At 60.5% G+C, this 57,671-nt stretch carries 45 protein-coding genes, 1 tRNA gene and 2 pseudogenes (1 of these 48 running past the window's edge); 34 read left to right on the plus strand and 14 right to left on the minus strand.

The features are described 5' to 3' along the window. Positions 1 to 192 precede the first annotated feature (192 nt). Genes ACYCAX_RS21825 through ACYCAX_RS21835 form a run of 3 tightly spaced genes read left to right on the plus strand, consistent with a single transcriptional unit; the run spans position 193 to position 3,749 of the window. Positions 193 to 849, plus strand: a complete 657-nt coding sequence (locus ACYCAX_RS21825) for a paraquat-inducible protein A (RefSeq protein ID WP_015478885.1) — start codon at positions 193 to 195, stop codon at positions 847 to 849. Beyond that, on the plus strand, positions 836 to 1,456 hold the full coding sequence (locus tag ACYCAX_RS21830) for a paraquat-inducible protein A (RefSeq protein ID WP_015478884.1): 621 nt from the start codon (positions 836 to 838) through the stop codon (positions 1,454 to 1,456). Before ACYCAX_RS21825 ends, ACYCAX_RS21830 begins: the two co-directional genes overlap by 14 nt. Next, on the plus strand, positions 1,449 to 3,749 hold the full coding sequence (locus ACYCAX_RS21835; RefSeq protein WP_015478883.1) for a PqiB family protein: 2,301 nt from the start codon (positions 1,449 to 1,451) through the stop codon (positions 3,747 to 3,749). The genes ACYCAX_RS21830 and ACYCAX_RS21835 overlap by 8 nt, the downstream gene beginning before the upstream one ends. Before the next feature lie 224 nt (positions 3,750 to 3,973). Here the strand turns inward: ACYCAX_RS21835 and mksF are convergent, their stop codons facing one another. Genes mksF through mksB form a run of 3 tightly spaced genes read right to left on the minus strand, consistent with a single transcriptional unit; the run spans position 3,974 to position 8,857 of the window. Continuing rightward, positions 3,974 to 6,820 (minus strand): Mks condensin complex protein MksF, encoded by a 2,847-nt coding sequence (mksF, locus tag ACYCAX_RS21840; protein ID WP_015478882.1) that lies wholly within the window; start codon positions 6,818 to 6,820, stop codon positions 3,974 to 3,976. Continuing rightward, on the minus strand, positions 6,817 to 7,590 hold the full coding sequence (mksE, locus tag ACYCAX_RS21845) for an Mks condensin complex protein MksE (protein WP_015478881.1): 774 nt from the start codon (positions 7,588 to 7,590) through the stop codon (positions 6,817 to 6,819). The genes mksF and mksE overlap by 4 nt, the downstream gene beginning before the upstream one ends. Further along, on the minus strand, positions 7,580 to 8,857 hold the full coding sequence (mksB, locus tag ACYCAX_RS21850) for an Mks condensin complex protein MksB (protein ID WP_015478880.1): 1,278 nt from the start codon (positions 8,855 to 8,857) through the stop codon (positions 7,580 to 7,582). The genes mksE and mksB overlap by 11 nt, the downstream gene beginning before the upstream one ends. A 204-nt stretch (positions 8,858 to 9,061) precedes the next feature. Between mksB and ACYCAX_RS21855 the strand changes: the two genes are divergently transcribed. The 17 genes from ACYCAX_RS21855 to ACYCAX_RS21935 all read left to right on the plus strand — a co-directional run bounded on the left by ACYCAX_RS21855 (position 9,062) and on the right by ACYCAX_RS21935 (position 27,277). Continuing rightward, a complete protein-coding gene (locus ACYCAX_RS21855) occupies positions 9,062 to 9,667 on the plus strand; it encodes a hypothetical protein (RefSeq protein ID WP_015478879.1) in 606 nt (201 codons plus the stop codon). Positions 9,668 to 9,903: 236 nt separating this feature from the next. Next, positions 9,904 to 10,968, plus strand: coding sequence for a DUF6160 family protein (locus ACYCAX_RS21860; RefSeq protein WP_460248803.1), 1,065 nt, complete (start codon positions 9,904 to 9,906; stop codon positions 10,966 to 10,968). A gap of 2 nt (positions 10,969 to 10,970) precedes the next feature. Next, a complete protein-coding gene (locus ACYCAX_RS21865) occupies positions 10,971 to 12,542 on the plus strand; it encodes a hypothetical protein (RefSeq protein ID WP_294977598.1) in 1,572 nt (523 codons plus the stop codon). Continuing rightward, positions 12,542 to 13,066: a DUF6160 family protein gene (locus tag ACYCAX_RS21870; protein WP_051070450.1), complete on the plus strand. Its 525-nt coding sequence runs from the start codon at positions 12,542 to 12,544 to the stop codon at positions 13,064 to 13,066. The genes ACYCAX_RS21865 and ACYCAX_RS21870 overlap by 1 nt, the downstream gene beginning before the upstream one ends. Before the next feature lie 97 nt (positions 13,067 to 13,163). Then, the gene (locus tag ACYCAX_RS21875) at positions 13,164 to 13,991 is read left to right on the plus strand and encodes a hypothetical protein (RefSeq protein WP_015478875.1); all 828 of its coding nucleotides are present in this window, start codon (positions 13,164 to 13,166) and stop codon (positions 13,989 to 13,991) included. Continuing rightward, a complete protein-coding gene (gene rimI, locus ACYCAX_RS21880) occupies positions 13,988 to 14,440 on the plus strand; it encodes a ribosomal protein S18-alanine N-acetyltransferase (RefSeq protein ID WP_015478874.1) in 453 nt (150 codons plus the stop codon). The genes ACYCAX_RS21875 and rimI overlap by 4 nt, the downstream gene beginning before the upstream one ends. Positions 14,441 to 14,811: 371 nt before the next feature. Then, the gene (locus ACYCAX_RS21885; RefSeq protein WP_460248804.1) at positions 14,812 to 16,197 is read left to right on the plus strand and encodes a flavin monoamine oxidase family protein; all 1,386 of its coding nucleotides are present in this window, start codon (positions 14,812 to 14,814) and stop codon (positions 16,195 to 16,197) included. Continuing rightward, positions 16,172 to 17,416, plus strand: coding sequence for a C69 family dipeptidase (locus tag ACYCAX_RS21890; RefSeq protein ID WP_460248805.1), 1,245 nt, complete (start codon positions 16,172 to 16,174; stop codon positions 17,414 to 17,416). Before ACYCAX_RS21885 ends, ACYCAX_RS21890 begins: the two co-directional genes overlap by 26 nt. Before the next feature lie 63 nt (positions 17,417 to 17,479). Next, the gene (can, locus tag ACYCAX_RS21895) at positions 17,480 to 18,124 is read left to right on the plus strand and encodes a carbonate dehydratase (protein ID WP_015478871.1); all 645 of its coding nucleotides are present in this window, start codon (positions 17,480 to 17,482) and stop codon (positions 18,122 to 18,124) included. 78 nt (positions 18,125 to 18,202) lie between these two features. Continuing rightward, positions 18,203 to 19,201, plus strand: a complete 999-nt coding sequence (locus tag ACYCAX_RS21900) for an isocitrate/isopropylmalate dehydrogenase family protein (RefSeq protein ID WP_015478870.1) — start codon at positions 18,203 to 18,205, stop codon at positions 19,199 to 19,201. Between the two features lie 586 nt (positions 19,202 to 19,787). Further along, the gene (locus ACYCAX_RS21905; RefSeq protein WP_460248855.1) at positions 19,788 to 20,033 is read left to right on the plus strand and encodes a FitA-like ribbon-helix-helix domain-containing protein; all 246 of its coding nucleotides are present in this window, start codon (positions 19,788 to 19,790) and stop codon (positions 20,031 to 20,033) included. Then, positions 20,030 to 20,449, plus strand: coding sequence for a PIN domain-containing protein (locus ACYCAX_RS21910; RefSeq protein WP_460248807.1), 420 nt, complete (start codon positions 20,030 to 20,032; stop codon positions 20,447 to 20,449). Before ACYCAX_RS21905 ends, ACYCAX_RS21910 begins: the two co-directional genes overlap by 4 nt. A gap of 29 nt (positions 20,450 to 20,478) precedes the next feature. Continuing rightward, complete coding sequence (locus tag ACYCAX_RS21915) at positions 20,479 to 20,661, plus strand: hypothetical protein (protein WP_460248808.1); 183 nt, start codon at positions 20,479 to 20,481, stop codon at positions 20,659 to 20,661. 412 nt (positions 20,662 to 21,073) lie between these two features. Then, positions 21,074 to 22,099, plus strand: coding sequence for a DNA cytosine methyltransferase (locus ACYCAX_RS21920; protein ID WP_460248809.1), 1,026 nt, complete (start codon positions 21,074 to 21,076; stop codon positions 22,097 to 22,099). Between the two features lie 51 nt (positions 22,100 to 22,150). Next, positions 22,151 to 22,552: a very short patch repair endonuclease gene (locus ACYCAX_RS21925; RefSeq protein WP_460248810.1), complete on the plus strand. Its 402-nt coding sequence runs from the start codon at positions 22,151 to 22,153 to the stop codon at positions 22,550 to 22,552. A gap of 16 nt (positions 22,553 to 22,568) precedes the next feature. Then, complete coding sequence (locus tag ACYCAX_RS21930) at positions 22,569 to 25,565, plus strand: ATP-binding protein (RefSeq protein WP_460248811.1); 2,997 nt, start codon at positions 22,569 to 22,571, stop codon at positions 25,563 to 25,565. Beyond that, positions 25,565 to 27,277 carry a response regulator receiver domain gene (locus tag ACYCAX_RS21935; protein WP_460248812.1) on the plus strand — a complete coding sequence of 571 codons (1,713 nt, stop codon included), beginning with the start codon at positions 25,565 to 25,567 and terminating at the stop codon, positions 27,275 to 27,277. The genes ACYCAX_RS21930 and ACYCAX_RS21935 overlap by 1 nt, the downstream gene beginning before the upstream one ends. Positions 27,278 to 27,959: 682 nt before the next feature. Here ACYCAX_RS21935 and ACYCAX_RS21940 read toward each other — a convergent pair. Further along, a complete protein-coding gene (locus ACYCAX_RS21940; RefSeq protein ID WP_460248814.1) occupies positions 27,960 to 28,232 on the minus strand; it encodes a DNA-binding protein in 273 nt (90 codons plus the stop codon). Positions 28,233 to 28,346: 114 nt separating this feature from the next. Between ACYCAX_RS21940 and ACYCAX_RS21945 the strand changes: the two genes are divergently transcribed. The 13 genes and pseudogenes from ACYCAX_RS21945 to ACYCAX_RS22005 all read left to right on the plus strand — a co-directional run. Further along, positions 28,347 to 28,619, plus strand: coding sequence for a DNA-binding protein (locus tag ACYCAX_RS21945; RefSeq protein WP_460248815.1), 273 nt, complete (start codon positions 28,347 to 28,349; stop codon positions 28,617 to 28,619). A gap of 355 nt (positions 28,620 to 28,974) precedes the next feature. Beyond that, positions 28,975 to 29,307: a lysogeny maintenance protein PflM gene (gene pflM / locus ACYCAX_RS21950; protein ID WP_460248817.1), complete on the plus strand. Its 333-nt coding sequence runs from the start codon at positions 28,975 to 28,977 to the stop codon at positions 29,305 to 29,307. Between the two features lie 3 nt (positions 29,308 to 29,310). Continuing rightward, positions 29,311 to 29,517 (plus strand): hypothetical protein, encoded by a 207-nt coding sequence (locus tag ACYCAX_RS21955; protein WP_460248818.1) that lies wholly within the window; start codon positions 29,311 to 29,313, stop codon positions 29,515 to 29,517. A 230-nt stretch (positions 29,518 to 29,747) separates the two neighbouring features. Next, positions 29,748 to 30,185, plus strand: a complete 438-nt coding sequence (locus tag ACYCAX_RS21960; RefSeq protein ID WP_460248819.1) for a DNA-binding protein — start codon at positions 29,748 to 29,750, stop codon at positions 30,183 to 30,185. 98 nt (positions 30,186 to 30,283) lie between these two features. After that, a complete protein-coding gene (locus ACYCAX_RS21965) occupies positions 30,284 to 30,496 on the plus strand; it encodes a hypothetical protein (RefSeq protein WP_460248820.1) in 213 nt (70 codons plus the stop codon). A gap of 84 nt (positions 30,497 to 30,580) precedes the next feature. Further along, positions 30,581 to 30,754 (plus strand): major capsid protein, encoded by a 174-nt coding sequence (locus ACYCAX_RS21970; protein ID WP_460248821.1) that lies wholly within the window; start codon positions 30,581 to 30,583, stop codon positions 30,752 to 30,754. A gap of 143 nt (positions 30,755 to 30,897) precedes the next feature. Then, a complete protein-coding gene (locus tag ACYCAX_RS21975; protein WP_460248822.1) occupies positions 30,898 to 32,355 on the plus strand; it encodes a virulence factor TspB C-terminal domain-related protein in 1,458 nt (485 codons plus the stop codon). Further along, positions 32,355 to 32,681: a DUF2523 domain-containing protein gene (locus ACYCAX_RS21980; RefSeq protein ID WP_015478858.1), complete on the plus strand. Its 327-nt coding sequence runs from the start codon at positions 32,355 to 32,357 to the stop codon at positions 32,679 to 32,681. Before ACYCAX_RS21975 ends, ACYCAX_RS21980 begins: the two co-directional genes overlap by 1 nt. 12 nt (positions 32,682 to 32,693) lie before the next feature. Then, positions 32,694 to 33,908 (plus strand): zonular occludens toxin domain-containing protein, encoded by a 1,215-nt coding sequence (locus tag ACYCAX_RS21985; protein WP_460248823.1) that lies wholly within the window; start codon positions 32,694 to 32,696, stop codon positions 33,906 to 33,908. A 146-nt stretch (positions 33,909 to 34,054) separates the two neighbouring features. Then, on the plus strand, positions 34,055 to 35,347 hold the full coding sequence (locus ACYCAX_RS21990; RefSeq protein WP_460248824.1) for a hypothetical protein: 1,293 nt from the start codon (positions 34,055 to 34,057) through the stop codon (positions 35,345 to 35,347). Next, positions 35,344 to 36,372 carry a phage integrase gene (locus ACYCAX_RS21995; RefSeq protein ID WP_015478855.1) on the plus strand — a complete coding sequence of 343 codons (1,029 nt, stop codon included), beginning with the start codon at positions 35,344 to 35,346 and terminating at the stop codon, positions 36,370 to 36,372. Before ACYCAX_RS21990 ends, ACYCAX_RS21995 begins: the two co-directional genes overlap by 4 nt. A gap of 15 nt (positions 36,373 to 36,387) precedes the next feature. Next, positions 36,388 to 36,666, plus strand: a complete 279-nt coding sequence (locus tag ACYCAX_RS22000; protein ID WP_015478854.1) for a type II toxin-antitoxin system RelE/ParE family toxin — start codon at positions 36,388 to 36,390, stop codon at positions 36,664 to 36,666. A 12-nt stretch (positions 36,667 to 36,678) separates the two neighbouring features. Continuing rightward, positions 36,679 to 36,969, plus strand: a pseudogene (locus tag ACYCAX_RS22005) (HigA family addiction module antitoxin); the annotation flags it as partial. 280 nt (positions 36,970 to 37,249) lie between these two features. Here ACYCAX_RS22005 and ACYCAX_RS22010 read toward each other — a convergent pair. Beyond that, positions 37,250 to 37,326: transfer RNA gene (locus ACYCAX_RS22010), tRNA-Met, on the minus strand. A 1,374-nt stretch (positions 37,327 to 38,700) separates the two neighbouring features. Here ACYCAX_RS22010 and ACYCAX_RS22015 point away from each other — a divergent pair. Continuing rightward, positions 38,701 to 39,566 (plus strand): annotated as a pseudogene (locus ACYCAX_RS22015) (phage integrase N-terminal domain-containing protein). Between the two features lie 167 nt (positions 39,567 to 39,733). Here ACYCAX_RS22015 and ACYCAX_RS22020 read toward each other — a convergent pair. The 9 genes in view from ACYCAX_RS22020 to ACYCAX_RS22060 are tightly spaced (at most 24 nt apart) and all read right to left on the minus strand, a layout consistent with a single transcriptional unit that may run on beyond the window. Beyond that, the gene (locus tag ACYCAX_RS22020) at positions 39,734 to 40,543 is read right to left on the minus strand and encodes an HNH endonuclease (protein ID WP_460248825.1); all 810 of its coding nucleotides are present in this window, start codon (positions 40,541 to 40,543) and stop codon (positions 39,734 to 39,736) included. Further along, positions 40,540 to 41,247 carry an RNA ligase family protein gene (locus tag ACYCAX_RS22025; RefSeq protein ID WP_460248826.1) on the minus strand — a complete coding sequence of 236 codons (708 nt, stop codon included), beginning with the start codon at positions 41,245 to 41,247 and terminating at the stop codon, positions 40,540 to 40,542. Before ACYCAX_RS22025 ends, ACYCAX_RS22020 begins: the two co-directional genes overlap by 4 nt. Further along, positions 41,244 to 41,786, minus strand: coding sequence for a hypothetical protein (locus ACYCAX_RS22030; protein ID WP_460248827.1), 543 nt, complete (start codon positions 41,784 to 41,786; stop codon positions 41,244 to 41,246). Before ACYCAX_RS22030 ends, ACYCAX_RS22025 begins: the two co-directional genes overlap by 4 nt. Further along, on the minus strand, positions 41,767 to 43,113 hold the full coding sequence (locus ACYCAX_RS22035) for a DUF3696 domain-containing protein (protein WP_460248828.1): 1,347 nt from the start codon (positions 43,111 to 43,113) through the stop codon (positions 41,767 to 41,769). Before ACYCAX_RS22035 ends, ACYCAX_RS22030 begins: the two co-directional genes overlap by 20 nt. 15 nt (positions 43,114 to 43,128) lie before the next feature. Further along, positions 43,129 to 44,550: an argonaute/piwi family protein gene (locus ACYCAX_RS22040; RefSeq protein ID WP_460248829.1), complete on the minus strand. Its 1,422-nt coding sequence runs from the start codon at positions 44,548 to 44,550 to the stop codon at positions 43,129 to 43,131. Then, positions 44,550 to 45,998 carry an SMEK domain-containing protein gene (locus tag ACYCAX_RS22045; RefSeq protein WP_460248830.1) on the minus strand — a complete coding sequence of 483 codons (1,449 nt, stop codon included), beginning with the start codon at positions 45,996 to 45,998 and terminating at the stop codon, positions 44,550 to 44,552. The genes ACYCAX_RS22040 and ACYCAX_RS22045 overlap by 1 nt, the downstream gene beginning before the upstream one ends. Beyond that, complete coding sequence (locus ACYCAX_RS22050) at positions 45,995 to 50,020, minus strand: Eco57I restriction-modification methylase domain-containing protein (RefSeq protein WP_460248831.1); 4,026 nt, start codon at positions 50,018 to 50,020, stop codon at positions 45,995 to 45,997. Before ACYCAX_RS22050 ends, ACYCAX_RS22045 begins: the two co-directional genes overlap by 4 nt. 24 nt (positions 50,021 to 50,044) lie before the next feature. After that, entirely contained in the window at positions 50,045 to 52,828 is a 2,784-nt protein-coding gene (locus ACYCAX_RS22055; protein ID WP_460248833.1) for a helicase-related protein, read from the minus strand. 6 nt (positions 52,829 to 52,834) lie between these two features. Continuing rightward, a protein-coding gene (locus tag ACYCAX_RS22060; RefSeq protein ID WP_460248834.1) for a DEAD/DEAH box helicase crosses the window boundary here: on the minus strand, positions 52,835 to 57,671 show its 3' portion. The gene runs 437 nt beyond the window's last position; the window shows 4,837 of its 5,274 coding nt (coding positions 438–5,274); its start codon lies off the right edge, out of view; it ends in the stop codon at positions 52,835 to 52,837.

Raw genomic sequence — 57,671 nt, forward strand, 5'->3', positions numbered from 1 at the left:
ATGCGCTTCGCGGGTGTCATTTCATCGAATATGACGGTGTGCTCTAGCCGGGTTCGCGAGCAAGCTCGCTCCTACGGAGGAGCCGGTGTGTTACTGGGCTCGGAATGTTCGAAGTGACTCGATGCCTATGCATCGCAGCTTTGAGCGTGCAGCCTCGTCTACAATAGCGTCAAATTTTCCCTGAGTTTTTTCATGTCCGAAATCCAAGGTGATGCGCTACAGCACCTGCCGCTGGATCAGTTGACCGCGTGCCATGAGTGCGATCTTTTGATGCGACGCGAGCTCGTGCCGCTGGGGCAGAAGTCTGTCTGTCCACGGTGCGGCTATGAGCTGGAGATCCACCGTCCTTACATGGTGCGACGCGCGCTGGCGTTGGTGCTGACGGCGTTGCTGCTCTATATACCCGCCAACTTTCTGCCGATCATGCATATCACCATCCTTGGGCAGGTCAGTACCGATACGGTCTGGAGTGGGGTGTTGGGCCTTTATGATTCGAGCATGAAAGGCGTTGCCGTCCTGGTGTTCCTGTGCAGCATGATCATTCCGCTGGCCAAACTGCTCTGCCAGTTCTTCGTGCTGCTGACTTTGCGTTTCCGGGTGCTACGGGATCAGGGGATGCTGATGTTCCGTGGGTATCAGCACCTGCGCGAATGGGGGATGCTCGAGGTCTACCTGATGGGCATCCTGGTGTCGATCGTGAAGCTGATCGGTATGGCCGAGCTGCACGTCGGGCTGGGGCTGGCCTGCTTCGTGGCCCTGTTGTTTACCCAGGTCTGGTTGGAGGTGACCATGTCACACCATCAGGTCTGGGGTGAATTGTCCGGGGAGTTCGACGATGCGGGCCATTGATGCCGGGATTCTGATCTGTGGCGAGTGCCACCAGCTCAACCGTCGCGCCGAGGATGACGAGACCACCTGCAGCCGCTGCGGTGCGGTTGTGCATGATCGCCGGCCGAACAGCCTGGCACGGACCTGGGCGCTGCTGGTCACGGCCGCCATTCTCTATATACCCGCCAACCTGCTGCCGATCATGACGGTCAACTTCCTGGGTAACGGGATGCCGGCGACCATCATGGAAGGGGTCGTCGAGCTGATCAATGCGGATATGGTGCCGATCGCCGCGGTGGTCTTCGTCGCCAGTATCCTGGTCCCCACCTTCAAGCTGGTGGGTATCACTCTGCTGCTGTATTCGGTACAGCGCTGCCAGCCACTGTCGGCTCGGCAGAGGATCGTGATGTACCGGTTCATCGAGTGGATCGGACGCTGGTCGATGCTTGATATCTTCGTCATCGCGATCCTGGTAGCCCTGGTGAATTTCGGCAATCTGGCCACTATCGAGGCAAACCTCGGTGCGGCAGCCTTCGCCAGCGTGGTGGTACTGACCATGCTGGCAGCAGTGACTTTCGATCCCCGGTTGATCTGGGATAACACGGACGCGGAAAACGACAATGAGTGATCTTCCCACCCCGAAGATGCGCAAGACCTCCAACTGGTCGGCAATCTGGATCCTGCCGCTGATCGCCTTGGCTATCGGTGCCTGGTTGGCCTGGCGGGCCTACGATCAGGCGGGGATCATGATCAATATCCGCTTCGAAAGCGGTGACGGTATCCAGATCAACAAGACCGAGGTGATGTTCAAGGGAATCGCCGTCGGCAAAGTGACCGACCTGCATGTGAACAAGCCTGACCTGGGGGTTACGGCGGTCGTCGAGATGCGCAAGGAGGCGGCCGAATACCTGAGCGAGAACACCCGCTTCTGGCTGGTGAAGCCGCGCGTATCGCTGGCTGGGGTGACCGGCCTGGAGACCCTGGTATCGGGCAACTACATTGCCATCGACCCGGTGAAGGGGGAGCAGCAGAGGGAGTTCACCGCGCTGAAGGAGCCGCCGCCGCTGTCCGACAGCCTGCCCGGCCTGCACCTGACGCTGAAGGCCGATCGACTGGGCTCGCTGGAGCAGGGGAGCCCGATCTATTACCGGCAGATTCAGGTCGGTCAGGTGAAGAGCTACCACCTGGCCGAGGACCAGAAGACCATCGAGGTGAAGATCCACATCGAGCCGGCCTACGCCAATCTGGTGCGTAAACACACGCGCTTCTGGAATGCCAGCGGCATCACTCTGTCCGGCGACCTGAGCGGTCTCAAGTTGCGTACCGAGTCGCTGGCATCCATTGCGGCGGGTGGTATCGCCTTCGCGACGCCGGAGAACTATCCGGACAGCCCGCCAACGGATTCGACCAAGCCGTTCCGCCTCTATGAGGACTACGATGCCGCCCAGGCCGGTCTGAGCGTCAGGCTCAAGGTCACCGATGTCAGCGGGCTCAACGCCGGCAGCACGCCGGTGATGTACAACGGCGTGCAGGTCGGCACCGTGAAGAGCATCGACATGGACCAGGATTTCAACGGCGCCACCGCGTCGCTGTCGATGGATCCGCGTACCGAAGACTTCCTCAATGGCGATACCGAGTTCTGGCTGGTCAAGCCGAGCATTTCCCTGGCGGGGATCACCGGCCTGGAAGCGCTGGTGAAGGGCAACTACATCAGTGTGCGTTTCGCCAAGACCGGCCAGCCGACCCGCGACTTCGTCATCCGCCCCAAGGCGCCGCCGCTGAACCTGGACTCTCCTGGACTGCACCTGGTGCTGACGACCGACAAGCTGGGCTCGCTGGAAGTGGGGACGCCGCTCCTCTACCGGCAAATGAAGGTGGGTAGCGTACAGAGCTACCAGTTGTCTCGCCGTGATCCGTCGCGGCTGATCATTGGTGTGCACGTCGAGCCGGAGTACGCCAATCTGGTGAACACCTCGACGCGCTTCTGGAACGTCAGCGGGGTGACCGTCAGCGGTGGGCTCGATGGCATCAAGCTCAAGAGCGAATCACTGCAAACCCTGATCGCCGGCGGGATCGCCTTCGATACGCCGAACCCCAAGGCGCCTCCAGTGACCAAGGTGCGTCGCTTCGCGCTGTTCGACAGCGAGGACGCGGCCCATGCCAAGGGCCAGGTGATCGAGCTGCGCGCCAGCACCGCCGACGGCCTGAAGGAAGGCACCGTGCTGCGTTACAAGGGCCTGGAAGTAGGGCGTGTTGAGCAGGTCGACCTGAGCAAGGACATGAGCGGCGTACAGATGAAGGCGCGCCTGACCCGTGCGGAGGATCGCATCGCACGCCAGGGTACACGCTTCTGGGTGGTTGGGCCGGAGGTCGGGCTTTCCGGTGTGTCCAACCTGGGTACCCTCGTCAGTGGGCAGTACATCGAGGTGCTGCCTGCCGAGAAGCCGGGGCAGGCACAGGGCTCCTTCAACCTGCTGGCCAGTCAGCCGAACCGCCTGCTGGACGCCGAAGGCCTGCGCCTGACCCTCAGTGCATCCCGGCGCGGCTCGCTCAAGGCGGGCGTGCCGGTGACCTACCGCGAGGTGCAGGTCGGCAAGGTGACCTCCTTCGAGCTGGGTGAGACGGGCGACCGGGTGCTGATCCACATCCTGATCGAACCGCGGTACGCGCCGCTGGTGCGCACCGGCAGCCGGTTCTGGAACACCAGCGGCGTCGGGGTGGATGCCGGTCTGTTCAAGGGCGTGAAGGTGCGTACCGAGTCGTTCGAAACCATCCTCTCCGGTGGTGTTGCCTTCGCTACGCCGAACAATGCCGAGATGGGTGCGCCGGCCAAGCCGGGGCAGACCTTCGCGTTGTTCGACGAGTCCAGCGAGGAGTGGCTGGACTGGGCGCCGAAGATTCCGCTGGGCAAGGCGAATTGAGTTAACGTCGAACAGAAAAAGGGAACGGCCCTTTTTCATTCTGATGTCCCGTTGCGGGCTGAGGAGCTTTTCGTAGGAGCGAGCTTGCTCGCGAATGGAGTCTTGCTGGGCTTCGGTGTTTTATGTGGTTCGCGAGCAAGCTCGCTCCTACAAGAGCAGGTCCGCGGGACGTCGGAAAAGCAAAAGCCCCGCATTGCGGGGCTTTTGCTTCAACGCCGGGAAGGTCACGCCGGCTCGGCGCTGGCCTCCACGTCGTGGTGCGCGGACTTTTCGCCCTCATTATCGAGAGCGCGGCGGCGGATGAACTTCCAGTCCGCTTCGTCGATGTAAATGCCGCTGGGGCCGCTGCCGCCTTCCAGGTCGATGGCCACCTGGGCCGAGACCTGCGGCTTCACGCTCGCCAGGATCGGCACGAAGCCCAGCTGCAGGCTGGTCTCCAGCAGCGCCGACTGGTTGCGTTCGTCGATGTCCGCTGCCTCGTCGAGGTAGTAGGGCAGGCGTACACGGCCAGCCTGTTCGCGGTCCATCAGGTGCAGCAACAGGTACATGTTGGTCAGCGCCTTGATGGTCATGGTGGTGCCGTTGGAGGCCGCGCCGTCGATATCGGTGTGCATGATCGGCTGGCCGCCCATCTTGGTGATCTCGAACGCCAATTCGAACAGGTCCTTCAGGCCCAACTGGTTGTTGTTCGCCGCCACCAGGCGCGACAGGTAGTCCTTGGCTTCCTCGTTCTTCGCATCCTGCTCGGCGCTCTGGGTCAAGTCGAAGACCGAGAGATTCTCGCCTTCTTCATACTGGCCGGCGCTGTGGATGATCTGGTCGATGTGCTTGAGCGCGTCCTTGTTCGGCGCCAGCACGATGCGGAAGCTCTGCAGGTTGGACACCTGGCGCTTGTTGATCTCGCGGTTGAACAGCGCCAGCTGGTGTTCCAGGTTATCGTAGTCGCTGCGGATGTTGCGCAGGGTCCGGGCGATGTCGGTGACTGCGGCGCGGCGCGCCTTGGCCAGGGTCAGCGCTTCGTCGGTACGGTGCGCGTAGGCGTTGATCAGCAATTGCAGGCGACGCTCCGGATCATCCTCGCTGTCGAACTTGGCGACGCCCTTCAGGCGCACCTGGGCGTACAGCGCCTCGATCTGGCCGTCCACGCGCTGCAGTGCCTGCCAGGTGTCCTGGTAGTCGTTGAGCAGCGGCAGCAGGTTCTCCAGCGAGTCGTCCACCGGGTCCATGAACGGTGTGCCGAACGGCAGGTCGGCGGGCAGCAGTTGGCGGCGGCGCAGGGCGTCGTCGAGGGTGCGCTGCTTGGCTTCCAGGTCGGCGAGCTGGCGGCCCACCAGTTGCAGCTTGGCGGACAGTTGCTGGACGCGCTCGGTGAAGGCGTCGGCGGAGCGCTTGAACTCGTCCTGGGTCGCTTCCAGTTGTGCCAGCTGTTCCAGCTTGGCCGGCTCCTCGGCGCTCAGGGTCTGGGCCCGGCGGAAGTCTTCCAGCGCCTTCTGCGCGTCGAGCACGTCCTGGTACAGCTTGTCCGCCTGCGCCTTGCTGGCATTGCGGTCGGCGGCCACGGCCTGCTGGGTCTTGAGCTGCTTGAGCTCCTTCTCCAGGCGCTCTTTCTGGTCGCGCAGGGCGGCGCGGTCGGCCAGGGCTTGCAGGGCCGGCGGCTCGATGTGCGACAGGTCGATGGTCAGGCCGGGCACTTCGAAGCGCTCGCCCTTGAAGGCATCGAGGATCTTCTCGACGCTGCCTACCCATTGGCCGGCCTCGTCCAGGTCCACGCCTTTCTCGCCCAGTGGCAGGCTGAACAGCGCGCCGTTGAACAGGCGCATCAGGCGCTCCACGTCCTGCTGGGAGAACTCCTCGCGCAGGCGGGCATAGCTGTTATTGTCGGCGTGTTCGAGCTGCTGGCGAACGCCTTTCAGGCGCTTCTCCAGGTCGCGCATGCGCTCTTCCAGGTCTTCGCTGGAGAACTGCCGGGAATGCGCCAGGGCGCCGGCCAGTTCGTCGTGGGCGTCCTTGGCGGCGAGCAGTTGCTGCTCCAGCACCTTGACGTCATCGACCAGCGCGAAGCGGTTCTTCAGCACGGCCAGTTCGCCCATCCAGCGCTGGATCTCGCTGATCTCGCGCTCCAGGCGCATCAGTTCGGCGGTGCTGCCGCGCTGTTCGTTCTGCAGGCCGTCCTGCTCGCGGCGGTAGTGCTCGGCCTGGATGACCAGTTCTTCCTTGCGCGCCCCGGAATAGTCTTCCCAGGTACCCAGCAGGTTATCCAGCAGCGGCGAGAGGCGGTGCATCTTGCCGCGTAGCAGTTCGCGTTGCTGCACGCCGTTGGCCAGTGCCTCGACCAGAGGGCCGGCGGCGACCAGTGCCTGGTAGTCGCCTTCCATGCGGCGCACGTCGCGGAAGGCTTCCTCGCAGGCGGCGATGTAGTCGACGCTGCCCGAGCGCAGGCTGTGCTCGAAGGCATCGAGGAACAGCTGCTTGAGCTTGGCGGCGGTGATCTCGCGCATGTGCAGCAGGTTGATGAACAGCGAGCGGAAGGTCTTCAGGCTCTGTTCGCTGGTGGAGCGTAGCGGGATCAGGGTCAGGTCCAGCGGGATCGAGGTGTGGCCGCCAACCAGCAGGCGACGCAGCTCGTCGGGCTTGAGCTCGTAGGACTTGATGCCCTCGCGCTCGAGGTTTGCGTACAGCTCGCGCAGGCGCAGGCAGGTGCCGTTCTTCTGGTAGTGCTCAAGATTCAGCTCGCCCTGGTAGGCGAAGAACTGGTGGCCGAAGCCGCCGCCCGGACCACGCCCGCCGACGCCGATCACATGGCGACCGTGGGGCAGGTCCAGTTCGATGAGAATGTAGCTGGTGTCGGTGGCGAAGTAGAACTTGCGCGAGGCTTCCAGGCTGTACTTGCCGAAGCTCATGTCGGACATGCGCGCGAGGATTGGGAACTGCAGTGCGTTGATCGACGCCGACTTGCCGAGGTTGTTCGCGCCGTACACCGACAGCGGCTGTTCCAGCGGGAAGATGCCGAGGCTGTAGCCGGCGGTGTTGAGCAGGGCGAAGCGGCGGATGCCGTAGCGTTCCTGGGTCATGCCTGGGCCTCCTGTTCTTCGGCGATGGCGCGGGCGAGGGCGTCTTCTTCGCTCTCTTCTTCGGCAACTGCAGCAGTGGCAACTTCAGCGGGCGCCGCCGGTTCGTCGATCACCACGATGGCGTCTTCGTTTCCGGCAGTCTGCACGTCCACATAGGACTCGAGGATCACCACCGGCTCGTCGTCTTCGTCCATCAGCACCGGTGCGCTGAACTGCATTTCGCTGGCGTGCAGGTTGCTGGCCAGGTCGCGGTCCTGCTGGACCGACAGGCAGACGTCGAGGAAGCGGTGGATCGGTGGCAGGAAGCGGTATACGCCGTTGTCCTCGGCGGCGAAGCCGAGCTGGGTGAGGCGGCGCATGACCTTCTCTTCCAGTTCTTCCTGGGTGGTCACCTCGGCCTGCAGGAACAGGTCGCGGTATTTCTCCAGCAGCGGCGGCAGCTCGTCGCGGCCGATGCTGCCGCCATCGAGGACGGCCAATGGATCGCGACCCTGGTCGGCCAGGTGCTCGACGAGGATGAAGGTGAACAGCGCCAGGCGCTGGGCAGTCTTGTTCACCTGGGCGCCGATCTGCTCGGGCACGAAGTAGTAGAAGCCGCGGGTATCGCAGACCAGTTCGTAGCCCAGGCTGCGGAACAGCGCGCGGTAGGCGTCCTGCTGGTTGGACAGCTGGCTGTACAGCTCCGGGTCGCGGCGGCTGATGTGGAAGCCCTTGAACAGCTCGCGGAAGATCGGCGCGAGCTGGGTCATTTCGGTGAGATTAATCTGCATGCGATTCGCTCTTGCTGTCCTTGCCAGCGCTCGGGCCGGCGATCAGGGCGAAGGAGCACAGGCTGACGCTGTGCTGGAGAGTGTCGTATTGGCGGCGATCGAGGCGGTCGCGCTGGAAGCGGGCATCGCGCGACAGACGCGAGAACCAGTAGAGCAGTTCGTCGGTCGCGCCTTCGGGCTCCTGTTCCAGCAGCCACTGCATGAGGTCCGGCAGCGGCAGCGCGGCCTGGCAGCGGTCGAGCATTTCCCGGGCGGTGCGCGGCGAGCGCTGCGGGCCGTCGCTCTTGCGATTGCCGCTGGCCTTGGGGAAATGCGCCGGCTTGGGCTGGAAGTTGGCCAGCGCGAAGACGTAGCTCTCGACCTGCGAGGCGGTGCCGAGGAAGTTGCTTTGCGGCCGGGTGAACATCGGCAGGGCGGCCTGCGGCACGGCATCGATGCCCTTGCGGCGGATGACCGACAGCGCCAGGGCGGCGCCGCGGGTGATCGCGTTGTGCCGGCGCGCTTCCTCGCGCAGCGGCAGCAGCAGTTCGCGGGCGCGGCGCAGGGTGAGCTGGGCGGTGGTCTGCATTTCCAGGATGCGCGCGTGGGTACGCAGCAACTGGTCGTCGTCCACCAGTTGGCCGAGGCGCGCCTGTTCGCCGAGCAGGCGCAGCAGCACCTGTTCCACGCGGTGCACGCCCTGTTCGAAGGCGCCATCGGCGGAGACCAGCTGGATCATCGGCTCGACGTATTCGTCCCAGGTCGCCAGGACTTCCGCATAGCGCTGGCGCAGCGGAATCTGCCGGTCCTGGGTTTTCGCCCGCTCGGCCACGGCGACCAGTGCCTGCTCGTCGTTGGCGAGCTTCTTCAGCACGTCGCGCACGCGCATGTCGAGCAGGCGCAGTTGGCGGGACAGGTCGTTGCCGTCGCGCACTTCGAAGGCGTCGCGAATGTAGCCGGCGAGGCGTTCCAGGTGGCGCAGGTAGGCTTCGATCTCCAGGCACAGGCCCAGGCGGTGTTCCTGACGCAGGTAGGCGAGGAAGTCGTGGATCTGCGCGTTCAGCTCGAAACGATTGGGGCTCTTGGCCACCGGGACGAGGATGTCCAGGCGCACCCACTGGTCGAGCAGGGCGGTGATGTCCACCGGGGTGCTGTCGGGCAGTTGGCTGGTGAGCTGGTTGCGCAGTTCCACCAGGCTCAGGGTGCCGGCGTCGAAACGCTCGCACAGCGGTTCGAGCAGCACCCAGTGTTCGGCGAGGGCGCGGAGTACGCGTCGTGGGTCGATCATCGGCTTGGTTGGGCCCGGAATGAACAAAGGGAGCGATTGTACTGCAAAGGGTCTGCGCTGGCCGCCAGAGTGACGAAACGCGTCAGATAGCGACGGTACGAGCGATCCCGGCGTGAAATGGATCACGGAAATTCGTCGCTAAATGGCTGAATTTTCTGGCATGTTTTCTGCCAGAGTCAGTCGGACGACAACTGATTTACCACCATGACCTACGACGCCGCACTTGCCAAAGCCCGGTGGGCCGAACTGGAGCGCCAGAGCGACCTCGACTGGGACCTGGACGCCATCACCGACCGCAACGAAGCCATCGCCTTCCTGCAGCGTTTCGAAAACCGTTTGTGCATCTATTCGTCGTATGTCGAGAAGCTCTACAGCAACTACAGCTTCGTGATCCCGGAAACCCAGGAAGGCGGGATCACCATTCTCCCGGACGAGCAGGCCTGGTTCGACACTTTCCATGACATCCCCGCCGACGCGGTGGAGCCCACCGGCATCCACATCCTGCCGGGCGAGACGATGGGCTACAGCGGCCTGTACCTGAAAGTCCCCGGCGAGCACCGTCTGGTGGCGTCCCGCGAGCTGCCGTTCCAGGACGGGCTGAAGCTGCTGATCAATCGCTACCGGATGCGCGAGGACACTTTCCTGCCGGTGCTGGTCAAGGGCGATCTGCGCGAGTACGAGGCGCGCATGCCCTCGCTGCATCTGCATCGCCTGAACATCGCCAAGCTGCAGGCACACTCGCGACTGAACCTGAACTCCATCAAGGGCGCCATCGCCGAGCACCTGATCGGACTGTTCCGCCAGCGCTGAACCGATATCTGTAACGCGGGTGTGACGATGGGTAACAATCGAGCCCGCGATTTCCTCCAGCACAGGGCCGTACCTGGATGGCCGGTGCGATTTACTCGACTATGGGTCGGCCCCTCCCGACCCGCTAATTCCTATAGTGGCATCACGGCGCCGAGTCTCGACCCAGGTCGCGATCCGCTCGACCGAACGAATAACAACAGGCCCCCAGGAACAGGGAGCCGGGAAAGGAGAGTGCCATGCGTCAGTCTTCCGGCCCGCTCGTGCGTGCCGCTGCCCTGCTCTGCGGCCTGCTGCTGGCTTGCGGTGCCCAGGCCCGCATGGAATCGCTGGATGACAGCGAGCTGTCCAACATCACCGGACAGGCGATGCTCACCGTGGACGCCCTGACCTACGGGGCTTACCAGTACACCCGGCTGAACTTCGGCGCCGATATCGGCATTCTCACCAATATCGATGAACTGCGGCTGGGCGACTACGCCCGCAGCGGCGCGGCCTCCGGTCAGCCAGCGGACATCCAGATCAACAACTTCGCCCTGGGGCGGGTGACCAACGCAAACTCCCCGGACGCAGCGGTGGATCCGTTCCAGATGCGCGATCCCTTCGTCGAGTTCGCCTTCAAGACCAACGCCAGCGGCATCCGCGAACTGGCGGGTGTGCGCGTCGGCTTCGGCAAGGCCCTGGGCTATCTCTCCGGTGACATCCAGTCCCTCTCCGGCAACCTGCAAGGCAAGATCTACGGTCCCGCGTCCATCGCCTACGACTACTACACCCGCAATGGTTGCCCCAACCTGGTGAACTGCCTGCTGCTGGCAGTGGCCGGCGATACCGAGATCGAGGCCGAGGTCGGCCTGGTCAAGTCCGGCACGGGGGAGGCGACTACCATCCGCGCGGAGCAGATCGGTATCCCCAAGGGCACCTCGATGAACACCACCGACCCGAACAGCCTGCTGGCCGGCCTGATTCCAATCCTGACTACCGCCAACGGTTGCAAGACCCTCGGTCTGGATGCCTGCTTCAACCTGACCAACTACAAGAGCATCTACATTGGTCAACCCGGCGCTACCGATATCAATGCCGGCGCCCAAGGCATCTTCTTCTCCCTGCAGAACCAGAATGTGCCCTGGCAGGACATGGCCAACGTCGGCAAATTCGTGGATACCCAGTCCGGCGCCTACGCCAACTTCCCCAAGGTGGGTAGCGGCGCCAATGCGGTTTACCCGATTCTGATCAACCTCTATGACGCCCTGCGCGGTCTGCCCCGCCAGCCGACCTGCATGGGCGCCCAGGCGTCGGGGTGCTGATCATGGGAGTGCGCCGCACCTTCATCGCCGGCCTGCTCGGTTGGCTCCTCTGCCTGCCCGTCCAGGCCATGCAGGCCCTGGACGACGATCAACTGGGCGAGGTCAGCGGCGCGGGCCTGGGCTTCTTCATCGATGGCTTCAGCTACGACCAGGCCAGCGCCACGGCGAAGATCTCCGGGGTGAAGAACAGCGCCAACCAGGACGTACAGGTCGACATCACCAGTGCCTACATCAAGGGCGCCGGCAGCCAGCGCGGAACCCTGGACACCAAGGCTTACCTGGGCACGCCGATGCATCCCTTCACCTTCGGCCCGGTGGCGTACAAGAGCGGCGACAACATCCCCGTCGGCCAGCAGGCGCTGCAACTGCGGACGCCGACCTGGACCGACCCGATCAACGATACCCACAAGTTCGGCCTGTGGTCCTACTACCAGGGCTGCCTCTATGGCGACGCCGGCTGCACCGACCCGGCACAGGCGACGACAAAGATCAGTGCCGAACTGAGCGCCCTGAAGAGCCAGCGCGACACGCTGCTGACCACCTATTCGAACAACATGGTGAGCCTCAAGAGCGGCATCGACGCCGACATGGTGGTAGTCAACCAGCGAGAAGCCCAGGTTGAAGCGGCTCAGGCCGTGCAAACGGCCAATTACGGCACCATGAGCACCCGCTACAACGCGGCTCCGGCGCAGGTGTGCGGGCTGATCTTCTGTGCGGACCGGCCCACCACCATCGGCGCAAAGTACGATTGCGGAGCGATCCTCGCGTGCAGCACCAATAACGCGGTAAAGGACTACAACGCCTCGGTTGACACCTATAACAGCAGCACCGAAAGCCTCACCGCCGCCCAACAGAACCTCAGCGCCGCCTGGAGCGTCAGCCGCAACGGCGTCACCCTCAGCCAGCGCGCCAGCGATTACGACAAGTTCATCCAGCTCTGTGGCGCGCAAGGCGGTGGCGCCACCACCTGTGTCAGCGGCACCGTCACCCGCACCGAGAAGAACGTCTCCACGGTGCAACTGGTGGCCGGAGCCATGCAGAACTCCGCCGGCACCCGTATCCAGGGGCTGGATATCGGCATCAAGACCCGCTTCACCCTGCCCAGCGTTGCCTACGGCAGTGGCGGCGCCGGCGCCACGACTACCCGCCAGGACTACTTCGGCATCGCCCTGGAGAACTTCACCCTCAATGGCTCCTACCTCAACCTGTGGGGCGACAAGGCCGGCATGAAACTGTCCATGAGCCTGCAGATGTACGCCGACAAGCTGATCCTCAGCGGCTGCGAAACCTGCTCCGACAGTAACCGCGCCGTGGCCAAGAATGTCTACTTCGACCTCAACCTGGGCGATGCCAACTACCAGCCGGCGACCCTTACCGTCGCCAGCAACGGCGACCTCATACTCAACGCCCCGGGCGTCACCTGGGCCAACCACGAGGCCTTCTACCAGAACGTACAGAAGAGCAATATCAGCATCGGCAACCTGAACATCAGCGGTACCGACATCGGTTCCCAGGCCATCCGGGGCATGCGGATCGACTACCTGAACGTGCGTACCGTCAACCTGCCGCGCTAATGAGGAGCATCGCCGTGAACAGCCTGTCTCGCCGGTTCCTGAGTGTCCTGCTGCTGCTCGCCGCCGCGGGCGCCCAGGCCGAAATGCGTGGCCTGGACGACAGCGAGATGTCCGATGTCAGCGGCCAGGCCGGCGTCAGCCTGAGCGTCAACTTCAACCTCGCCCCGGTGGCTGGCGACAACCGCTGCCCCGGCGGCTGCGGCGCGCGCGTGGCGATCCAGCCGCTGAACAGCACTGGCTTCGTCGTGCTGGACAACATCAAAGGCACCTTCAGCTTCGACGGCATGAGCCTGGACATGGTGACCATCGCCAGCGGCTTCAACGGCGACGGCGCCCTGTTCAACCGCCAGGCCATGAAGATCGGGCTGACCAACGCCAGCGCCACCAACCTGCAGTTCACCCTGGGCGGCGCCAACCAGGGCAAGGTCGCCGCCAGCGGCCTGCAGCAGACCAACCTGCTCACCTACCAGGCCACCGGCGCTGTCAAGCTCACCGGCAACGTCTACATCTTCGGTACCCCGTAACCGCCGACCGGCCTTTCCCCCCGACGCGTTTCACGCGACAATCCCGCCTCGATGTGCCGGCCTGCCCGTGCAGGCTCCACTTACAGGTAACCGTCCCTTGATCGAAGAAGCCCGCCGCCGCGCCTACCTCGGCGCCATGCAGGTCGCCACCTGGCTGCCGCGCGTGGCGTTGCCGTTCGCCGCCCCGTCGCGCCCCGAACTGCTGGAAACGCCCGAGCCCATCGTCGTTGAGAAAGCGCCGCTGGCGCCCGTCGCCGACGTCGGGCGCGACGCCGCTCCGGTTGCGGCTCCGGCTGTCGTGCCGATGGGCGAGCCCGGATCGATCGCCGCCCGCCTGTTGCCCAAGGCGGGCGCGCCGGCCAAGCCAGCGGTCCCTGTGAAGTCCGAAGAACAGGCCGAGCCGGAAGCCGAGCCCGTGGCCCGCGTCCCGGTCGCCCCACCGCCGCGTTTCGCCCTGCAACTGCTGCGTGCCGGCGAGTGCGTCCTGCTGGTGGAGTTGCCCACCGGCGAGCCCCTGGCCAGTCGTGACCCGGCCTATCTGCTGCTCAAGGATCTGCTGCGTGCCGCCGGCCTGCCGGAAAGCCCGCAACTGCTGGGCGAACCGGTGCGCTGGCCGCTGCTCGCCGGCGGCAACATGGACCAGGGCCCGCAGGCCGCCCGTGAGTTCGTCCAGGGCTTCGTCGCCGCCCGCCTGGAAGACGGCGCACCCTGTCGCTGCCTGTGGCTGGTCGGCATGCCCGCCGTGCGCTACGCCGGCGAGGCGGACGAGGAGTCCCTGCTGCGCGAGCTGCAAGTCGAAGGCCTGGGCGTCGCCTGGGCCTTGCCGGGCCTTGAGCGCCTGGCCGAAGAGCCCTCTTTGAAAGCCGACCTCTGGCGCGCCATGCGCCGTGTTCGGCAACGCTGGATGAGTCAGATCACCGCATGAGCGATGCCGTTTCCTTCCGCCCGATGACCGAGGCGGACCTCGATGCCGTTCTCAAGATCGAATACGCCGCCTTCAGCCACCCCTGGACGCGCGGCATCTTCGCCGATGGCCTGAAGAGCTACGAATGCTGGGTAATGTTCGAAGGCACCCAGCAGGTCGGTCACGGCGTGATCCAGCTGATCCTCGACGAGGCGCACCTGCTCAACATCACCGTCAAACCGGAAAGCCAGGGGCGCGGTCTGGGCCTGCGCCTGCTGGAGCATCTGATGAAGCGGGCCCATGAGCTCAATGCGGTGGAATGCTTCCTCGAAGTGCGCGAGTCCAACCAGCCGGCCTACCGACTCTACGAACGCTACGGCTTCAACGAGATCGGCCGCCGCCGTGGTTACTACCCGGCGGTCGGCGGTCGCGAAGATGCACTGGTGATGGCCTGCACCCTGGTCGATTGATTCGGCCGAGGGGTTCGGTGGCAGGCTCCCGCTTCCGCAGGATCGGGCCTTGTCCGCGAAATCCTGAATCTGCGTACCGATGTTCGGAAAACATCTCGGATAAGATCCGCTCCTGCGAGAGCCCCTCATCCGGAGGGAGAGGGGTGAGAGGCTGCCTTGGCACGCCACCCAGAAACGCCGTGTAGGCGCGGACTCCGCTCGCGAATCTCCCCGCGCCCTGAACCACGGATGAGCCTCCCGCAAGCACCACCCCACCCGCCGCCACGACTCCCCCACAAAAACCAGGAAATTTCCCGCTGACCGGGTTTTTCTGAAACCAACTCCTGGCTTACCCTTAAGCCCAATAACAACAAGAACATAAGGTCGCAAACATGAATCGCAGCGATGTGATCGTGGTGGGCGCCGGTATTTCGGGGCTGACCGCCGCCTGGCGTCTGGCATCGGCCGGACGGCGGATAAAGGTGCTGGAGGCCAACAAGCGCGTCGGAGGACGAACCCTCAACCATCGCTTCGCCAGCGGCGAAGTGGTCGAGGTGGGCGGCCAATGGGTCGGTCCCACCCAGGAGCGCATCCTTTCCCTGCTCGCCGAGCTGAACCTGTCGACCTTTCCGCAATGGAACCAGGGCGACAATCTCACCCTGTTCGGTGGCCGGCTGAAGCCCTATCACGGCACCATTCCCCGCTTCGCTCCCCATGCACTGCTGGACGTGCTGCAGGCCCACGTACGCCTGGACCGCATGGCGCGGGAAATCCCCCTGAACGACCCCAGCCTGCACCCCAAGGCTGAGCATTGGGACCGCCTGACCTTCGCCGAATGGCTGCGGCGCAACGTGCGCACCTCCACCGGGCGCAAGGTGTTCGAACTGATGAGCGGCGCGGTGTTCGCCGCCAGCCCCCATGACCTGTCGTTCCTCCACGTCCTCTTCTACATCCGCAGTGGCACCAACCTCGACACCCTGCTCGGCGTCGAAGGCGGCGCGCAGCAGGATCGCATCCAGGGTGGCTCCCAGCGCATCTGCCAGACCTTGGCCGAGCGCCTGGGCGACGCGGTGCACACCGGCGAGCCGATCCGCGCCGTGCGACAGAGCGACAGCGGCGTCGAACTGGTCAGCGACCGTGGCGTGCACCATGCCTCGCGGGTGATCTTCGCCATCCCACCGACCCAATTGCTGCGCATCACCCAGGAACCACTGCTGCCCAGTTGGCGCGACCAGCTCCTGCAGCGCCTGCCGCAAGGCGCGGTAATCAAGTGCATGGCGCTGTACGACACGCCGTTCTGGCGCGACCGGGGTTTCTCCGGCCAGGCCACCAGCGAAGTCGGCCCGGTACGGCTGACCTTCGACAACAGCATCCCCGACTCCCCGCGCGGCGTACTGCTCGGCTTCATCGAAGGTGACGAAGCACGGCAGTGGAACGCGCGGCCGGCGGGCGACCGGCGTGGCCAGGTGCTCGACTGCTTCGCCCGCTACTTCGGCGAGGAGGCGCTCAAGCCAATCGATTACGTGGACAAGTCCTGGGCCGAGGAACCCTTCGCCCGCGGCTGCTATGCCGCGCTGTTCCCGCCGGGGCTCTGGACCAGCGGCGCCGCGCGGCTGCGCGAGCCCTATGGCCGTCTGCATTTCGCCGGCACCGAAACGGCTACGCGCTGGATGGGTTACTTCGACGGGGCCGTCGAGGCCGGGGAACGGGCGGCGAGCGAAGTGCTTGGCGCCGCAGACGAGGGAGAGGCGTATGTGCGACACCTTGGTATTGCGTAGCGGCGGGGCCACCTGGTTCGCCAAGAACAGCGACCGCGAGCCCGCCGAACCGCAATGCCTGATTCGCCTGCCGGCCGTGCGCGGCGACCGGGCGGCGACGGTGCGCACCACCTACCTGGAAATCCCTCAGACCGCCCAGCGCCATGCCGTCATCCTCAGCCAGCCGACCTGGCTGTGGGGCGCCGAGATGGGCGTCAACGAGTGCGGCGTGGCCATCGGCAACGAAGCCGTGTTCACTCGCCTGACCCGGCGCGATGGCGAGGCGCTGCTGGGCATGGACCTGTTGCGCCTGGCTCTCGAGCGCGCGGCGACGGCGCGCGAGGCGCTGGCCGTCATCACTGAACTGCTGGAACGCCACGGCCAGGGCGGTCCGGCCGGCTACCGCAACAAGCGTATGCGCTACGACAACAGCTACCTCATCGCCGACCGCGACGAAGCCTGGGTACTGGAGACCGCCGGCCGGCTGTGGGCGGCGAAGCGGGTCGAGCGTTGGGCGATCTCCAATGCCCTGACTCTCGGCCACGACTACGACCTCGCCAGCCCCAACCTGGAAGACCACGCGCGCCGGCTGGGCTGCTGGAATGGCCGTGGCGACTTCCACTTCGGCCGCGCCTTCGATGGCCGCGTGCTGCCCTGGGTTGCCGGGGCGCGGCAACGGCGGCAGCTCAACCAGGAATTTCTCGCCCATTGCCCGGCGAAGATCGATTGGCTGGCGCTGGTGGTCGCTCTGCGCAGCCACGGCCACCGGGGACATCGTTTCTCCCGTCACGACAATCGCCAGGTCTGCCTGCACGCTGGCAGTTTCTGGCGTCCCTCGCAGACCACTGCCAGCCTGATCGCCCGGCTCGACGGCGGTTCGCCGCGGATGGCCGCCACCGGCACTTCGGCGCCGTGCCTGTCGATGTTCCAGCCCCTGGGCTTCGAGGCGGACGCCGGCGAAGGCCTGCTCAGCCGCGAGGGCGCGGCCGTGGAAGAATCCCTCTGGTGGCGCTTCGAGGCCGTGCACCAGCGCGCCCTGGCCGACCCCGGCTTCGCCGATGCCTTGCGCGCCAGCCACGGCTGGCTGGAAACCGAGTTGCTGGCCGCGCTGGACAGGCGCACGCTGGACTGGCCACGCCTGGCCGCCGAGGCCCAGGCCTGGCACGACGCCTGGCACCAACTGGCGCGGCAGGAAACTCTCCGCCCGCCGCGCTGGTGGCGTCTGAATGCGGCGCGCTGAAAGCAGCTTGTCAGGCGCGCGTGCGCTGCGTAAGGTACGGCAGCCAACGATGAGGAACCGAACATGAATGATCTGCAGGAGCTGTTCGACAACAACGAACGCTGGGCGGAAGCGATCACGCGGGAAGACCCGGAGTTCTTCGCCAAACTGGCGCGGCAACAGGCCCCGGAATACCTGTGGATCGGTTGCTCCGATGCCCGCGTCCCCGCCAACGAGATCGTCGGCATGTTGCCAGGCGACCTGTTCGTCCACCGCAACGTCGCCAACGTCGTGCTGCACACCGACCTCAACTGCCTGTCGGTCATCCAGTACGCCGTCGACGTACTCAAGGTGAAGCACATCCTGGTCACCGGTCACTACGGCTGCGGCGGTGTACGCGCGGCCCTGCAGCACGGCCAGCTTGGCCTGATCGATGGCTGGCTGCGGACCATCCGCGACCTCGCCTACGAATACCGCGACCACCTCGCCCAGTTCGAAAAGGAAGAGGAAAAGGTCGACCGCCTCTGCGAGCTCAACGTCATTCAGCAGGTCGCCAACGTCAGCCACACCAGCATCGTGCAGAACGCCTGGCATCGTGGCCAGCCGCTCTCCGTGCACGGCTGCATCTACGGCATCAAGGACGGCCGCTGGAAGGACCTCAACGTCACCGTCAGCGGCCTCGGCCAACTGCCACCGCAATACCGCCTGCGCCCGCTCGGACAAGTGTGAGCCGACTGTCCGCCGGCGTCCTTCCGTGAGGGGCGTGGGCGGATCATGGAGGGGACCGGCGGCGAGCGGAGGTCAGCGATGCATCGGTTGTGCGTGATTCCCGGCGACGGCATCGGCCGTGAAGTGGTGCCGGTAGCGGTCCAGGTACTGGAACGGCTGATACCCGATCTGCGGGTGGAAGAGGCCGAAGCCGGCTGGGAATGCTTCGAACGGCGTGGCGTCTCGGTGCCCGACATCACCCTGGCTCGCCTGCGCGCCTGTGGTGCCGGCCTGTTCGGTGCGGTTTCCTCGCCCAGCCATCGTGTCGAAGGCTACCGCAGCGCCATCCTCGCCCTGCGCCAGGAGCTGGCGCTCAGCCTCAATCTGCGTCCGGTACGCTCTCGCCCGCACGTATCTCCCCATCCCGGCGTTGACCTGCTGATCCTGCGGGAGAACAGCGAAGGTCTCTACAGCGGCCGCGAACACTGGGAATCCGAGGGCGTGGCCATCGCCGAACGAGTCATCACCCGCGCCGCCTGCGACCGCCTGGCCGCCGACACCTCGCGCATCGCCCGCCTGCGCGGCGCCCGTCGCATCACCCTGGTACACAAGGCCAATGTCCTTCCGCTCAGCTGCGGCCTGTTCCGCGATACCTGCCGCGACCGGCTGGTAGAAGACGGCTGGAGCGACGTACTCGACGAGCGCCTGGTCGACGTCGCCGCCCTGCAACTGGTGGAGCGTCCTGAAGCCTTTGACCTCATCGTCACCAGCAACCTCTTCGGCGACATCCTCTCCGACCTCGCCAGCCACTGGGGCGGCGGCCTGGGCATGGCCCCGTCACTCAACCTCGGTCACGGTATCGCTCTCGCCGAGCCCGTCCACGGCAGCGCCCCTGACATCGCTGGAACCGGCCGCGCCAATCCGCTGGCCGCTATCCTCAGCGTTGGCATGCTCCTGCGCCACCACTGGCAGCGCCCCGAGCTGGCCGACCGACTCGATGCGGCGGTGGATGGCTTCCTTCGGGAGGAGGGGAGTGTGGACTTCGGTGGGGAGACGACGCGGGTGATCGGACAAGGTGTGTTGCAGCTGTTGGGCTGAACGCCTGGAGTCTTCCGGCGGGAACGACAATGCTCGATTGCTTCTCTTTCCCTGGGGCAAGGGCGGAGAACAGCTCAAATATAGGGCGGTGAAGGCACTCGTTCAGATCGCGAGCCATCAGTATCTGGTGAGAAGATTGTTTAAGGGTGCTGTATCTCTTGTGCTTGGACATGAACACTCCTTCAGCTCAGCGTGAGCTTACTCGAAAATGTCCGTGGTAACGGGGTAGAACCCTCGCCACTGTTGGCTACCAGTGGTGGACAGGGAGCCATTCGGCCTACGTTTCATTTATGGAGGACAAGACCAAGTGGTTCCTCTACACATTTGAGATGTTCAATAAAGCGCCATGTGCTCTAGAGCAGGGGCAAGGGGGGGCGTTTCTAGATGGCGATCGCGTGCTCCTTGCTACTAGGAAGAGAGAGGAGATCACGTTTACCTTGGGGGAGTGCAAGGGCAGATAGCGAGGCTAAGGCGATGTTGTGTATCGCCCAGCCATCGGAGCCTGTCATGTATCTCTGACCGCTCGCACGACCCGGAAATCTCCCGTATGATGTCAGTGATTTCATTGATTGCACTGGAGGGCGTCATGGCCAGCATCACGATTAGAAACCTAGACGAAGACCTCAAGGCCAAGCTCCGAGTGGTAGCCGCGAACCATGGCCGTTCAATGGAAGAGGAGGTCCGCGTAATCCTCGCCCAGGCGCTTTCCCGGGAAGAGAAGAAAGGGGGCTTGGGAAGCCGAATTCATGCCCGCTTTGCCTCGGTCGGTGGAGCAGATATTGAGCTGCCAGCGCGGAAGGTTAAGGCTCGAGCTGCGGATTTCGACGAATGACTCTGCTCGACACTAATGTCCTGTCGGAGCTGATGCGGGCCAAGCCGGATCCGGCGGTGGTTGCCTGGATCGATGTTCAACCTGCTCAGGATCTGCTGATCAGCTCGATCACCGTGGCCGAGATCCTCTATGGCATCGCCAGGATGCCGGAGGGTAAGCGCAGGCAAGCACTACAGGACGTGGCCATTGCCATGCTCGAAGAGGACTTTGCCGGGAGAATCCTGCCATTCGATGCGGATGCGGCGGTGCACTATGCAGAGCTGGCGGCAGAGAGTGAGGCCAAGGGAAAGATCGCCGATATGGCTGATGGGCAAATTGCAGCGATAGCCAAGTTGCACGGCGTACCGGTCGCTACCCGTAATGTCCGCCACTTCGAGGGCTTCGGGGTTGCGCTGATTAATCCCTGGAATGGCTGATACCAAATGCGAGCAAGGAGGCTCAATAAATGAAACTGGTCGCGCTGGTAGTGATTCTGGGGATTCCAATGCTATTGGAGGCGATATCGACCTACACCACCTATCAGAGAATGATGGGGCGTCCAGTGCGGCGATTTCTGACGTGGATCGAGAGATTGGCAATCGCCTTGGCCGCGCTACTGGTTGTAGCTGTGGTCTACACGATGCTCTAGCTTTGGTAGGCAGGGTGTAGTCACTACCCCAGAAAGCACAAAGGGCTAGCTTTCGCTAACCCTTTGTTTTGTATGGTGGCTACACCGGGACTTGAACCTGGGACATCAGCATTATGAATCGCATGGGGAAATCATCGGTTCCCCAGAAACGTCCATAAATCGGGTATTTACGGCCTACGCAAACCTCAATAAAACCGGTGTTTACTGAAAACCGGGTCGGTGTAGTCACCTTCGAAAATGGGGCGGTTTATCGACAGCCCAGGCCGCTTCGGAAGGCGTCCTAGCCCGCGAAAACCCTAGACTCTACAAGCACTTGCGCCTATATTTTCACCAGTGCCAACACTGTTGCCATCTCTGCTGTCTGCCACGATTCCGAGGGTAGGACGCTCACTCAATCGTCAGGTACTTCTTCATGCCAAGGCCAATCGCTCTGGATTTGTTCTGTGGGTCCGGTGCCGTCTCCCTGGGACTAAAGAAAGCAGGATTCCAAGTCGTAGGGGCCGTTGACTTTGACGCTGGTGCTTGCCACACCTATCGCGACAACCACCCGGAAGTCCGGCTGCTGGAGAAGGATATTCGAGAGGTGAACCCTGACGAGTTCGCTGACGTCATACCGCAGCGTTTGGACCTGCTCGTGGTGTGTGCTCCCTGCCAGCCATTCAGCAGCCAGAACCGGCACAAGAGCGACATGGATTCGCGCCGGGATCTTGTGGGCGAGTCCAAAAAGTTTATCACGCGATTCGAGCCCTCATTGGTCTTCCTGGAAAACGTCCCGGGTTTGGCTTCCACCAGCATTTTCGGGGGCTTCAGGCGCTGGCTGAGAAAAGCCGGCTACTCCGTAGCCCAGCCCATGCGTGTGGATGCCGCAGATCTGGGAGTACCCCAGCGTCGTAGCAGGATGATCCTGGTTGCGGCCAAAGGTGTTCCGCTCTCCGTCGCTACGAACATCGTGCACCGTCGTCGGAAAACGGTGCACAGCTCAATTTCCGAATTACCCGTGCCACCCGTGGGCCGCCCTGAGTCCGGGGTGGATCCGCTTCACTTCGCTCGCAGACACTCGCCGCTCAATATTCAGCGTCTGCAGCATATCCCTCGTGATGGTGGCGGACGTGAGTCCTTGCCTGTTGAGCTGCAGTTGGCTTGTCACCAACGGGCGGAAAAGGCTTCCTCGTTCTCGGACACCTACGGGCGTATGAGATGGAACGACGTCGCTCCGACCCTTACCACGGGGTGTACGGACATTACCCGGGGTCGCTATGCGCACCCGGAACAGCACCGGGCAATCACCCTTCGAGAAGCAGCGCGGCTTCAATCGTTCCCGGATACCTACATCTTCCATGGAAACGCCGGCCAGATCGCAACTCAGATCGGCAACGCCGTTCCACCGGAAATGATGCGCACCATCGCCCGTAGTCTCAGGGCCGCGATCAGAGCCTGACGCATTGTGAATAACAGCCCTTCATCCCGGCCTCCACCCTCTTCGGATCAGGTGTCGGCTGTGATGAAGCGTGTTCGCACGAAGGACACGGCGCCTGAGCTCGCACTTCGAAAGCTACTCTTCTCCGTAGGGTTGCGTTACCGCATCCACTACAAGCCCAAATCCGTGGCCTTGGGGCGCTCAAACATCGACATTGCCTTCCCCGGGGCGAAGCTGGCCGTATTCGTTGACGGATGCTTTTGGCATGGCTGTCCGGATCACGGTACGATCCCGAAAGCGAACGGCGATTGGTGGGCTGAAAAGCTGCAGAGTAACCGGGCCCGGGATGAGCGGGTGACCTCCATTTTGAAGGCTGCAGGTTGGACTGTGTTGCGCTTCTGGACCCACGAATCTCCTGAATCCATGGCCGCAATCGTCATGGATCAACTACACAAGAATTCTATAACTCCTTAGAGACCTAGGAGTCTTCATGACACAGCTCAGGGTGAGAGCTAGAGCCGTCGACATGCTCGGCAGGCAGCAAATTGCGGGGATTCCCACCGCAATCCATGAACTTTTCAAAAACGCTCATGACGCATATGCGGAGCGCGTCGAGGTTGATTTTTTTCGACGTAGCAATGTCTTAGTGTTGCGTGATGATGGATATGGGATGACCCGAGAAGAAGTTGAGAGTCGCTGGTTGACTCTTGGCACCGAATCAAGGGTAGGGGCGAACAAGGAGAGCAGTAATGACGAATGGCGAGGTCCGAAGAATCTTCCCAAGCGTTCAATTATGGGGGAAAAGGGAATTGGACGATTAGCAATAGCTGTTATTGCTCCCATTACAATATTAATGACTCGGGCTGTGCGTAAAGACGGATTGCATGATCTTGTCGTCGCGTTAGTTCACTGGGGCATCTTCGAACAACCGGGGCTGGACGTAAGTGAGATTGATGTCCCTCTGGAGGAGTTCTCTGGAGGAATACTACCTACGCGAGAAGACATAGTTCGATTGGTCGAAAAGGTGTCGAGTAATCTTGACACGCTAGAGGCTAAAATTGACCAAGACGCGTATCGGATGCTAAAGAGCGACCTGCAAAGTGCTCGGAGTATTGCGCCTAATTTACTAGATGATGCTTTGCGAAAAGACAAGGACGGAAATCAGTTAGAGGCTCCCTTATCCCTTCTAGGTGAAGGGTACGGTACTCACTTCATTGTGTTGCCTGTAGCGCCTGAACTAAAAGATGATATCGACAATAAAAGTGACAAAGATTCGTCGAATCTAGAAAGATACCTTCTTGGGTTCTCAAACTCGATGATGTCTGATGATCAAATTATAAAGACTGAGTTTCGGGATCACACAATTGATGGGGTTGAGGAGCGTATTGGGCCTCAGACTTTCTTTAAAGATGAAGATTTCTCTAAAACTGATCAGTATTTCGAGGGGGACTTTGATGAGTATGGTCAGTTTGTTGGGAAGGTATCAATTTATGGGCAGGTCAAGGATTTTGTGTGTAATTGGACGGACGGAAACGGTCGTCTCCCTAAGTGCGGGCCGTTTTCATTTAGATATGGGTATGTCCAAGGACGATCAGCTGAGTCTAGGCTTTCGCCAGAAGATTGGAGTGAAATGACGGCGAAGACTGGGAGGGTAGGTGGTCTTTATATATATCGTGATGGAATCAGAATTCTTCCATACGGTAATTCTGAATTTGACTGGCTGGACATTGAGAAGAGGCGGACTCTGGCAGCTAAGGATTGGTTCTTCTCCTATCGACGTGGATTTGGCTATGTGGCCATTTCCCATTCTATTAACGGTACGCTCACAGAGAAGGCCGGCCGAGAGGGTTTTAGAGAAAATCTGGCTTACAGAGATTTTCGTTCAATTTTAATTAACTTTTTTAAACAGTTGGCCTATGAATTTTTCCGCGTTTCGTCGCCACAGGGCGATGATTATAATTCGGGGAAATCTCATTTTGCTGCGCAGGCCGCTCTGCTGAAGAAACAAAAAGAAAAGGCAGATGCTCGACGATCTCAGTTCCAAAAGGATCTGGACGAATTCTTTGACGATTACAATGGTAGTTATTACGAGAAAGAGTCTGATCTGATCAGAGAGTATTTTAAGGAGCGTCTCTTTAGGCTGTCCAATGAGCTCGATATAGGTGACTTTGCTAGTAGAGTTAGGAGCCTGGATATCGATGTAAAGCAAAAGATAAGAGCTCTAGTTAGTAAGGCTACCTTATCAGTTCCTCGAGGACTGGCCCTTACGAAAAGACAACAAAGGGACTGGCCTGCCTATGAAGATGCTTTCTTAGGGCTGCAGTCTGAATTCTTTGACCCGCTACGTATTGAGTTCGAGACGAGCCTCAAAGAGGTGACTGGTGGCCGCATAGCTGCCTCCGAGCGACGAAGTGTAGCGCTTCAAGAAATTGAACGGGAAAAAGACAGCGTCTTTCGAGACGTAGCTTCATTGCGCAAAGAAACTTCAGAAGCACTGGATCTAATGCAAGATACGGTGAGGGGGGTTTTGAAAGAGGAATTCTCTGGTCTGCGCGTGGCTGTTGAAAGACTAGTTGATGAGTTCACTAAGAGGTCTGCAGAGCGGCCTGATGATCTAGATGCTGTTCGGCATGAAATAGAATTAAAGTTGTCTGAAGTTCGGGTTAGAGAGCTGGAGCTTCTTGATTCCTTTAAGCGGCAGATGACGGAGCTTGCTGCCGGAGCAAAGGATAGAGAAACATTAGATGATAGGTTTGGTGCATTGGAGGCGCGAAATCTAATATTAGAAGAACAATTGGAATTTTATTCGGATTTTGCTCAGTTGGGCATGTCGGTTGGAATACTCCAACATGAGTTTTTTGGTGCGGCGAGAGGTATTAGATCAGCTATGGCTGACCTAAAGCCTTGGGCTGATCGAAACCCTCCTCTTGCGTTAATTTATTCTAGATTGCGGGACCATATTGAACACCTTGATGGTTACCTTAAGGCACTAGATCCTTTAGGTAGGCGAATGCATCGATCAACTGTGCGCATAACAGGTGATGAAATATTGAGAGTGGTTCTTAATGTTTTTGTGGAGCCGCTAGAAGCTTTTAATATAAAAGTTGAGCCGACATTTGCGTTTCGAGATTATGCGGTCGAATGTAAGTCGTCGGTAGTTGTTGGTGCTTTCATAAATGTGATCGATAACGCTATTTATTGGTTGAATAGCCGTTCGGCAAGAGATAGACGTATATTTCTCGATGCGGATAGTGAGGGTTTTTTAATCTCAAACAATGGTCCGGGTATCGAGGATCGCTACCGAGATCGGATTTTCGAGTTTGGGGAAACTCGCAAGGTGGGGGGGAGAGGTATGGGGCTAGCGATTAGCCGAGAGGCATTGCGTCGAGAAGGTTTTGAAATAGATCTGGTTGGAAGTGGGGTGGATGTAAATCCTGTATTCCGGATTTCGCCTATTAAAGCCAAGGATGAGCAAGGGGAGCAATAATGACTTCTCAGCAAGCGGTAACTCAGAGTCCCGAACAAATTTGGGCAGGGCATGTTAGAAAAGCGGTAAGGCGATTTCTTAAGACTGCAGTAGTTGTTGATAATGAGCCGGGGTTGTCCAGAGCGCCTATTAAGGCTGCTGGAGTAGTCCCTCCCGCAGATGGCTGGTCCGATAGCTCCGATTACAAAGCAGCTGCGCCGGAAGTTTCTGATAAGTCGCCAGAAGCAAATGTCCTAGATATTAGAAAGATCTCGGATTCATTTGCAGAGCAGGATATGGTGTGTGCCTTTGTCCTCCCGGAAAACTCTGACGGCGAGATTGATAAAATTAAATCTAGGGTTGTCAGTGCGGCTAGGTGCGCAGATATCCTAGTAATGGATTGGCAGCTTAAACCCGGATCTTCTGGTTTGACGCTAGAGCTTTTGCGGAAGATAGCTGAATCTGATGCAAGTGAGAATGGCCGGATGCGCCTTATTTGCATATATACCGGGGAGGCTCTAGATGATCATGTGTATTCTCAGGCCAAAGAGCAGCTTACGGTACCAGGGGTCGACTATAAAGATGTTCGTGGAGTAAACGGCTTTCCATATTTAGCGAAGAGTGCAAGCTCTTTGTTGGTTTTAGCCAATAAGGATGATATTCCAGCGGATGAGCTTCCGTCCAAGTTGATTGATGCCTTCTCAAAGTTGTCAGACGGAATTGTTCCTGCCTTTGCTTTAGCAGCTATTGGGGCTGTTAGAAAGAACACGCATCACATGTTGACGAGGTTTAGTGGTTCTCTTGATGTTGCGTACGTCGCTAATAGGTTAATAACAAATCCTCCTGGGGACGTGGCGGAGCTTATGCGCGAACTTCTCGTTGCTGAGTGCGATAACGCAATTGGTTTGGATAGTGTTGCCGATGAGTTTTTGGAGCCTCCTGCTATTAGCAGTTGGTTGGATGTGACGGGGGTGTCGCCATTCTCTTATTATGCTGGCGACGGTCCAGGCAGAAAGGGCGTGCTGTTTGATCGAGGCTCGATTGATGCGCTTTTAAAAAATGGTATAAATGATCATGGTATAAAAATAAGCAATAGTTCAAAGCAAGAGCTTTCAGAGGGGGATAGAGGCTTAATCTCGCATTCTCTTGCTGGGAGTGTGGAAAGGTCCCATCGTGCAGAAAATGAATTTTCACGTTTGGTTGCGTTCAGACGGGAAGCGTTTGGCGGATCTATAAATTATCTCGCTGATGATTGGCTTCCATCCCTCACTACAGGGACTTTGCTTAAGTTGGCTGCTCCTGCAGGAGATAGATATTTCTTATGCTTTACTCCTGCATGTGATACTTTGCGATTAAATGAGCCTCGCCCCTTCGTTTTTCTAGAAGGAGTTAGGAAGGCTAAGCCTTATAATCTGGTTGTTTTGGACGAGGCGGGGGAAGTTGGCCTCTATTTCAATAAGTCTTATCCGCAAGTGGCGACTTTCTCATTTAAGCCGGATAAAAAATTAAAGCGGGTTCGTGCGCAGAAGATCAGGGAACAAGGGGGGGCTGAGAAATATATATTCTCGCCTGTACACGATACGCAGCAAAAATTGGTGTGGCTTGGTGAAGTTCGTTATGGGCGAGCCATGAGCGAAATGGCTGAGCTCGTCAGTCGATGGATGCGTGTCGGGGTTCTGGACTCTGAGCACTTAAGACTTGCAGGTCGAAAGAATTTTACTTTTATGAAGTAATATTTTGTGGCTTCGTGGTAAGCTGCAATCTTACTATAGCCCCTTTTTTGGGTATTAAGCGGATTGCAGTTTATTTGAAGCGCTTTGTTGTGAGTGTTTTAGTGTTGGATGTATTTAGATATATGTCGCCTGATTTGAATTCTTGTTTTTAAATTTTAAATTAACCTTGGTCGGAAGTTTTATTTTAACGCCTGGCGTCAATCGGAAAATTCTGAAATATTGAGAGTGGTACCTATTCCCTGGTCATGCGCTTCACCGACTTACTAGCTGTAGCAGGCTTGGCCTGTGTTTTTGCTTCATTTCTTCCTGGCGGATTTCTCTCGGGCGTACCAGCGCCTAGCTACCGTCTGAGTAATCTCTATCCCGCGTCGTGTCCGGCCAAGTTTCGATCAGCTTCGTCGTATTCCGGGCTTCGGTGTCCATTCTCGGGCTCTGTCCGTCCCGATATTAGCCAAAGCGCATAATGAGGGTATGCGTCCGCCAGGATGCCGACCTCCTCAGTACTAATCCGGATCTTCCCGCTGCTGATATTCCTCCAACGATCGTAGTTCTTTCCGCCGAGCTCACTGAGATGCTTAGGACCAAGCGTTCGGATCAGTTGGAGCGCTCTATTTCGTACCGAGTCCATTTCACGGTATGTCCTATCGGCTAAACCAGCGCAGTGCTGCCTTCCTTGTCAGCTCTATCCCGCGCTGGGTTTGTGTAAGTTTGCATTTGCAAGGTCGTAGTCTGGGCTGGTTTGATTATTGCTCGGGTCAACTTCACCTGTAAGTAACCACCATCTATAGGCAGGAAATGCTCGCCCAAGTATCTCCACCTCGTTGGCTCCTAAACGCGCTTTCCCACGTTTTATATTCTGCCAGCGCAGATAGTCGGTGCTTCCTATTTCGGTCAGCCGCTTAATGCTGGACATTTCCAGTAGCTGCATCCCTCTTACCGAAATTCCTTCAATCATTGAGCTATTTCCAGAAGCTTCCTACAAGTCCGGCGTTTCTGGCGTGTGTATTATGATCATGTCCATAGAACATATATCACGCCATCTCTAGATCCCGGATTATAGGGGGAAAACATGGAAGAGTCTGGAATTGTGGGGTTCACGGTCACGGGAGCTGTCGAAAAGGTTACGGATTTCCGCTCCGCGCCGTTCTGCTCCCAGGCGGTATTCGCTCAGATGCTGGGCCTGGAAGACATCACCGAGGACGTGGTGCGCGGCTGGGTTGAAACCAAGACCATCCCAACCTCCAAGATTGGCCGTCGCCGCGTCATCAACCTCCACAAAATCCGCCGCGACCTCGACCGGGGTAAGTCGATCTTCTGCCAGGGGGATTACGACGATGAGTAATCGCTACCTGGTTGAGATGTGCACCCTCCACGGCCCGACCCGCCAGCGCCGCTGGCATCGTGTTCATCAAGGCGCTTCCCGCGTGGCATGCCAGCAGTGGATTGATGAAGCCGTCTCCTGCTTCCCCTCTGATGCCGAAGCCCCTCGCTCCTGGAGCCTGACCCGTGAACGCGCCCTGCAGGCCTACCGAGTGCGCGGGGTGAGGGCATGAACCGTAAATCCCTGCGGTCCAAGCGCTGGATGCGTCTGGTTCGCCGTGTTCGCTCCGAGCAAGCCGGTATGGCTGCCTTCCAGGTTCTCAACGCCAAGCTGATCGCGCGCCTTCAATGCCGCGCCGTGGGGGAGGTGTCCGCCGATGTTCCCGAACAGGTATCTGCACCGTCCACACCACGAGGGCTGCGACTGCTCTGTCTGCTGGTCCAGACGCGAACTGGCGAAGCCCGCTCTCTCCCAATCCACACCCTGCACCCAGTGCCGCCCTACACGGGTCTTCACGGTCGTTACCACGATGGCGCAGGTCGCTGGAGTGTGGCGCTCGATCCACTCGACCTACCGGGTGGAACGGGGTTTTACCTGCGACAAACACACGCCCGCGCGCCGTCCGCCGAAGTACTGGCACGTTGTCTACGACAGCGGCAGGCCGACGCCCTTCGTGCCTATCCACGAGCCGTTCGAGCTGGAGGGCTGAGTCATGGTCACTAACCCGATCCCGCACCTGATCTTCTGGGCAGTCCTGATCATCGTCGCCTTGCTGGTGGGCCGTGACCACGCTCGCCACACCATCCCCACCTGGGCCGATCAGGTCAGGGGCCGCCGCACCGGCTTGTCCGAACACGCTTCATCGTTCGGACAAACGGAGCGCCGGGCGAAGCGCACCCTTGACCGTGCTCCCCCCTGAGTAGCCTCAGCTCGGGAGAGTGGGGCAGCTCCACCGCCCCGCGCTCCTGAGCCCTCGGCGGCGAGAGCGGGATGGTAAGGGCAGCGCCCTTACGACGTTGCTCTTCGCTCTCCCTGCCACGCACCACCGAAAACCCAAGGCACCACCCCACCCGCTGAAAGACGGCCACCAACGCGCCCAATTTGCAGCAGCGGGCCAACTCATGCCCGAAAAAGGCAAAGGAGCTTCACATGAATATGTTTGCGACCACTGGCGGCGTAGTTGAACTGTGGGTCACCAAGACCGACACCTACACCTCGACCAAGACCGGCGAAATCTACGCCAGCGTCCAGGCCATTTCCCCGATCCCCGAAGGCGCTCGCGGCAACGCGAAGGGCTTCGAGATCAGCGAATACAGCGTTGAACCGACCCTGCTCGACGGCATCGTCTTCGACGGCGCCCCGGTGCTCTGCAAGTTCGCCAGCGTCGTTCGCCCCACCCAGGACCGCTTTGGTCGCACCACCAATACCCAGGTGTTGACCGAACTGCTCGCCACCGGCAAGGACGTGCACACCCCTGCACCAAGCCGTCAGCCGCAGCCCCAGGCGCAAGCCCAGCGCCCCACTCAACAGCCGACCACCGAGAAGCCCACTGCCGCCGATAAACCCGGCGACTCGGCCAAGAGCTAATCCGGGAGCACAGCCATGACTAAGTACCTCTCCCTCTTCGTCGTGGGCCTCGCCACCGGCTACCTGTGGGGCTGGGTCGATGGCGTGGCGCGCTTCCTATGAATTTTCTCGCCTGCGACGGCCGCTGGGCGCTCGGCGCCGATGGTTCCGCCATTTGCACCGGCACCCTGACGGTCTTCACCCGCGAGGAAATGCAGAGCGAGTTCGGCTCTGCACTCACCTGGGATCAGGTGGCGGAACTGCGCGGCGATGTACTCGCGCTGTTCTGCATCGCCTTCGGCTTCCTGGTCCTGAAACGACTGCTCAAGTAAGCGAGGTAACACCCATGAAAACAACTCAAGACCCAGCTGCAAAACCGCGCCTCCGGCTATGGCCGTCGGGCTCGCCAAACGGTGGTGGGTATCGCCGCTGTCGGCTCCACCCTGGCCGCCACTGCCTACGCCGCTGTCCCGACCGAAGCGACCGCTGCGCTGACCACCGCCGGTGACGACACCAACACCATCGGCTGGGCCGTGTTCGCCGTGCTGGTCGCCGCTGCGGCGTTCAAGTACATGCGCCGCGCCCTGTAACCCCACCCGGCCCAAAAGCCGAAGCACCGAACCCCGCTCCGGCGGGGTTCTTCTTCTGGAGAGCCTGCCATGTCCGTGCAGTGGTTTGTCCTCATCGTCACCACCCTGGCATTCGCCGTGGTGTTCTTCGGGCGGGTCTGAGCATGCGCGCCCTTGTCCTGTTTCTGCTGGTGCTGACGGTGGGTACCGCTCAGGCCGAGGATTATTACTGGCAGTTCAACGGCTACAACATCACCAAGTCACCTTCGCCCTCCGGGGCGTGTCAGTTGATGATGGATTACCGAAATGGCGGCGAGACCTACCTCTACTCGATCATTTCGGTCTCTACATCGGGTTCCGTAGGTACTTGCAAGTACCAGATTCTGACCATCAAGAGCGGTTCGGTCAGTCAGCTTGAAGGGGGGCTCAGTCGCTACGGTAACGGCTGTACCGCGCCCCAGCTGTATGACGCGGCCGCAGGCGAATGCAAAGCTCCCGAGCCGGACAAGTGCGAACCCACCATTGGCCAGATGGTGGAGCATCAACACAAGATCGGCACCCTGAGCGAAGGCGGCGTTGTTCTGCAGAACACTCGCACCGAACCGCCGGGAAGTCTTTGCCAAGGCTCCTGCCAATATGCCTCCACCGGCGAAGCCCCCAGCCGCTGTTATCGCTTCATGGAAGGTGACGATCAGAACTCCGGCTTCTGCGTGTTTCGCTACAGGGGCAACGGCGTCGCGTGTCCGAATACCGACCCCACGCCCAACGTTCCACCCGCCACGCTACCCACCCGCGAGAAGTCCAACGAGTGCACCAACAAGGTCACTGACGCCGAAGGCCGCACCCACTACAGCTGCCTCGCCACCGATGCCTTCAAGGAGCCGGGCAACATGCAGTGCGGCGAGGTCAACGGTCAGTTCGGCTGCACAGAGGGCAAGCCCAGCCCGTCCAGGAAGGAAACCGAAACCAAGACCGAGGTCAGCGAACAGACGGCCAGCGACGGTTCCTCCACCACCAGCACGACGACGACCACCACAACGACGAATTGCAGCGGCGTCAACGCCTGCTCCTCGACCACCAGCGTCACCAACGGCACCAGCAAGACCAATGCCGATGGCACCTCCGGCGGCGAGTCCTCTACCTGTACCGGCACCGGTTGCAAGGCCAGCGACAAGCCCGGCGAGGAAGACAAGGAAGAAGAGGAAGAGCCCGAGCGAAAAGCCTCCGGCACCGACGACTGCGACGCGCCGCTCCAGTGCGCAGGCGACGCCATCGACTGCGCGATGGTCCAGCAGCAGAAGAAGCTGCGTTGCGAGGTGGAGAAGCAAGGCGACTTCGAGAAGCACAAGGGCGAAATCGAGGCCGCCGTCCAGGGTGACAAGTTCCAGCTAGCCGAAGACCTCGAAGTCGAGGCCCCGTCCTTCCTCAACAGCGGCACGCGCTTCCTGCCCGCCAGTTGTCCGCCCAACAAGACCTTCTCTCTGCGAACCAACGGCGGTCGGACCTTCGCGTTCACCTATGAGCCGTTGTGTGCCGCTGCGTCCGATCTCGGTGTGCTGATTCTCATCGGCACCAGTGTCTTCTGCGCGCTCTACGTGGGCCGCGCCTTTGGAGGTGAATGATGCAATTCCTGTTCTTGGTACAGCTGCTGATCATGATCGTCGGCCCTCTGGTGAAGATGGTTCTGCGAGCGCTTGGAGTTGGCTTTGTCACTTATGTCGGCTCCAACCTGCTGCTGGATATGGTGCGCAGTTACGTCCAGTCGAAGATGGGCTCCGTGGGCCTTGCCATTCAGCAGATACTCGGTCTCGCTAACTTCGATGTGTGCATCAACATGTTCCTCGCCGCTGTGGTCACCCGCATGGTGCTCTCCGGCATGGATAAGGCCTCCGGCAGACAACGCAAGCGGGTCTGGAATCCCCCGGGCCGCGACTACATCGACGCCTAAGGGGGATGCGCCATGCTCTATATCCGCACCGGCAAACCCGGCCACGGCAAGACCCTCAACACCATCCGCGAAGTCGATCAGAAGGCCCACAGGGAAGGCCGGGTCGTCTACTACCACAACGTGGCCGACCTCAAGACCGACCAGTTGCAGGCGGCGTGGTTCGGGTTCGACGACCCGTACAAATGGTACGAACTGCCCCACGACGCCATCATCGTCGTGGATGAGGCCCAGGGCTGGTTCGGCGTTCGCGATCCCCGGCAGAAGCCGCCGGAGCACATCAGCCGTTTCGAGACCATGCGCCACCAAGGCCACGAAGTGCATCTCGTCACCCAGGACCCGCGCTACATCGATGTGCATCTGCGCCGCCTGTGTAACGGTCATATCCACTACTGGCGGGTGTTCAAGAGTCAGCAGCTACTGCGCTTCGAATCCGAAGCCGTGATCGAAGCGGTGGAGAAGAAGACCAGCTTCAAGGACGCCGACAAGACCACGCTCAAGCTCGATAAGAAGTACTTCGGCGTTTACACCAGCACCAAGGCCAATCACCACTTCGCCTTCAAGCCGCCGAAGAAAATGATCCTGGCGCTGGCCGTGATCATCGGCGCGGCCTTCATGGTGTACCGCGCTTATGAGCGCTACGCGGAAGGCAGCAAGTCGGCCACCCCGGCCAGCGCGGCGACTGGTGCCACGACACCGAACGGCGCAGACAAGGGCGTGGTCGATCAGGTGTCCTCGGCGGTCGGCGCGCTGATCAAACCCACGGGCGATGGCGAGACCAAGGTTGTCACCCCCGCGCAGTACCTGGAACGCCGCAAGCCTCGCGTCCCGGACTTGCCGTCCTCGGCGCCGGTGTACGACGAACTGACCAAGCCCGTTGCCCACCCGCGGCTGTACTGCCTGTCCACCGGCGACCCGCGCCTCGTTGCCCGGCGACCACAACACACCGTGAAGGACGGTAAATCCTGCCAGTGCTACACGCAGCAGGGCACCAAGGTGGCGACGGCCTTCGACTTCTGCCTGACCGTCGCCAGGGACGGCTACTTCGATCCCACGCTGCCCGACCGTAACGGCCTCGATCCGCGCTCGGGGCAGCAATCAGCCGTTGCCGCATCGCCGCTACCACCCCCCACCAGCGAACGACTACAGGCCGATGCGCAGCCCGCAGCGACGCAACTGACCATCGTCCCCGACAGCGAGTACCCAGCGCGCCCCTGGCGCAGCAACTAGCGCGGCGGCGGCGCCGTTTTGCGGATTGAGCCGAGGTACGAGGCCAACCGCAAACGGCGCTCGGCGCGGCGCGTCCGACGACCCTGTAACACGTCGGATAACTAGCGATCACCCACCTCAATAAACCTCATTGAAGGGTAAGAAACATGAAAAAGCCGATTCACCCCCTCCGCCTGATCCTCAAGGAGAACGGGGACTTTTATGAGTCGTCCGAAGGACGGATTTTCATGGACCCGAGCAACGGCAGATTTGTCGACCTGTCGGGTGTGCGCCTGCTGCGCTGTGGCGTCGATACCGTGCGGCAGTTGTACAACGGCATGATCCGCCCGGAAGTGATGGCGCTGTTCGATGAGCCCGAAGATATCGTCAACTTCGCCGGCTACAAATGGGCCAAAGGCCGTATTGGCCGGGATTCGGGCTACCAATACCGCCTGCAGAACGCCGACATGGGTCTGATCCTGCTGATCAAGAACCATAACGTGAAGCTGGAGAACATCGGCCCGCACCTCAAGATCGAAGTCTCCCCGCACGCCCTGGACGGTGCCGATCCGAAGATCCTACAGGGCGTACTCGATGACCTGGCCGCTGGCGTTCTCTCGGCCTGTGAAGTGAACCAATGCGCCGTCCATATCGCCCTCGACATGCAGGGCTGGACCCCGCCTGCAGACTTCGTGGATCGCATGCACTGCCGGTCCCGGCGTGTACGCCAGATCAGCGGTATCGACCGCATCGAGTTCGACGGCAACGCCTCGGTGTATGGGCGTGGTGAGACCTTCATGTTCGGCTCGGCCAACGGCCTGCAGATGTGCCTGTACAACAAGACGCTGCAGGCGAGGGCTACCGATAAGCTCGACTATTGGGAATCCGTGTGGGCCTCCCTGAACGGTGATCCCTTCGGCGATGGCGAACCCGCCTACAACCCGCTGGAGACCGTGTGGCGCATCGAGTTCCGCTATCACCACTCCATCGTCCAGCAGTTCTCCGAAGGCTCCACCATGTCCTCCGGTGAGGTGATCGGCTGCCGCACCTACGCGGGGCTTTGCCCGCACCTGCAGGGGCTCTGGCAGTACGCCTGCGACAACTACAAGCTCATTTCCCGGGAAGGGATCTTCGACGCCTTCTGGTCGCTGATCAGCCTCGACACCAAGGTCCAGGTGGAAGCCGATCCGCTCATCGAACGCACCGAGTACCGTCGCTACTACAAGACCGCTCAGGGCTTCTCCGGCAAGAACTGCGAGATGTTCCTGGGCCAGTTCGCCAGCCTGATCGCACGGGAGCGAATCCCACCAAAAAAAGCGCTTGAGGTCGGGAGAACGCTTCCCTTCTGGCACGTGATCGAAGACCACTATACGGCCAAGGGCTACAGCACTCGCGACCTCGAAAAGCACGTCATTGGATTGATCAATGATCGCTACATCAGGCGGGGCTACGCGATATGACGGCGCGCAAAGAGGGAAAGACCTGGACGGCTGACTTCTACGAGAATGGTCGCTCCGGTCGTCGAGTCAGGAAGTACGGATTTCCTACCAAGTCCGCCGCGATTCGTTACGAGCAGGATTTCTTTGCCGTAAAAGGCGAGACAGGCCGCCCGCTGGATGATCGTCTCACCGATCTGGTAAAGGTCTGGTATGACCTCCACGGCTGCACCCTGAAAGACGGCAAGCAGCGCTTGGCTCGTTGCGAAGCATTGGCCCAACGCCTCGGAGATCCGCTGGCCTTCGAGTTCGATTCGCTCGCGTGGGCGCGCTACCGGCAACGTCGTCTGACCGAAGTGAAGCCGGAAACGGTCAACCACGAACAGCGTTACCTGTCGGCCATCTTCTCCGAGCTGATCCGCCTCGGCTCATGGCACAAGGCGAACCCACTGGCCAACGTTCGGCAGATCAAGACTGATCAGGTCGAACTGACCTTCCTCACCCTGGATCAGGTCGCCCAGTTGCTTGAGGAGTGCAAGGCCAGCACGAACAACCACACCTACCCGGTTGCACTGCTGTGCCTCGCTACAGGTGCTCGCTGGGATGAGGCCGAGAGTATCGCCCGTGGCGCAGTGCATGGAGGAAAGGTCCACTACCACCGGACCAAGAACCGTCAGAGCCGATCTGTGCCGATCCCGGCAGAGCTGGAGCAACTGATGTTCAAGGTGGGTATGCCTGGAACGGGCCGCCTGTTTATGTCCTGCAGGGCCGCCTTTCGCTGTGCTTATGAGCGCTGTGGATTCCAAACACCGGGCCAGCTAACCCACATCCTCCGTCACACCTTCGCCAGTCACTACATGATGGGAGGAGGGGACATACTGACTTTGCAGCGAATTCTGGGGCACTCGTCGATCACAATGACCATGCGCTATGCGCACCTGTCGCCGGAGCACCTGGAGTCCGCAATGCGTTTTTCTCCGCTCACTCAGTCGGGCTACCAGTTGACCCCGGCTCGCCCTCTGGTATCCTCAGATCACGTTAACGCTTAACGTTAAGGATTAAAATTGATCCTGAGCTTTAGATGCGAAGAGACCCGCTCGTTGTTCGAGACGGGAACCTCCAAGCGGTGGAGTGCGATTCTCAACGTCGCAACCCGCAAATTGCTGATGCTGCATGCTGCCACTGAGCTTCGAGACATGCGCTCTCCACCGGGCAATCGCCTGGAGCCATTACAGGGCAATCGAGCTGGCCAGCACAGCATCAGGATCAATGACCAGTGGCGCATCTGCTTCGTCTGGACGGATGCAGGCCCCACGCAGGTCGAGATAGTGGATTACCACTGAGGGAGGTGGACCATGACAACCAACGGTATGCGCCCCATCCATCCAGGGGAAATTCTGCGCGAAGAGTTCCTGCAGGAGCTGGACATCACTCCGGCTGCGCTGGCTCGTGCCCTCAATGTCTCGGCACCGACCGTCAACGATATCGTCCGTGAGCGTCGCGGGATCACGGCAGACATGGCTATCCGCCTGGGACGCTACTTCGATACGTCCGCCCAGTTCTGGATGAACCTGCAAAGTGAATACGCCCTGGCAACTGCCTACGCTGCCAGCGGGGAACAGATTGAGCACGACATCAAGCCGCTGGTAGTTCTCGCGACGATCGAGGCCCAGGACGATGCTTTTCTCGTTCAGCGTGTGAAGGAGCGAGCCAACGAGCCATCCCGTGAGATTCCATTGGGTGACCTTTGAGGCTGGATTGAGGAACAGGGGAGGCAGGAAAGAGACACGGCCGACCGCTCTGAGAACCCCCCTGCGGAATGACATTCATGGGGTTTGTTTGCGGCGCGTAGACAGGATGTAGTCGGTTTGTAGTCTGCCGGCCAAAACAAAAAAGGGTTAGCTTTCGCTAACCCTTTGTTTTGTATGGTGGCTACACCGGGACTTGAACCTGGGACATCAGCATTATGAATGCTGCGCTCTAACCGACTGAGCTATGTAGCCGAGTGGCGCGCATTTTCCGCAGATCGAAGGGGGGTGTCAACCCCTTTTCTTGAATATTGTTCTGATCTATCAATCGTTTAGCCGGTCGCAAGGTATTTGCACGATGAGCGGCGGGGCAGGGCGCCCAAATGAAAAAGCCCCGGCAGGTGGCCGGGGCTTTTTCAGGTCTGGGGCGGGCTTAGACGTTGATCACACGTTTAAACATTGATCGGTCGGCAAAGGTCCATGAGCACTGAGTTTCGCGGGGAAAGCGCGCCATGGCCCTCGCGGGAATCGTTGGAAGTACCCCCAGTTGTACCCTAAGGGGCCATCGGGATCATATATCAGCCCGGATGACGATGCCAGCATAGCGCGCGCTCTTCGCGGCCTGCGGCCTTGACCAAGAGGCGCTGCCTCTTGGAACTCCGTTCTCGCCGAAGGGCAAGGGTACAGGGGAAGAGCATCCCTGCACCCAGCCGAAAGTCTGCTGCGCTGCATGGGCGTCAATGGTGCGCTGCGCCGGGTGCTCACCCGTTCGGTGCTCGCCTGCGGCTGCGCTCCGCTGCGGCTTGCGCGCCCGCCATTGACCCCCACTACGCGCGAAATCGGCCCCAATGCCGAGCCGCTTTTCCAGATGCCGCCGGATCAGCTTTGCACGCAAGCTGCCTGTGCAGGAGTGGCATGGCTACCATGCCGCCTCTGCACAGGCAGCCGACAAGGCCGAAGGCCGCGTCAGTGCCGTAGGCAGGGGATATGTACGCGTCTGCCGCAGCGCCCTTACCCATTGCACGGCTCGGATGCCATGAGATGGGCCGTCACTGCACGCCGCAGTGACGGCCCCACCGACGCCACCAACAATAAGGGCGAAAGCCAGATCCTATTGCGTGCGGCATACATGATGATGCCCGCCCTACACTGACCGGGAAGTTGCCAAGACCGATGGTCCTCGTACATCGGCACCCCCAACAGCGCAGGTTCCTGCAAGCGCTGGCTCGTCAGGGCGGAACCTACCCAGGTATGCCCAGGCTCCTGATGCATACCGGCCCTACCCATGGGCGGAGCCATCTTCATCTGCTTGTACTTATTCCCACCTGCGCTCTCGGCGCACTGTCCCTCGCAGCTATGGCCCGTGCGCAACGCACAGGACTCCCGCTGCTTTTCTCATCCCATTCACTTAGTAGGAGGACTCATCGACGCTTACAGCCTGTTCATCCCGCACGACCTCCGTCCGGCCTTCCAGCAGGAAGCAAGACGGACGCCTCATTCGAGACACTGGTGTCTCCTGAACACCATGCCCTTGCCCTCACGGGATCTCGCCTAGCGAGCTGGCACCAACACTAACCATTGAGTTTCGGGACAACGCAGCACCGACGACGCTTTCTGGGAGACTGGAAGATGGATGACTTGACCTATACCCTGCGACAGCTTTGCCACCGCAATCGCGACGGCAGCCACAATACACAGGCCGACCGCATGCGCTCACTTGCGCTGGCCGCGCGGCAATTACGCGAGGCCGGTTTTCGGCAGATGAAGGCATCGTCGCTCAAGGGTAAGCATGTCCAGACGCTGCTGGATCGCTGGCAAGGCGAAGGCCTGTCATCTGGCACCATCAAGAATCGGCTCTCTCATCTGTGCTGGTGGGCCGAGAAGATCGGCAAGTCTGGTATCCTGCCAGCGGACAACACGCAGTTTGGCGTGGCCGAGCGCCGCTATGTGACCAACGTCAGCAAGGCCCGGGAATTGGGCTGGGGGCTTGACCTAGTCACCGATGCCCACGTGCGCATGAGCCTTCAGCTACAGGCCGTCTTCGGGTTGCGTCGGTAATAGGCGATCAAGTTCCAGCCCGGCTATGCCGACCGTGGCGATCATCTCGCCCTGAAAGGCTCGTGAACGAAAGGAGGGCGAGAGCAAACCGTGCCGATCACGACGCCAGAACAACGCGAAGTGCTTCAGGCGGCGCACGATCTGGCGGGAGCCGGGATCATTGATCCCCGCCCACAAGACCTACATCCAGCAGCGCCATGTCTACGATGGCCAATGCAAGATGGCGGGGCATGAGTCACATGCACGGACTACGTCATCAGTACGCCCAGAGCCGCTATGAGACTCTGACGGGGTAGCCGGCGCCAGCGGCAGGTGGACAGTCAGTCAAGGGGCTGAATTCAGTGCAGCGCATAGAAGATAGCCGTGCTCGCCAGAACATCAGCCATGAATTGGGACACGAGCGGGTTCAAATCACTGCCATCTATCTCGACAGTTAGTCCAGGTAGTCCAGGGAGTACCTAGCCTACAAACGGAGCCAGCCCACGGGGTTAGTCTGTTGGACCAACAAACGTATTCAATTCCGGCAAGCGCAGCTCGCCGCGTTCAATCATGGATATCAGCTCATCAACATTTGCTTTGGCCCTGGCCATCTTTGTTCCTTCAATCAGGCACTGAGCAGGAAGCGCTCGCGGTGCCACTGCAAATAATGCCGATGTTCGCTGGCCAGCCAGCGCAGCGTCATGTCCGGGTGAATTCCAAGCCCGCGCAGATCGCCCTGGGATAGGCGAGCGCTGGTCAGCAGATGCCCGGCATCGTCGAAGCTGATCAGAAAACGATCGAACAGCGCATCGAGGTTGGCCACCAGCAGAAAGCCATTGAAGGCATCCAGCCGTTCGGCATCGTCGGTGCATTCCGCCCAGGGTTTGGCATGACTGGCGCGAAGCGTCTCAGTCACGGTGACGCCGGTCACCGCACAGGCTCCGCCCCAGTAGACCAGCAAGGCATCGCGATAGCGATCCTGTCCCACGCGCTGGCGCACCAGACGCTCGACCTGCGTACCTCGGCTTTCGGCCGGCAAGTCCGCCAGTGCCTGCGCGACGGCCGTGTGGTAATCCCGCACCGTCTGATTTGGCAGCGCCTGTGACAGGCTGGCCGCACGGCGGAGCAATGTCGCCAGATCGGCAAGGGTGGGCACGCGGAACACGCCATCGGCCCCCGCCCAGAGCTTGAAGCTGCGCAACAACTCCGGCACCAGCGCAGGCGAGGCGGGCTGGAAGCGCACCTCAAAGCCGCCGGCCATCGGCACCACTGCCGCACTGCTTCGGTGGCGCGCCGAAGCCAGTGTCACGACATTGCCATCCGCCGGCAGCACATGCTCGAAACCGTTGTCGTGGCCTGTTTTCTCAATCAACGCACGCAGTAGTGGATTCACCGAGGCGACAGATTGGCTAGCGCTGACATCATCGGATTTCATTTCTTGCCCACCATCATCCAATCCACCCGGTTCCACTCGATGGTGCGCTTGCGCCAGTGGGTGTCGATGGCCTGGGTGAAGTCGGGGCGTACCAGCTTGGCACGAGCTTCACACCAGTCAGTCGATTCACGCCGCACCACCACGCCTTCCAATGGCAATCCGGCGCGATAGCTGCTCGGCACATCCAGCACCAGTTGTTTCAGCGATTTCAGGGTCGCATGGCCTGTCAGCACACGCGGCACGGTGGCCAGCCCTGCTTCTGCTGCCAATGCGTCGCGTCGGGCGGTACTCCAGAATCGTCCGGTGCTGCGGTCGTAAACGTCGAATAGCAGAAACCAGTCCGGTAGCGTACCGTAGTCCAGGGAATGGCGTGCGGCGCACCATTCGCCGAACAGTATCAGCTCCGCTCGAAGCACGGTGCGCAAGCCGATTTCGTGCTGGGTCAGCCAGGCGGGTAAACGAGCGAACTGCCCAGCATGGGGTTCGTCCAGATACTGGCCACGGTTCTGGCCGCGCAGCGTGCCATCGGGTGCCAGCGACAGGCCCAGGTTGGCGCCGTCGAGTTTTTCCTCCGCCACCACTTCGCCTGAAAGCAGAGCTTGCACCTCGGTAGGCGAGAGCACTTTGTCGTCTCGCGGCATGCCGTCTTCAGCTAGCCAGGCCAGGTGAGGGGTGGAGGGAAAACGGAAGAAATCGGCAGTCATCCAGCAGCAACCCTTGATGTGTACCAATCGTCGGGCAACAGTCGTTGAAAACACAGGCCTATTGCCATCAGCTGTGCTTCGGCAATAAACCAGTCTGTCTCTGCACCGTAAACAATGGGGGGCACTTGATCGAAAAGAATCTGCGCCGCCAGTGCGCACGCAACCCATTTGCGATCCTCCCGGTCTGGCACGATGAGTTCATGGGCAGGATCAAGAACAGCAATGTGTTCGCCATTGGCCTCAAGTGAGTCTATAGGAACATATTCCACGAGCATTCGATCAAGCTTGCTTTGCAGGACACGCATACCGTACTCCTGCTCGTGCATATTGAATGGCATGTTTCGCTCGTACTCAGCACGCACCAGGCCCTCTTCATCCAGAACAATGCGATGATCAGACTGATCAAATTCCGCAAGCCATTCATAAATCGTCTCGCGCAGCTCGATTTCCTGCGGCATCGCTCGGGTTGCAACGTTGGATAGCTCCAGTATCGCGCTCGCGGCCAGCATCACGTTGGTGTCAACCAGATACATTGCCATCCCTCGCTCTCAGCTCCTTTGCGCGTTTAATGGCCAAGGCTGTTTGCTCTCGCGTCTCGCCCAGGGCGTCCCCAAAGAAACCTTCGGGCCAGTTCTTCACTCGGCCCAAGTCATCCAGTTCCAGTGGCCGCATGCGCGCGGCTTTGTCTTCTCGCTCGACGAAATACATGGCCGCATCATCGGGTGTGATCTGCTGCTTAGCGATCAGGGTTTGCATACGGCGGAACAAATGTTCGGAGTGTGTTTCGATGATGAACTGAACCCCTCGCTTACGACTGACTTGCGAAAACAGCTCAGCCAATATGCTTTGCGCCAGTGGATGTAGATGGCTTTCGGGTTCTTCGATGATGACGATATGCCCTCGCTTAGCAAAAAGCGCTGCCACCACCACGGGAATAACCTGTGAAACACCAACACCAACATCCCTGATGTTGACGGCTTGGCCGCCCTGTCCGATCAGCAGCTGATGGCGGGCTGAGCCGCCCAGGGCGCGAACGGAAAGCCCATCCGCCAGCTTCATCTCTTTTAGCCAATAAATGGTTTGCTCGAACAGCTGAGCCTCTTCGGGGGCGGCTTGCTTGCGCTTCTGTGCTGACTGGTACGCCACGCCACTGGCGATTAGTGCGTCAATGGCCTTGGCGCCATCGTCGCCGATGTGTTGCGGCATCCGGCCCGCCCACACGTAATCACGCTGCGCCAAGCGGCGTACTGGCCCCAGATAAATGATGCGCCCCAGTTCTTGCAGCAGGGCCGGGCCAATGGGGCGGATGGCTTCTGCCTGCTCGGCCAGCCTATTCAAGGTGGCCGCCGAGAAGGCAAAAGAGCGTTCTGGCCGGAAATCCGGACTTTGTCCCAAAGGCTTGGCCTGGTTGCCCAGCGTAAGACGATAAATGCCAGGCTTGCGGCGCTGCACGCTGAAGCCTTGGCCGTCTTTTCCCAGCCGCAAGAACTCCAGTTCGGCGCTACCTGATTGGCCTTTGCGATAGCGTGCGGAGAACAGCGCCGATTCAGGGGAGTTTCCCGTTTCGCGCCAGCGAAACTCGATACCCACCTGATGGGATGCCGTGCTTTCGGTCGCTGCACCATGGCGACACAGCACATCCTTGAACTGACCGAGCGTGACGGAATCGCCGGCATCAGGATTACCCAGATTGAGATCCAGGCCGGGATCGTCGCTTTTTACGGTCTGACGGATGAGCAGCAGGCTTTGAATCAGACTGGACTTGCCTGATGAATTGGTACCCAATAGCAGTGTGATCGGGGCGAGTCGCACAGGCCCCGTGGTGCGCCAGATCTTGAAATTCTCTAGTTTGAGGTGGGTCAGCATATTTTGTTCCGCGGATTACATGTAGTAGCCATAGCGAATTTGTGGCCGATCATGTTCTTCCAAATACTTCATGATCTCACCCACTTTTCTGGCACAACTCAGTGTGATCGGGTACTTGCCATCCAGTTGAGTGTTGTTCCAGTTCATCTTTGTCAAGCCTAAAATTTCTCTCGCCAGAAAAGCAGGGCTTTGCTCTGACCTCACGACCCGAAGCTCAAGTGGCTGGGGAATATACATTCCGGGATAGGTCTTGTAGTACCAGATGGAGCCGCGGGTGTAGAGCAGTTGACGTTGCTCATCAAGTACAAGGGATGTGCCTCGGTAGGGTGGATATCCGCCGCTTCGGAAAAGTCGAAGGCGTGAGTCCATGACCGTCACGAAGTCAACGGTGTCGATACGTAGATCAGAAGCTGCGGCCATGAATCCGGACATTTCAGGGTCAGAGAAATTGGACGTTTTATGTACTACCACTCGCCCCGGATATGTCCTCATTGCGTTTCGGTACTCCTCCAGAGCTGCTTTGAATAAGGTGTAAGCCTGCTCCTCAGATAACCGTGGCACTCTATCTCCCTTTTCCAAGTGAACAGGTGTGCCGCGTAAGATCAAGCCGTTACCCAGTTCGTCGAAGACCTGAGCCAAACTGGTGTTGAGGGTTTTCTTGTCCCTGCTGCGATAGAAGGCAATGCCCAGTGCGCATGAGAGTGAACTGCCTTCAACTTTCTCCAAGCGCCAAGGGTTGGTTGCGCCAGCTTTGTAATATAGGGCCGTCGCCAGGTTCCAGGCTTTGGTTGCATCATCCTGCTGGCCTTTGCTGCCAGAAATTAGCGAGTCTGCCCGCAATAGCTGTAGTGGCTTGCCCAAGTGCATGGCTTTTGCTTTCAATGCCCGTCGGAAATTCAGTTCCGACTGAACTTCGACACTCTCTTCCAGCATTTCCTCACCTTCAACCGGGGATTCCTTGCTGACGGCATCGAATATGGATTTCGATAGCACGCAAACAATCACGTCAACAGGTCGGTTCTGCGCGAGAAATTTTATTTCCTCATAGTAGAGATTGATGGCCTCTTCTATGCGCTGTGAGCGGTTTTTTATGTTGGCGATTTTCTCAATATCCAACTGTCTGAGCGGTCGTCCCAAGTCCTGGTTGAATGCCAGATCAGCATGAAAGCCAGTTTCTTCATTAAATCCGCAGAAGTCCGGGAAAAGATTGCCTTTGTGATCTTTGCCAGCCCCTTGGATGGGTGACTTCATCCTTTCAAGCAGGCTTGAAAGGTCTTCAAGGTCTTTGCTTGTTCCGATGGCACCGAGCAGGATGCGAGTGCGCCGGGTTAGCGAACTTCTGTCATATACCCCGTAAGCCGCGATTCCTCGCCTTGGGCAGATGTGCGTGCCATTGAAAAACTCGAGCCTTGGCTCATTAACGTGTACCAGTTTCATTAGCCAAAAAGCCTCTGTCGTTGCTCAGGCTCATCCTCAGATGGCGAAGGCAAAGCTGCCCACTTGGATTCATCCAGCGAAGGAGCTCCGCCTAAGTTGAGAATCTGGCCAAAGGAAATAAATGAATCCCTAGGGTTTCTATCCGAGAAAAGATCAACCTCATCAATAGAGGACAGCCATGAAGCGATGAAGCGGAAGTGATTCATGACCTGCTGATTATTTTCCTGCCGCTTTATCCAGCTCAAGTTTTCGTGGCTATACCCAGACTTTCTGAAGGTGGTGCCATGGCTGAAAAACCAGCTTGGTGTAATGGATATGAACCAGTTGTCGTTAAAGATCAGGAAGTCCACGGAGAACGACAGGTGCTTCTGCATGTAGACCTTAGTTGGATCCTTTTTATTGAATTGCCTTGCGAAGACAGTACGCTTGGCTTTCTTTTCACCTTGCCATACCTCTTCTCGCTGATTCATGCCGTCCTCACGGGGAAAAAATACAAACTCCTTTTCATCGTTTTCCCACTGCACGCGCTCTTGGAACAGGCGGTGCTGCAAGGAAAAACGTAACAAAGACTTGAATACACGCTCGTGGCCTTCATCGACTCGCCAGAAATCCTGGCTTCGATACTCTTCCGCCGTTCCTGGCTCAATCAGGTGCTGATATGGGCTGTTTTGATTGGTCAAGTCAAAAAAGGTGATCAAGGTGTCGCTGTGAATGACATAAGTTGAAGGAATGCGTCGCTGCATGTCCTGATTGTATTCGCGAATCGTATCGCGCCAGCGGCCCGCCCTTCTTTTGCCATGATGTTCTACAAGGTCACGATTGAGCTGCGCAATGTACAGGTTCTCAGGGAAATCAATGGCCACTAGATTGGTCGTTATGATTTCTGGTGGGTTCTGGGGGGGATCAATATCTTCATCCGCCAAGCCAATCGGAACACCACGTAAATAAGCCTTCAGATGATTGAGCGCGGCTTGCAGACTCTGTGGTGAAGCATCAGCTGCCTTGGAGCAAAGTTCCTGATAACCCCAGACATCATGGTTGGAAGAAAACTGGAATTTTCCTTCGCAGGCTGTGTCAATGGTTGCTTGCGAGTAGCTCCCCTGTTTGGTGGAGAGTACATAGACAATCAGACGGTCATAGCGCAGGTGCAGGTTGTGGTTTACGAATTTCTCGATGGTGTGCTTGATCTTGGCAATGTCTGCAGTTGCCGTTACTTGAATGGCAATACGAGCGCTGTCATCAGCCAGATCAATACCAGGGAAGTTTGCCTGTTCGGTATTTAGATTGTGAAGGTCGGGCCAGTCGCACAATTCACGCAAAAGACCGCAGATGACGTTCTCTGCCACTTTGTGCGTATCAAAATGACCCATGGCGCTGGCTGCTTCAACTTCATTGCGAAATTGAGCGACCAGTTCGCGAAACTCATTTTGCAAATCAAGAATTTTCATGTGAGCGATCCTCGCTCCAATTTATCCCACGCTTCCAGCACCAGCCTTTGGGTGCGGTATTCGCCAAGTTCCTTCTGTTCCTTATTTTTGAGTACTCGGAAGGTTTCGCTGGGGTAGTCTTCGCCTATGACGTCGGCGGGGTCGAGGATGTAGCGCAGCTCGTCACGGGTGAGGCCGTAGAGCTTGGCGTAGTAGGCGTCGAGTTCGGCGCGCAGGATGGCGCGGCGGTCGGGGTCGAAGGCGAAGGGTGAACCGTCGTGCCCCAAGTCTTGCGCCCAGACCGTGAGGTCGTGGGCGGTGTAGGTGAGCTCCAGCACGCGAGGGATGATAAAGGCGAGGTCGGTTTCAGTGTAGTGATCTGGCGGAAGATTCACGATCTGCTTTTTGACGTGATACTTCAGATGCGTACCGCCTATTTTTTGTCGGGCAACAAAGTCATGCACCAACGAGCATTGATCCGCCAGTAGACATGCCCTGCGAGCACCATGCTTAGAGTCTGGGAACATCAGGAGCAACGTATCCCCTGTTCCCACCAACGGCACCACCGACGCAATCACCGTACGTTCATCGGTAGCGCGACAGATGTCCCGCCACCCCATCAACCAACCGTGTTGCCAGCTTTTGTCGTTCAGGCGGTCTTCCACTTCGCTGCGGCTGACCCAGTAGCGTGGGGTGACAGTGAAGTCAGGCGAAGCCTTTTCGGTGGCAGTGACGTCACGGCTATTTCCTTCTTCCGTGTAGGTGGCCCAGCGGTGGTCAAACTGGTGTATGAGCTTGGCTTCGTACAGCGGCACGCGGTCGGGGGCTGGCTCGTATTTGAACAAGTGGCTGTCGTTCGACATGTGCAACATGGCCATGAACGAAATGCCCCAAGGGTTTTGCGCTGGTTCCACCACCTTGGCCTGCTTGCCCTCTCCGGCGGTAACAGCATCGCGCATCAGCACCGGCGCGGCGCGATAGAGCTTCTTGGTCAGTTCCGCATCGCGTTCGCTGCGGAACACAGGGCAGGTGAGCGTGTTGGGGTTGATGAGGCGGAATTCGTCGGGCGTGAGGGTGAAGCGGCGGCGCGGATCGGCCAGTTGGTTGACTTGCGCGGCAAAGCAAACAAATTCGGCTTGTTCTGCAGCGCCCAGAGTCAGCAGGCAGAACTTGTAGCTGCGATGTACCGAAGGAAATATTGCCTCGCGGTTCTCGATGTCGTATAGGCTGACCAGCCGCCGATTCTGGGTGATATGGCCGAAATAAGCCTTGGTGCTGTCGTCTGTGGCGATGCCGGTGGGCACGATAAAGCCAGCGCGGCCGCTGTCGGCATGAATTTGCAGGATGGTTTCGGCAAACAGCGCGTAGGTGTTCACATCGCCCACGCCTGTAAGCGGATAGCGGCCGCCGTCGTCGCCTTTGACGTGGGCGAACAGGCTGGCGGCTTCCGCCGTGCGGCGGGCGCTGATGAACTCCCGATACAGGCGTTGTTCGGCGGTGTCCTCGTGCGTTTCATGGGCCAGTTCGGGATAGAGGTGACGCGCCAGCATGCCTTCGCTGAGCCACTGGATGCGCTGGGCGCGTTCGGCCTTGTTGCGGGCTTCCGCCACATCACGGTGACGGGTGGCGAAGAATTCTTCCTCTTGCAGCTTGATGCGTTCCCACGGCGGGTTGCCCAGCACGCAATCGAAACCGCCTTGTGCGAACACCTGCGGAAAAGTCAGTGGCCAGTGGAGCACGCGGGCTTCTTCGCAGGCTTTCTGGGCAGCCGCCAGTGCGGGCTGCTGGTCGGCAGGCAGGGCACTGCCCAGCAGTGTGAGGTAGAGGGTGGCCGTGGTGGGGATGGCCTGGATGTCGCCTTCGGTTTTGGGCAGCAGGTAGGCACCCAGCAGCAGATCGGCGGCCTGCGCCAGCCGACCGGTGCGGGCGCTGTGCAGGTAGTGCTCGTAGGCTTGCGCCTTGGCGGCGATCTGTTCGGTGCTGTCTTCGGGCAGGGCTTCCAGCGCGCGCAATGCGGCGAGGCCATTGTCGTGGTGCTGCACCAGTTCGGTCTGGCCAAAAGCGTGCGCGGTGCGCTTTTTCTCCAGGTTTTTGAGCGCTGCGGTATTGGTTTTGGCCAGTGCCTTGCACACATCCTTGTCGTCGCCGCTGAGGGGCTTGAAGGCATCTTTGGCGATGCCTTGTTCCAGCACGTGCAGATCGGTCAGGCCGAGTAGGGCGTCGCCGACTTGCAGGTGGTGGTCGAGAAAACCCAGCGGTCGGCCTTCCTCGTAGCCTTCCAGCCACAGGGCCATGCGCGCCAGTTCGATGGCCATGGGGTTGCGGTCCACGCCGTAGATGCAGTGGGCCACGACTTCGCGCAGGGCATGGCGATAGTCCTGGGGCTGGATGGCGCCTTCCTGCCCGCCTTCGAGGCTGCGCAACTGGGCCAGCTTTTCCGCCAGACGGCGGGCGGCGGCGAGCAGGAAGTGGCCGCTACCGCAGGCGGGGTCGATGACGCGGATGGCTAGCAGCGCTGCGGTGGGGTTTCCCGGGTTGGCGGCCAGGCGCTGTTCGATGACTGGCTCCAGCGCACTTTTGATCAGCTCCTGTACCAGGCTGTCGGGGGTGTAGTAGCTGCCGGTGAGCTTGCGATCGTTTCCTGTAGTACTGACGATTTCGAATGTCCGACTATGAACATCCGGGCGAGGGTCATACTCCAGCAGGCTTTCATAGACGCTGCCGAGTTCCTCCGGCCCCATATTGCGGTAGTCCACCGGGGTCAGGCTGCTGCCTTTGCCTTGGGCCACCACCGCCCAGCGCAGGTGTTGCAGGGCTGCGAGCAGGTGAGCGTTATCCAGGCTGGCGATATCCAGATCGGGGCATTGCTCGGGGGCGAACAGGCCGCCCAGCGCGGGTAGCGCCAGGCGTGGCTCGCCCTGGGCGAGGCCGCGAAAGACGATGCGGATGGCCTGCCATTGGTCGTCGTGCCGGGTGCGAGCGCGACGCTTGAGGCAGAACTCGCGAAGGCGAGCCAGGGCGTAGCCTTCGGCATAGGCGCGGCGGGCGGCCAGGGCATCCGGGCTATCGTCCTGCGGGTGCAGCACGCCGCGCTCTTCGACGGTGAAGACGAAGATAAGGCGGTAGATCAGGCGCAGCAATTGCTGGAAGTACGCATCCTTGCTGAGCGTGCCATTGTCCAGTGCGGTGCGCAGGGACTGGTTGGCGGGGTGTTGCAGGAAGCCCGTGCCGAAGGTCAGCAGGGCTTGTTCGACGCCATTGCGCAGGCCATCGCGCACGCGGGTACCTTCTTGCTGGCCTTCGTTACGCCATTGTTCCCAGATGCAGGTGCCCTCACCCCCGCCCCCTCTCCCGGTGGGTGGGGGGAGTAACTGCGGCGCGCGGCTGGCGTGCAGCAGGCGCCAAACGTTGGCGAATTCGGCATAGCGCTGGCCGCCGAGCAGATCGGCGAGATCGACCTCTAGAAAGCTGGGGCGAGTGAGCGAGGCGGCGTCGCGCAGCAGGCGCAGTTGTTTGCCGTTGCTGACGATGCCCCATTGCAATAGTTCGCTGGCGTTGAGCAATTCCTGCATGGCCTGGAACGGCGCTTTCTTGCGGCTGCCGCTGCCCTGCACGGCAAACTGCGCGTCGGCATCGTCCAGCCCCAGGGTGTGCGGGGCGACCAGCACGGGGAAGTGGTCCGCCATAAGGCTGACCGGGTAGCACAGTTCGCCTACCTGCTGCGCTTGCGCGGGTTGCAGGGCGGTGTAGCCGAAGGCGTGACGCAGCAGTTCGTCAATGAAAGCGGTGGTGAGTTGCGTGGCATCGAGGTCGGCGCGTTCCATTTGCGCGGCAAAGTGCTGCCACTGGGCGCAGGCGATCTGGAAGGCGCGGCTGTATTCGTCCTTGAGCTTGACGCCCTTGGGGGTGCGGTAGTCGGCCTCAAGCTGTGCGCTGGCGCGGCCATGGGCGGCCTTTTCCAGTTGGTCGGGCAGGAACAGCCCGCCTTCGAGCTTGAGGGTAGGCAGGTTCAGCGTGGCCTGGGTTTTGCGGATGCGTTTCATGGTTGTTCTTCTCTAGGCCCAGGCTTATAGCGAGTCAGGCAGCAGTACGTACACACCCATCACATCGACGGGCAGGCAGGGGCTGACGCTGTATTGGCCTACGTCGCGGGTGGCCTCGCGCACACGTTGGTGGTCGGCCAGCAGGGCATCGGCCCGCTGCTGGGCCAGCGCTTGCAGTTGCTGTGGGTGCGCGGCGAGGAAGTCGAGCGCGATGCGTACTTCGCGTTGCACGGCTTCCGTAGGCAAGTTGCCGCTGGGCGTGCATTCGAGCAGGCGGTTCACGCTGTCGTCGGCCAGCCACTGCGGAGCGTTGCGGCCCTGCACGGCCAGGGCCACGGTTTCCTCGGCCATCATCTGGAAGGGTTCGCGGCGGCGCACGTAGCTGAGCTGGTGGCGCAGGCGCAGCAGATAGAGGGTGGTGACGACTTCGACGTCTTCGGTCAGGGTGGCGGCGCAGCGGGCGGCCAGTGGATTTTCGCCCCCGAGCGCACCTTCTAGCAGGTGCTGGGCCAGCAGGCCCACCAGTGGGTGGCTACGGTGCAGTTCACTGAAGTCGATGGGCTGGGGTGCGGTGATACCTTCATCGGCCAGGCGTTGGCGCAGGGCTTCGGGCAGGTGCTGCGGCAGGAAGCGTGCGATCTGCTTGCGGCCCGCTTCCAGCGGTGCGCCCAGGCGCACGCAGGCGCTTTGCAGGAAGCGCTGCACGTCGGCCTGGGTGCCCAGGGCTTGTTGCTGTTTGTGCCACTCGGGCAACACTTCGTCGGGTTTGATGCGGCGCTGGGCGAACACGGTGCGGTTGGCCTTGGCTTTTTCCAGGGCGTCTTGCCATTGCGCTTGCAGTGGCTGTAGCTCGACGTTGGCTTCGGCAAATAGATCAGGCGTGTAGGGTGCTGCCATTCGCTCACGGCCCATCAGGGCGGCCTTGACTAGCGCCTGGTTGATGCGGGCCTCGTCTTCGGGTAGCGGAACCAGCACGCCCAGCTCCTTCTGGATGGCTTCGCCCTTCTTGAGGATGACGTTGAGCACGAAGCCATCCACCGGGTTGTCCTGGCCGTAGAGCATGGTGCAGCGCACTTCTTCGGCCTGTTGACCGAAGCGGTCGACACGGCCTTCGCGCTGTTCGTGGCGGGTGGGGTTCCAGGCCAGGTCGTAGTGGACGACGGCGGTGAACAGGTGCTGCAGGTTGATGCCTTCGGAGAGGCAGTCGGTGGCGACCAGGATGCGCTGCTCGGCATCTTCCATATCATCCACACGCTCGCGGCGTTCTTCGGGCGTGAGCTCACCGGTCACGGCCTCGATGGAGGCCTTGGGAAAGGCGGCCTTGAGATGCTCGGCTACGTAATGGGCGGTGGCGACGTAGCGACAGAACACCACGGGGTGGTAACCGTCTTTTACCAGCGGGCCGATATGCTGAATGAGCGCGGCCAGCTTGGGATCGCCGGCCTTGCCGGACAGGCGTTGCGCTTCAGCGATCAGGGTTTGCAGGCGCGGCGCGGCGTCCTGCACTTGGGCGGGCGGCTCCAGATCGTTGCTGGAGAGGTCGTCAGCCTCGCCGTCGTGCAGGCGTTCGTCGCCAAGGAGGTTGTCGTCGGGCTGCGTGCCTTCCAGCCGCGTGGTCAGGGCTTTGACCGCGGCGGCGGGAGACGAGGCCACGCAGCGCAGCAAGGCGAGGGTGGCGTACCAGATGAGGCGGGCGCCGCCCTGCTGTTGCTGCTGTTCGATGGTTTCGGCCAGTTCGCGGCAGTAATCCTGTACCGCGTCGAAGAACGCGCCCCATTCGCCGCTGAGCTGGTAGGTAAGCTCGGTTTTCATGCGGCGGGGAAAACCGCGTCCGTCGTTGGTTTCGGCCTGCCATTCAGCGATGTCCTTGCGGCGGCGCTGGACGAAGTGGCGGGCCAGTTCCTGGCGCAACGGGTCGGCTGTGGTCATGCGGCCTTGCAAGGCGGCAAAGCGCGGGTCGAGCAGCGACAGCAGGTTGTAGAAGGCGGCTTCGTCGCCAGAGTGTGGTGTGGCGGTGAGCAGTATCAGGTGGCGTTGCTCATCTTTCGCCAAGCGTTGCAGCAGTTCGAAGCGCAGTTGCTTGCCCGCACCGCTACTGGTGCAGGTGTGGGCCTCGTCGACGATGATGCACTCAGGAGCGGCAGCCAGGAATTGTTCGCGGTGGCTCTCGCTCTTGATGTAATCCAGGCTGACGACGACTACGGGGTGGTAGTCGAACAGGCGCATACCATGCGGCAGCTCGCGCTCGATGCGGGGGGCGGAAGCCGAAGTCAACGCCACAGCCTGAAGGTTGAAGCGGGTTTCCAGTTCGCTTTGCCATTGTTCGACCAGGTGCGGCGGACAGAGGATGGCCAGGCGGGCGACTTCACCGCGATCCATCAGTTCGCGGGCGATCAGGCCGGCCTCGATGGTCTTGCCGATACCCACGTCGTCGGCGATCAGCAGGCGCACGGTGGACAGGCGCAGCGCCATCAGCAGCGGCACGAGCTGGTAGCCGCGCGGCTCCACGGCAATGTTGCCGAAGGAGCGGAACGGGCCGGCTCCGGCGCGCAGGGTCAGACGCAGGGCGTCGCGCAACAACAGCGCGGCGGCGTGGTTGCCTGCACGCACGGGGTCGGGCCAGACGAAGGTGGCAGGCTCGACCGGGTGCAGTTCCAGCTCGGGAACCAGGGAAATGCTTTCGTCATCAGCGCCACTCAATGGACGCAGGCGCAGCCAGTCGCGGCGAGAATCGCTTTGCACCACCCATTCGCGGCCACGGGCGCGCACCAGGTTGCCGGGCAGGAAGTCGTGTTTGAGGGTTGTCATGCGCCTTTATTCCTTGGAACCGAACACATCGGCGTGCGCGGCGAATTGTTGTGACCAGCGCGAAGCGTCCGAAAAATCGAGCACCTGCCAGCCTTTATCCCGCAATACGCTGGTGGTCTGCTCATCCACCGTGGACAGGAATACCAGGGCACGAGATGCCTTGTATTGGGCGGCGGCGATGGCTGCGCCGTTGTTGACGGGCACGCTGAGTGCATCGGGTTGTATTGCGCCTGTCTGCCGGAGCGCGGTCAGCCAGGCATCGAGCGGGTCGTCGGCTGACGCACCGGAGGCAGCAGCGGTCGGGCCGTCCATTGGCGGCTGCACCTGGGCGTTGGCCAGTGCCACCAGCAACTTGAGCACATCGGCGTTGCGGCGGTTGATGTGTTCGTGGTCGGGCTGGTTGAAGTAGGACAGCAGGCACTGGTAGCAGCCGGCTTCGCACTGATGGTTGCCAAGCTCATTGCTGGGTTCCAGCGACGGCAGGTCGTCCAGAGCCCAGACGCCGTTTTGCGGGGCACGATAGTGGATCAGTTGCAGAGCCTTGTCTGCTACGAGGGCCAGATCGGCGGGGTTGTTGGCCAGGCGGGTGAGGACGCCGGCACCGCCTTCGGCGGCTTCATAGAACAGCAGGGCGCGACGCTCGTCGGATTTCGGTAGAGGTTCGGCCACCAGTTCGGATTCCTCGATCTGGAAGGTCATTTCGATGCCGCGCTTGAGCGCTGCCTGCAGCGTAGCCATGGCCTCCAGCGATAGCGCTTGCAGAGGCGCGAGGATCAACAAATTACGGTGGTCCTCGACGAAGGGAACAATGCGCTGATTGGGCACTTTCTCCATCAAGGCATCGTCGCTGCTCTTGTCGTCTTCCGCATCCGGTGCATCCTGCTTGCTCCAGGTACCGGTGATGGGGTTGATGTAGAAGCCCAGTTGCTCCTTGTCCTTGCGCCTGCGCCAGCCACGGTTGATACGCCAGATTTGTGCGGCGGGGGCATAGGTGAGTTCACCCAGCAGCTCGTCGCTCTGCCGGATCACGGCTTTCTGCTGCTGAATCCGGCCATCGGGGCCGGGCAGGAAACGGTAGGTGGTTTGCAGCTCGAAGCCCTGACGCTGGCGTTCCTCGTCGTTAATGGAGATGCGCTCGGTGGCCACGGTCTCCACGGTTTCGATGCGATAGAGTTCGCGCACCCAATCGTGCTCGGTGAGCAAGGCGTCGCAGTTTTCGCAACGGTTGACCAATGGCTGTTCGCCGCCAGGTTCACCGAGATGACCGTAGCCACACTGGCTGCATACCAGCGAGGCGATAGTGGCCAGTTGGCTGTTACCGGAAATGTGGTCGGTATTGCCGACGTTGAGCTTGGCGCGCACCACGCGGTACATGCGGCCCTGGTGGTAGATGAGGCTGCGTGGGCCAAACTCGGACAGGGCCAGAAAGCGCGGCCGGCTGACCATGCTGCCTTCGTCGTCTTTGCCATTGGCAGTTTGACCGCCACGGGCGGGAATCCAGGCCATCAGCGGCAGGCGCGGGAAGTTGTAGCCGGGTAGGAAGCCCTGGCTGGCCAGGTAGCGATAGGTGTAGAAGTCGTTGTTCTGGCCGTTGCCGGACTTGAGCAACACGGCGTACTGGCGCGCGGCATCGCCATAGCGGCGCTGGGCATTCTGACGCTCCGTGTGCGAGGCGGTGTGGCTCTTGACGATACGGTCGGCCATGTCCATCTGCTGGCGGGTGGCATCGAACAGCACGCGCCAGCGCTCCAGTGCCCCGGAGAACGCCTGCGCCGCGTTGTCGATGACCTGGCGCACATAGTCTTGGGTGAACCAGGAGCTGCCTTCGAGCTCGCCCGCGAGTTGGTCTATGACCCGCCCCGCACTGGCCAATGCCCGCTGCTGGACGGCAGGTGAGCGCAGCGCTTCGTGCAAGGGCTGTTTCAGTGGCTTGCCGGGCTGATCGAGATCCAGCATGGGCGCGATGCTGTCATCCAGCGGCACCTGGGTACTGGCGAGCCAGACTGCTTGCAGATGGCTGTCGATCAAATCGCGATTAGTCAGGTCGAGGGTCGGCGCGCGCACCACGCCGTGCACCATCTGCTCGGCATTGTGGAAGAACCACTGGTCATGCGGACTGAGCGCCGCGCAATAGGTGATGACCAGCGCTTGCTGGCCAGAGCGACCGGCTCGGCCGCTACGCTGGGCGTAGTTGGCGGGAGTCGGCGGCACGTTGCGCAGGTACACAGTGTTGAGCGCGGAGATGTCAACGCCCAGCTCCATGGTGGGCGAACAGAACATCACCGGCAGACGCTCCAGAGGCGCTTCGTGAGCCGGGTTCTGCGCCCAGTCCTGCCTATCCTTTTCGGTGTAGCGGAAGCGCTGTTCCAGCAGTTGCCGGCGTGGCGCATCCACCTGGGCCGTGTGTTCCTGGGCCTCGAAGTCGAACAGCGGATGCGAGGGCTGTTGCAGCAGGTCGGCAATGTCGAGGTACAGGGCGCGGAAATACTGATTGATGCGGCTGCTGTCAGTTTGCGGCTGATCGGCAATCAGGCACCAGTCCAGGGCTGCTGCGTTCAAGCGCCAACCGGCGAGTTGGGCATCGATGGGGTGGCGCTGCACGTAGCCGTAGTGCTTGGCGGACTCCAGCAGTGCTTCGATCAACTCGGCCCATTCGGCATCCTTCCAGTGCGCGACTTCTCTGGCGCAGGTGCTGTCGCGCCAGAAGGCGGCGGTCTTGATTTGCCGCAGCAGACGGGAGCGTGGGCCGCCCGTCACCAGATCGGTACGCGGCTTGCCCCGGTATTCCGGACGCTTACCTAGGATGAGGTAGCGGCCGGTATCGAGCTTTTCGTCGGGGGCGAAGGCCCAGCGTTCATTCAGGTAGGTGTGGGCGCTGGTGCGTGCCTTGTCCTGCTCGACTGGATCGAGGTAACGACTTTCCAGGCACAGGTGGCGGCGCAGAGTGTCGAACAGCAATTCGTACAGACCTATCCGTTGCGCGGCCGTCAATCCGGCCAGGATACCGTTGGCAGCAAAGATGCTGGCGTCAGCGCAGAAGGTATCCAGGTCACGATAACGAATCTGCAACAGGCCGAGCTGATCCAAATTTGGATTGTTGTAGCGCCAGCCGCGGCGCAAATCACGCAATAGACGGTAGGCGATGATGAAGCGCAAAGTACGTTGCGCTTCCTGCCGGGCTAGTCCCATGAGCTTGGGTGTGCGCAGATACTCCACCAGGGTCGCTTCATCGACCCCTTGAAAGCCGAGAGCTTTAAATACGCTTTCGGCCAGGTGTTCTTCATCGAGCTGACCGCCGCTGCCCTGCAGGGCACCGACCAAGCCGGCGCGCAGCGTCAGCAGGAAAATGAAATCGTTGAAATGTCCCGCCTGCAGGGCGGCATCCTGGCGGTTGTCGGTGAAACCGAGCAGCTTGCGCGGGTCAGGCTGGCCTGGCGTCAGTTCGGGAAGCATGAATAATTGCTGCAAGGCCGCCAGGGCAATCATGGTGGTGGCCGAGGAGCGGCCTTCGCCGGACAGGCTGGAGAGGCGGTTGGCATCCTTGCCGTGGGCTTCGTGTGTCGTGCCGCAGTTCAGGCAGAAGCGGAACTTGCCGGGGATGAACCAGAACTCCGTCCCCGAGCCTGTTTGCCCTTTGGCATCGACAGTGACCATATAGGGAATTGCATTCTCATAGTCGCGTTTAACCTTGGGTACGCTGCGGTTGAGGTCGATCCAGGTTTCCGGCAGATCGTCCTGCATACCACCGTATCGCTGGCCGGGTACCAGAGGGCACAAAAAGCCATAGCTGGCGTCGTCCTCTGCGGCGATGTCGTCGATCTCGCGCGAGCTGAAGCTGACAGGTTGCTGTGAGTGCCAGACTGGCAGGTATTCCTGGCCGCAATCGCGGCAGAAGTGCGTGGGGTAAAGCAGCACATTTTCTTGCTGGCGACCCGGCGCGAAACGCTGAGCATCGAGCGTGACATGGCGCTTGCCGCGCGCTTCCAGGGTGGTGAGCACCTTGCCGGGGCCGCTGATGAACTGGTGCAGCTTGAACGCGAAAGGCGGCTTGCCCTGGGGCGTGCGCACGTCATGGGCAGCCACGAGAAAGCGCTGTAGAGCGGCTCGGGCAGCTTCAGGTCGGCAACCTGAGTCTTCGGCAAGGTGGCGGCTGGCTTCTTCCAACATCATGGGCCGCGCGCGACGAGGGGGCTCGTCAGCGGGTAGTTCGATACCCAGGTTCAATTCCACCCAGATGGATAGTGGATCGTTGCGGAAGGCGTCGAAGTTGGCCCAGATATCCTGCCCGCGTGTAATGGCAGCCGGTAGTTCAGGGCGGATGGCGCTGACGTCCTTGAGCGGGTTGGTGACCCGCTCAAGGGTTTCGCCGATGACATCGTGCTCGCTGATAGTAGTGCCAAAGAGCTTGCTGGCTACCTCGGCCACCACGCGATTGCGGTCGGCCTGACTACCTGAACTGGACATGGTGGCCGAAGTGCCGATGCAGACCAGTTGCGCGGCCTTCAGACGTTCGCGCAGGCGGCGCACCAGCAAGGCAACGTCTGCACCCTGACGGCCACGATAGGTGTGGAGTTCGTCCAGCACCAGGAACTCAAGTCCCTCGCAGTGCTCCACCACGCGCCGGTCCACTTCGTCGAAGCGCGTGAGGATGTACTCCAGCATCATGAAGTTGGTCAGCAGGATATCGGGCGGGTCATCCGCGATGGCACTGCGTTCCGCCTTGCTTTCCTGGCCGGTGTAGCGCTTCGCAGTGAAGGGGCGAAGCTCTGGCGCATAACCATGTAGAAACTTGTCGAGCTCTTCCAGTTGGCTGTTGGCCAGGGCGTTCATCGGATAGATGACG

Source organism: Pseudomonas sp. MT3, from assembly GCF_054720805.1.

What these genes read in the sequence shown, in the direction of transcription:
- ACYCAX_RS21825 (WP_015478885.1), top strand. Translation starts at nt 193, where the DNA reads ATGTCCGAAATCCAAGGTGATGCGCTACAGCACCTGCCGCTGGATCAG.
- ACYCAX_RS21830 (WP_015478884.1), top strand. Translation starts at nt 836, where the DNA reads ATGCGGGCCATTGATGCCGGGATTCTGATCTGTGGCGAGTGCCACCAG.
- ACYCAX_RS21835 (WP_015478883.1), top strand. Translation starts at nt 1,449, where the DNA reads ATGAGTGATCTTCCCACCCCGAAGATGCGCAAGACCTCCAACTGGTCG.
- mksF (WP_015478882.1), bottom strand. Translation starts at nt 6,820, where the DNA reads ATGACCCAGGAACGCTACGGCATCCGCCGCTTCGCCCTGCTCAACACC.
- mksE (WP_015478881.1), bottom strand. Translation starts at nt 7,590, where the DNA reads ATGCAGATTAATCTCACCGAAATGACCCAGCTCGCGCCGATCTTCCGC.
- mksB (WP_015478880.1), bottom strand. Translation starts at nt 8,857, where the DNA reads ATGATCGACCCACGACGCGTACTCCGCGCCCTCGCCGAACACTGGGTG.
- ACYCAX_RS21855 (WP_015478879.1), top strand. Translation starts at nt 9,062, where the DNA reads ATGACCTACGACGCCGCACTTGCCAAAGCCCGGTGGGCCGAACTGGAG.
- ACYCAX_RS21860 (WP_460248803.1), top strand. Translation starts at nt 9,904, where the DNA reads ATGCGTCAGTCTTCCGGCCCGCTCGTGCGTGCCGCTGCCCTGCTCTGC.
- ACYCAX_RS21865 (WP_294977598.1), top strand. Translation starts at nt 10,971, where the DNA reads ATGGGAGTGCGCCGCACCTTCATCGCCGGCCTGCTCGGTTGGCTCCTC.
- ACYCAX_RS21870 (WP_051070450.1), top strand. Translation starts at nt 12,542, where the DNA reads ATGAGGAGCATCGCCGTGAACAGCCTGTCTCGCCGGTTCCTGAGTGTC.
- rimI (WP_015478874.1), top strand. Translation starts at nt 13,988, where the DNA reads ATGAGCGATGCCGTTTCCTTCCGCCCGATGACCGAGGCGGACCTCGAT.
- ACYCAX_RS21885 (WP_460248804.1), top strand. Translation starts at nt 14,812, where the DNA reads ATGAATCGCAGCGATGTGATCGTGGTGGGCGCCGGTATTTCGGGGCTG.
- ACYCAX_RS21890 (WP_460248805.1), top strand. Translation starts at nt 16,172, where the DNA reads ATGTGCGACACCTTGGTATTGCGTAGCGGCGGGGCCACCTGGTTCGCC.
- can (WP_015478871.1), top strand. Translation starts at nt 17,480, where the DNA reads ATGAATGATCTGCAGGAGCTGTTCGACAACAACGAACGCTGGGCGGAA.
- ACYCAX_RS21900 (WP_015478870.1), top strand. Translation starts at nt 18,203, where the DNA reads ATGCATCGGTTGTGCGTGATTCCCGGCGACGGCATCGGCCGTGAAGTG.
- ACYCAX_RS21905 (WP_460248855.1), top strand. Translation starts at nt 19,788, where the DNA reads ATGGCCAGCATCACGATTAGAAACCTAGACGAAGACCTCAAGGCCAAG.
- ACYCAX_RS21910 (WP_460248807.1), top strand. Translation starts at nt 20,030, where the DNA reads ATGACTCTGCTCGACACTAATGTCCTGTCGGAGCTGATGCGGGCCAAG.
- ACYCAX_RS21915 (WP_460248808.1), top strand. Translation starts at nt 20,479, where the DNA reads ATGAAACTGGTCGCGCTGGTAGTGATTCTGGGGATTCCAATGCTATTG.
- ACYCAX_RS21920 (WP_460248809.1), top strand. Translation starts at nt 21,074, where the DNA reads ATGCCAAGGCCAATCGCTCTGGATTTGTTCTGTGGGTCCGGTGCCGTC.
- ACYCAX_RS21930 (WP_460248811.1), top strand. Translation starts at nt 22,569, where the DNA reads ATGACACAGCTCAGGGTGAGAGCTAGAGCCGTCGACATGCTCGGCAGG.
- ACYCAX_RS21935 (WP_460248812.1), top strand. Translation starts at nt 25,565, where the DNA reads ATGACTTCTCAGCAAGCGGTAACTCAGAGTCCCGAACAAATTTGGGCA.
- ACYCAX_RS21940 (WP_460248814.1), bottom strand. Translation starts at nt 28,232, where the DNA reads ATGATTGAAGGAATTTCGGTAAGAGGGATGCAGCTACTGGAAATGTCC.
- ACYCAX_RS21945 (WP_460248815.1), top strand. Translation starts at nt 28,347, where the DNA reads ATGGAAGAGTCTGGAATTGTGGGGTTCACGGTCACGGGAGCTGTCGAA.
- pflM (WP_460248817.1), top strand. Translation starts at nt 28,975, where the DNA reads ATGTTCCCGAACAGGTATCTGCACCGTCCACACCACGAGGGCTGCGAC.
- ACYCAX_RS21955 (WP_460248818.1), top strand. Translation starts at nt 29,311, where the DNA reads ATGGTCACTAACCCGATCCCGCACCTGATCTTCTGGGCAGTCCTGATC.
- ACYCAX_RS21960 (WP_460248819.1), top strand. Translation starts at nt 29,748, where the DNA reads ATGAATATGTTTGCGACCACTGGCGGCGTAGTTGAACTGTGGGTCACC.
- ACYCAX_RS21965 (WP_460248820.1), top strand. Translation starts at nt 30,284, where the DNA reads ATGAATTTTCTCGCCTGCGACGGCCGCTGGGCGCTCGGCGCCGATGGT.
- ACYCAX_RS21975 (WP_460248822.1), top strand. Translation starts at nt 30,898, where the DNA reads ATGCGCGCCCTTGTCCTGTTTCTGCTGGTGCTGACGGTGGGTACCGCT.
- ACYCAX_RS21980 (WP_015478858.1), top strand. Translation starts at nt 32,355, where the DNA reads ATGCAATTCCTGTTCTTGGTACAGCTGCTGATCATGATCGTCGGCCCT.
- ACYCAX_RS21985 (WP_460248823.1), top strand. Translation starts at nt 32,694, where the DNA reads ATGCTCTATATCCGCACCGGCAAACCCGGCCACGGCAAGACCCTCAAC.
- ACYCAX_RS21990 (WP_460248824.1), top strand. Translation starts at nt 34,055, where the DNA reads ATGAAAAAGCCGATTCACCCCCTCCGCCTGATCCTCAAGGAGAACGGG.
- ACYCAX_RS21995 (WP_015478855.1), top strand. Translation starts at nt 35,344, where the DNA reads ATGACGGCGCGCAAAGAGGGAAAGACCTGGACGGCTGACTTCTACGAG.
- ACYCAX_RS22020 (WP_460248825.1), bottom strand. Translation starts at nt 40,543, where the DNA reads ATGAAATCCGATGATGTCAGCGCTAGCCAATCTGTCGCCTCGGTGAAT.
- ACYCAX_RS22025 (WP_460248826.1), bottom strand. Translation starts at nt 41,247, where the DNA reads ATGACTGCCGATTTCTTCCGTTTTCCCTCCACCCCTCACCTGGCCTGG.
- ACYCAX_RS22030 (WP_460248827.1), bottom strand. Translation starts at nt 41,786, where the DNA reads ATGGCAATGTATCTGGTTGACACCAACGTGATGCTGGCCGCGAGCGCG.
- ACYCAX_RS22035 (WP_460248828.1), bottom strand. Translation starts at nt 43,113, where the DNA reads ATGCTGACCCACCTCAAACTAGAGAATTTCAAGATCTGGCGCACCACG.
- ACYCAX_RS22040 (WP_460248829.1), bottom strand. Translation starts at nt 44,550, where the DNA reads ATGAAACTGGTACACGTTAATGAGCCAAGGCTCGAGTTTTTCAATGGC.
- ACYCAX_RS22045 (WP_460248830.1), bottom strand. Translation starts at nt 45,998, where the DNA reads ATGAAAATTCTTGATTTGCAAAATGAGTTTCGCGAACTGGTCGCTCAA.
- ACYCAX_RS22050 (WP_460248831.1), bottom strand. Translation starts at nt 50,020, where the DNA reads ATGAAACGCATCCGCAAAACCCAGGCCACGCTGAACCTGCCTACCCTC.
- ACYCAX_RS22055 (WP_460248833.1), bottom strand. Translation starts at nt 52,828, where the DNA reads ATGACAACCCTCAAACACGACTTCCTGCCCGGCAACCTGGTGCGCGCC.